A 53,476-nucleotide genomic window follows, 5' to 3' on the forward strand; every position below is an offset into this window, starting at 1 on the left:
CGGTGCCGGGCTTGGGCGACTTGCTGGCCCGGATGTGGGCCAGGCCCCGATGGGCATCCAAGGGACGTTCGAGCAGCATCTCCACGCGCCCCCCGCTGGCTTTATGGCCATGCAGTCGGGCAGGAATCACTCGAGTGTCATTGAATACCAGCAAATCCCCGGGGATGAGCAGTTCGAGCAGGTCGGTAAAGCGCCGATGCGCCAGTTCGCCAGTTTCACCCTCTACACACAGCAGGCGACAATCGCTGCGCTGCTCGGAGGGATAACGGGCGATCAGTTCGTCTGGGAGATCGAAATGGAAATCGGCACGCTGCATGAAAACGGGACTGCCAGGCAAGATGAAATGATAGTGACGCCGAGCGGATGATGGTGTCGACCGCTCGATAGGGCGCACATGATAGCCGAGTGTGGCTTCCAAGTCAGTTCATCAAGCCAGGTCAGGAAGCCGGTCGGCATTGACGCAGCGTCGAAGCACCGTATAATGCGTTCCCGTTGCCGGTGTGGCGGAATTGGTAGACGCAGCGGATTCAAAATCCGCCGCTAGCGATAGCGTGTCGGTTCGAGTCCGACCATCGGCACCACAAATTCAGCAAGTTAGCCTTCCTTCCTTGCATTACTCCCTATCACGGCATATCGTCCAATGACGCCCTTTTATTGGGACAGGTATTGGGACAAGCCGATATGCCGAGAAAAGCCCGCGAGTTATCCGCTCTTGAGGTAAGACGTCTGACAGGCCCTGGCCGCCATGCGGTTGGCGGTGCCGATGGCCTATTCTTGCGAGTGACTCAGGCTGGTAGCCGGTCATGGGTGCTGCGCTATCCCACCGGCGAGAAACGTCTATCTGCCAGCGGCAAGCCGTTTGCCGTCTATCGCGACGTTGGCTTGGGCAGCTATCCCAATACCAGCCTGGCCAATGCCCGCAAACAGGCCGAAGCGATTCGCGAAAAGCTGGCTAAAGGTGTCGACCCGCTCATCGAGAAGAAGGCCGCCAAGCAGGCACGTCGAGCCGCTGAGCTGCGTCGTCTGTCTTTTGCCCAGGCAGTCGCTGCTGTGGTGAAAATCAAGCAGGCCGAGGCGAGCAATGCCAAGCATGCCGGCCAGTGGGCTACTACGCTGGCGACCTATGCCGTCCCAGCGCTAGGCACCATGTCTGTGGCCGATATCGAGTTGGCTCACGTAAAGCAAGCGCTTGAGCCTATCTGGCAAGACAAGCCCACCACCGCCGCCCGAGTGCGCCAGCGCATCGAGACGGTTCTGGCATGGGCAACTGCCCACGGCCACCGAACTGGCCCCAATCCCGCCGCCTGGAAAGGCAACCTCGACGCCGTACTACCGGCTCCGAGCAAGATCACGAAGAAGGCGCACCATCGCGCCATGCCCATCGACGCAATGCCCGAGTTCTGGAAGCGGCTGTGCGGACGTGACGATATGCCGGCCAAGGCGCTGGCTTTTGCGATCCTGACCGGCAGTCGATCCGGCGAGGCACTAGGCGCCCGCTGGCAAGAGTTCGATCTGGCTGGTGCTACCTGGACAATTCCGCCTGAGCGCATGAAGGGCCGCCGTGAGCATCGTGTGCCGCTGGCGCCGGTGGCTGTGGAGTTGCTGCGCTCACTGCCTCAGGGTGATGAAGGGCTGGTATTCACGCGCGACAAGGGCCGCAAGCTAGCCGACCGAGCAATGACCGACCTGCTGGCCGCCATGGGCGAAAAGGAGCGGGCAACCGTTCATGGCTTTCGCAGCACGCTACGCGACTGGATGAGCGAGCGCACTGCAACCCCGCATGACGTGGCTTAGATGATCCTGGCTCACGCCATTGGCAATCAAGCCGAGGCCGCCTACCGACGTGGCGACTTGATGGTCAAGCGAGCCCGGGTGATGAAGCAGTGGGCCGCCTTCCTTAGCACCGCGCCAGCACAAGCCGGAAGCGTAACCCCGATCCGTGAGAACAAGGTGGCCGCCGAATAGCTGGTGCCATCGACCCCGTTGGCTGGCCTAGGGTAGCTCCCGAACGTGCGGCAAACTCCACCGTGCTGGCCAGTCTCTCTCAATGGAGTGAACGTGAGGAGTGGCGCAATGGCTGAAGGTGAACAGCAGCGGGGGCTCAGTATCCCAAAGCATGTTTCTCGCCATTTAGAGATCACCGGTGCTGAAGGCCAAGTATCTCCCATACGGTGGCACGACAACCAAGACCTTCCAAAAGCAGGCCAAGCTCTTCTTCTGGAAATGTTGGAGGAGATCCGGCGCATAGAGGATGTTGGTGACAGCGCTTCGAAAAGATATAAAGAAACCAAGTTATGCGCGACCTTGATCGAACATTTACTAGCTTTGTCTGAAACATCAATTTCAGATGCCAATTCAATGGCCGCATTACTTCTTGGTTATTTGTATCGCGGGCTCTCGCTTCCCAGTGAAAAGCGCTACGAAGCTGTGAGTCAGGAGACATTTCGATTTCTCTACGCAGAGTACAGCCGAGGAAATAGTAACCTCAAAAAGGCGCAGCAGCAGGGACGTGATTGGATGAAGCGCAAGGCTGCCGAAATATGGGAGCAGGATCATACTCAGCAATTTCGTATTGCAGATGTTGCCAGTAAGGTGCAGTCCATGGCAAAGCAAGAAGCCGAGCGGCGCAAGAAGCTGGGTGACACCAAGCCGCTAACTTGCTGGGGAACGAACCTGGCAACTATTAGAAGAAATATCAAGCAGGTGGCGCCAGCGTACGCCAAACAAGCAGGTCGACCACGGAAAACCTAGACAGCAGTACTCCCGTCAATTTTTCCTGCCTCCCTACCTCTCTAACCTTGGTCATGCATCCCCTATCAAGAGGAATTAACGCATGACCCCCGAGACCATCCGCACTTGGCTTGCTGCCAAACAAGTCGCATCCCGCTACGAAGTTGGCATCGCCACCGTCTGGCGCTGGGCACGTGACCGGCAAGACTTCCCGAAACCCAAGAGACTGGGCGACAACTGCACCCGTTGGCGCCTGGCCGATCTTGAGCAGTGGGAAAACGAGCGGGAGGTGGCCTAATGCTTGCCCATACTACCCCGTATCGCTTTGCCCGAGACGCCGCCGAGACGATCAATGCCCGCCTGCTGGTACCTCTTGGCGGCCTTGAGACTTTCCACGAAGCACACCTCAGCCAATAACCATCGTCGTGAGGCGAAGGAGAAAAAATGACGGACATGAAAAAGCCCGCGCAACGGCGGGCCATTCCAAGTAATTCGAGCGTGGCGGCTCATCGGCATTCTATCATCGAGGCCGCCCTGGCAGAAGCGCTGATCGAGCGTGGCGTCACCGTCCCGGCCCTTCGTGCCGATGGCGAGATTCACCGCTTCGACGCTCCGGACAAGAAACGCGGCAACCTGTCCGGCTGGTACGTAGTGCCGACGCATGAGGTGGGCGTGTTCGGCTTCTGGCACACCGGCGAGCAGCAGACCGTCACCCTGCGGGGTGAATACGACCCCATCGCTGCCGAGCAGGCCCGTCAAGCTGCCGAGAGGGCGCGCAGAGAGCGCCAGCAGCAACGGGTGCAGGATCAGGCCAGGGCAGCATCCCGAGCCCGGGAGACGTGGCTACAGGCCGGCTTTGCCTTGGCAGAGCATCCCTACCTGCTGGCCAAAGGCGTGCAGCCGCACGGACTCAAGGCCCAGGGCCAGACGCTGCTGGTGCCGCTGTTCTTCGCCGGGAAGCTGGTCAACCTGCAGCGCATCGCTGCCGATGGCGCCAAGCGCTTCATGAAAGGCGGCCGGATCAAGGGCGCGGCGTGCCCTGTGGGCCGGATCGCTGGCGCTTCCACCGTCTACATCTGCGAAGGCTGGGCCACTGCCGCCACCATCCACGAGACCACTGGCCACCCGGTCGTGGCTGCGATGAACGCCGGCAACCTGGAGCCCGTCGCTCGGCGCCTTCGTGCTTCCCTGCCTGACGCGGAGATCATCATCGCCGCGGACAACGATCGGCACACCGCAGGCAATCCCGGTTATGCCGCCGCCCACAAGGCTGCCGAGGCCATTCGGGCCGGCCTGACCTGGCCGCGCTTCCCCTGCACCGATTGCAAGTGCTCAGACTTCAATGACCTGGCCAAGTGCAAGGAGGCGCAATGAACATGTTAGAGCAGCTTAACCGCCCCGCCAGCGTGACGCCTGACCCCAAGCCGCTGCCGGACAGCCTGCCGCCGGTGCCGGCCTTCGAGCCCGAGATGCTTCCCGTGGATCTGTGCGATTACGTCATGGACGTGGCGCAGCGTACCCAATGCCCGCCGGAGTATTGCGCCATCGCTGCCCTGGTGCTGCTGTCGGGGCTGGCGGGCCACAAGGTGCGTCTCCGGCCCAAGCAGCATGACGACTGGGAGATCGTGATCGTACTGTGGGGGCTGCTGATCGGCGATCCGTCGATGATGAAAACGCCCGCCATCAAGGCCATGCGCTTTGCCCTGGATGCCATCGAGGCCGACCTACGCCGCGACTTCGAGAACGCCCAGGCCGAGCACGAGGCCGATGCCGAACTGCACGAGCTGGCCAAGGCCGCTGCCAAGAAGCAGGCCAAGGGGTTCGCCGACAAAGGCGATCTGCAGGCCGCCAAGGACGTGCTGATGAACGTGGACGAGCTGGCGCCGCCCAAGGCACCGCAGCGCTTGACCATGAACGACGCCACCGTGGAAAAGGCCGGCGAGCTGATGAACGAGAGCGAGCATCACCTGACCATCGTGCGCGATGAAATGGCAGGACTGCTGAGCAAGATGCAGCAGGAGGAGTACGCCGCCGACCGCGCTTTCTACCTCGAATGCTTCAACGGCGACTCGCGCTTCACCTATGACCGCATCGGACGCGGCACCGTGGCCATCGAGCGCTGCGCCCTCAACCTGATCGGCGGCATCCAGCCCAGTAAGCTGGCGCCCATCGTGCGCGGCGCGCTCAAGGGCACGGCCAATGATGGCTTGATCCAGCGCTTCCAACTGGCCGTCTGGCCCGACCCGGTACGCCACTGGGAATGGATCGACCGCTCACCCGATCCTCGCGCCAAGGAACGCTATGCGCAGACCTTCTATCGGCTCCACAGCCTCGACCTTGGCACCGACGAGGACGGCAACCCGCCGGCCTGGCGCTTCACCGAGATCGCGCAAGGGCACTTCATCGAGTGGATGACCGAACTCAACCGGGAGTGCCGCAGCGGTCGGCTGTCACCGCTACTGGCCGAGCACTTGATGAAGCTGCCTAAGACTGTCGGCAGCCTGGCCCTGCTGTTCGCGCTGATCGACGGCGAGCACGGTAGCGTGAGCGAGACATCCCTGCTGCGCGCCCTGGAATGGGCCGACTTCCTGACCCAGCACACCGAGCGCCTGTACAGCGCCGCGTCCAACCGTGACGTAGAAGGCGCCCGCCTGATCCTCAAGCGTCGCGCCAAGCTGCCCCAGCCCTTCAAGGCCCGGCAAGTGCAGCAGCGCGGCTGGGCCGGACTGGATACGTCCGAGGCGGTGCAGTCGGCCCTCGATCTGCTGGACGAGCACGGCTACCTGACCGCCATGGAGACGCCAACCGCAGGACGACCGCGCACCGATTACTGGTGGCATCCCGACTTCATTCCCCAGGAGGTGGCGTAATGGGACGTTGGCTCGAAAAAATCCCGAAAAGCCCCGGTCAGCACCCCTACAAAACCTACAAAAGCCCTTCCGTAGGTTCTGTAGGTAGCCTACCCGGCACTTTTGCAGAAAAAACAGCGGTGGCCCATGCGCCCGTCGAAGCACCGGCGCCAGCCGCCACCCACGAGATCGACAGCATCATCGATGCCTTGGCGAATCAGGTAGGCCGTGACCTAGGCCCCAGGCTCGAGCGCCACATACGTCAGGCCCTGGCACCGCTATCGCGTGGTGCCCGTGCCGAGCTGGCGGCTGTCATCGATGACGCCTTCGAGGTGGCCAACAGTGTGGAAGCCGCCCGATGGCAATGCCACCGGCTGCTGCGCAACGAACAAGCGCTGCAGGCCGCCATGGCGGTATGGCCCGACTATCCGACGCCAGCGGAAGGAGATCTTCATGCGTGAAGCTGCCAACGAAGCCCGGCGCCTGGCTGCCAGCCTGAGAGTCACCCGGGCCACCCTCGCCGCCGAAGCCGAGGCGATCGAGGATGCGCTACTGAGCGAGCCGAACGACGCCGATCTGCAAACGGTGCTGGCCGTGCTCGAGGACATCGAGACCCGCCTGCCTGCCGGCACCTTGGCGGCGCTGCTGAGGATTCGGCTCAAAAACCTGCAAGCCATCCTGCGCGAATCGCTGACTTTCTCGACCCGATGGAGCAACGAACCATGACCATTACCCGTGAAGCTCTCGCCCAAGCCGCCCGGCAGGGCGCCGGCCTTGCCCATCTGAGCCCCGGCCAGGCATGGGCTGCCCATGACCTTGGTCTGTCGCCGGAGAGCCTGCAAGCCCCGCTGTCGCCGCATCTCGCCGTGCTCCTTGAGCGTAAGGAGTGCATGGCCCGCCGTGCATTCTTCGACCCGGTGGCGCCGGATGATGCCGAAGCGATGATTCGCCAGGCCCATGATGAGACGCACCCGATGTTCCTGCGCGGACCGATCCTGGAGACGCTGCGCGAAGGCATGAGCGAGCTCTATCCCGGGCTCAAGCCCACTGGCGTGAATGATGACGGGCAACCGCTGTACAACCTGGCCAACCTGGCTGAAGTGCTGGGCGCCAGCGAGGACGACCTGCTGGACATGGCCGACGAGAAGGGCATTCGCGACAGCCTGCACACCGGGACGGTGAACCCGCTTCACTGAGCAACCTTAGGAAAACTTAGCCACAAGCCCCGGCACTGCTGGGGCTTTTTCGTCGATACGCAGGAAAGGTACGCAGAGGAGGTTCGAAGGCAAGGTTCGAAAAATAAGCTGCGCGGTAAAGCTGCGCGGCGCGTCACGCACGATGGTCACGCACCTGGCCACGTGCGGGAGCGTTGGCACTGGCTCTTGCAGCCGAGCGCGGAGCCTGTAGACTGAAATCAGCTTTCGCTCTGGTGAACCACTTGCCGGCAATTGGAGCCGCATCAGTCGTACCAGAGCGGAGGCTCCAAGTCCCTGAGATGGCGCCCCCACCTGGCAACAAAGACTGGGATGGCTGGCACCACTCGGGGCTTTTTCGTTGCCGGTTTACAGTTCCGAGCCCGCCAGCGGCGTCGCTCCCGACATGCTGGGAGCCTGACAGACAGCGGCAGCCTGCCAACAAGAGTAACCCTAGGAGAAAATGACATGACCAAGAAACGACAAAAGTCGCCCGCGATCTACCGGCTATCTGATCAAGAGATTGACGACCTGCAGCGTGGAAACAGGGAGTTTATGGAGCGGGCAAAAGAAAAGCTGGCCAACGCCCGTGAGTCGAGGCATCTGGCGCCTGCCGGGCACGACACGCCGCAACAACGTGGCGATTGAGCTATATCAGGTAATGGCATCCAATATCGCCCAAGCGCTTTCCAAGTATTGGGACGAGTATTGGGATGGTAGATAAATATGTAAGTAAGTTATTGATTTATATGGTAGCGTTGCGGATTCAAAATCCGCCGCCCTAAACAGGCGTGTCGGTTCGAGTCCGACCACCGGCACCATTTTTGAATCAACAGCTGGCTTTTAAATAAAGGCGTCTGCTGGTTTCATTATCCCTTCGCTGTGTTGTCTCCTGGTTGTCTCTTGACGTTCTCTATCGCAGAAGACTGCGTCCAGCCGAGAGTGCAAAGGCGCATCCACAATGGTCAGAGCGGTCGCTTGGCCAGTCGGATGCGCGATGAATGTTGTCCCTGTTGCTGTGTGCTCAGGCTGTTCCTAGCAATTCTTCCAGCGCCCGAACCAGCTTGACTTGTGCAGAGGCCTGCTCTCCCCATGCGCGATAAACCTCGATGCTGCTGCTCAACTCATTCATGTCGGATCTCTATGTTGGTAGGTAACGAGGGCTGTCTTTGCAAGCGGTGCTGCCCATATGTCTGGCATGTTTTTCAGCGCTTACATCGATTTTATCGGCAAGCATCCTGGGGGGCTTGAGTCCTTTGAGCAAAAAAATTTTAATTTTTTTTGATTTTATGTCTCATCAAGGATATTAGTTAATTAAACTTAGCATTTTGTATCTTTTCGGTGAATTGCCAAGAAGGTCGTGCATCTACAATGCGTAGGCAACAGCGTTTGTATTCGTCGGGCGCCTACTGGGCGCCCGGTGTTTTTTATAAATGGTTGTGCCGGGTTTAGGGTATGGCATCGAAGGTTTCGCGCATCGGCGTCGCATCAGTTGTAACGATTGGCGTGTCCTTGAAGCTTCTCCAGCAGTGGAAGAATGTCGTCGAGTCCATCGCGATCGAGGGATTCGACCAGCGTATTGAGTGCATCGGCCCGCGGAGCGTCATAGGCGCCGGCATAGGAGTCGACGTGATCGATGCATTCCGAATCACTGTTCTTTGCGCTCAGTTGCTCCAGTCGGTCCAGACGCCCCAGGATCTCGACTTGCGTGACAAGAACGGTCTTGAGTAGTTTTTTTGTGGTTTCCATGGGTACTCCTGCGAGAGATGGCTTCTTTAACGTAGCAGACCTTTGAGCGGTGCTTGCTCATCGCAGTAGGTGAAATGCATAAAATAGCGTATGAATGAAATGATTATTATGCTTTAGTATTAGGTTTGTAGAGTTACCTCCAGGTCAATTAGCGCTTATGATCGTTAGATCAACAGTCTTCGTCTTCTCGGCGAGGACTGTTTTTTTCTTGTCGCTATTCCCACAACCCATGATAGAAGGAGTCGTCGATGTCACGCCCCGTGATTGTCGTAAACCGGCTGGACGCCGAGCGTTTGCAACGCTTGATCGATAATGCCTCTCCAAAGGACGCGGCGGTTGCCGAGGCATTGGAAGTGGAGCTCGAGCGCGCCGAGGTCGTGGATCCGACCGAGATTCCGGCGGATGTCGTGAGCATGAACAGCCAGGTGCGTTTCACCGAGTTGAGCCGAGATACTCAACTGACCCGTACCCTGGTCTACCCCCATGCGTTGGCTGATACGCCGGAAGGCTTGTCGGTCATGGCGCCGGTGGGAGCGGCTCTGCTGGGCATAAAGGCGGGTGAGGTGATCGATTGGTCCTTGCCGGACGGACGCCGTATTCAACTGCGTGTCGACGCTGTCTTGTGGCAGCCTGAAGCGGCCAAGCAGTATCACCGCTAAGGAAGCGGGCGGATGCCCTTGACGCTATGGCTGTCGTTGGCCGCGATATGCGCCCTGGGAGCGATGTCGCCGGGGCCGAGCCTGGCCATGGTGCTACGTCACACACTGGGAGGCGGGCGTGCCCCCGGCGTGATTGCAGGGCTCAGTCATGCGTTGGGGGTGGGGGTCTATGCGCTACTGACCGTCTGGGGACTGGGTGCGATGATCGTGCACCAGCCATGGATGTTCACGCTGATTACCTGGGGAGGAGCCGCTTACCTGGCCTGGCTGGGAATCAAGGCGCTGCGCGCCGGGCGGCATGGAGCACTGAACGCAGGCGCCATGGCGACCAGCCCAGCGTTGGCGGCCCGCGACGGGGTGTTGGTGGCCCTGGCCAATCCCAAGCTGATCCTGTTTTTCGTGGCGCTGCTCAGCCAGTTTGTCAGCGCCGACATGGGCGCATTTGCCAAGGCAGTGATCGTGGCCACAGCGGCATCGATCGACGCCGCCTGGTATGTACTGGTGGCCGTTGCGTTCTCTCATTCGCGAGTGCTGCCTTGGTTGCAAGCTCGGGCGCACTGGATCAATCGCATCACCGGTGTACTGCTGATCGCGCTGGCGCTGCGTGTGGTGCTGGGGTAGCTGGAGTAACAGTCCGGCAAGCGTTCAGTGTTCGTGTTGATCCGCTGTCTGACTTCCTTCGTCGGCTTCCTGAACCCACACCTCGAGGGTGACGCTGTCACGGTCGGCAAACTCCAGGGTGATGGGAAAACGATCGCCTACCTTCAACGGTTGCTCGAGTCCGATCAGCATCAGATGTTCACCACCGCCGGGACGCATCTTGAGTGTCTCCCCCGCTGCCACCTCGAGACTGTCCAGGCGACGCATGCGCATCACGCCATCCTTCATGGTCATGTCGTGAATCTCGACCACCTTGCTCACCGGAGAGCTGGCGGCGACCAGCGAAACGGGATCGTCATCAGTGCTGATATCCACATAGGCCGCGCCGTTGGGTGCCCCAGGCGGCGTTGGGGTGGCGAAAGGATGAATCAGGCGTAGCCCGTTATCCTTCGTTTCATGGGCAGAGGTTTGGGTGGTGAATACAAGACCCGTGATCAGGAGAAAGACAAAAAATCTGAATAGGCGTGGCATGCTGTTTCCTCGTGGGGGGGGCTGAAACCATAGGGTAACCCAATGCTTTGCATCCGAATATCATCGATCAACCCGCGATGCGTTCAAGAATGGCTTCCAGGGGAGCATCAGAAGGCAGGACCCCATAAACCGGGCTGGTACCGCTCGGGCCTAGACGGCTACGACAGAATGTCTCGGCGATTTCCTGAGGGGCGTGGCGCAGCAGCAGTGCTGCCTGAAGGCATTGCGCCATGCACTGGGTCAGCCAACGAGCATTGGCTTCGAGGACCTCTGCCGGTTGATGGAGCAGGGTTTCCAGCTGGCTCACGGTATTATCGAAGGGGTGCGAGTTTCCTTGCACACGCTTGAGCTCGTCACGCAGGGCGTCGATGCTTTCCGGATGACGCGCCATCACCCGCAGCACGTCGAGACAGATGACGTTGCCGGAGCCTTCCCAGATCGAATTTACCGGTGCTTCCCGATACAGCCGCGCCAGGGGTGTCTCCTCCACATAGCCGATACCCCCCAGGCACTCCATGGCTTCGGCCATGAAGCCGGGGCCGCGCTTGTTGTGCCAGTATTTACCCAGGGCGGGCAAAAGCCGCGACAGGGCGCGCTCGTGTTCATCATCGGGTGTGTCGAAGGCCCGCGCAGAGCGCATCGAAAGTGCCAGGCTTGCCTCGGTTTCCAGGGCCAGATCGGCGACGACGCGGCGCATCAGGGGCTGCTCGCTAAGGCGTCGGCCGAAGGCGTGGCGTTCCCGGACATGGCTCCAGGCCTCGAGTAGCGCTTGGCGCATCATGCCTGCAGGGGCGGTCGCCGCATCGAGCCGCGTCTGCTGCACCATCTCGAGGATGGTGACGATACCCCGGCCCGGATCGCCGATCGCTTGCGCCCAGGCGCCGCGATATTCGATTTCCGCCGAGGCGTTGGCACGGTTGCCACATTTGTCCTTCAAACGTTGCAGTTCGATGGGGTTGCGCTCGCCATCCGGAGTGAAACGTGGCACCAGGAAGCAGCCCAGTCCGTCATCGGTTTGAGCCAGGGTCAGGAAGGCATCCGACATGGGGGCGCTGCAGAACCATTTGTGGCCGGTGAGGCGATAACCATCACCGTCTCTCGTTGCTCGAGTGGTATTGGTGCGAACGTCGCTGCCGCCCTGTTTCTCGGTCATCGCCATGCCCAGGGTCACGGCAGATTTCTCCCACGCCGGTACCGCCCGCGGGTCGTAATCCCAGGCCAGCAGACGCGGACGCCATTCGTCAAAAATGCGCGGCTCTCGGCGCAGCGCCGGCAGGGCGGCATGGGTCATGGTGATCGGGCAGCAGACGCCTGGTTCGGCTTGGGTGAGCAGATAGAGTGCGGCGATGTGGGCCTGGTGTCCGCCCTGATGTTCCTTTTCCCAGGCGACGGCGTGAAAGCCCTGATCGCAGGCCAAGTGCATCAGTTCGTGATAGGCGGGATGATAGATCACCTCATCGAGACGACGGCCGTGACGGTCGAATAGTCGTAGCGTCGGCGGATGGCGATTGGCTTCTGCTCCCAAGGCTTGAACATGATCACTGCCTACCGCTCTAGCCAATGGCGTAAGACGTTGGGTGAGCCAGTCCGGCGCCTCCCGGGCCAGCGCCTCGCGCAGGGGCTTGTCGAGGGCCAAAAGATCGCGATCCGGTGCAGGCGCGGGCTGGTTGGTGACCTCATGAGTGGACAGTTGATGGCGGGGTGCATGATCAGTCATCACGATGCTCCTGGTTTAATTGAGCATAAGCACTTGAGCATGGAACCGTCCTGACGCAAGGTCAAACGTTTGAAATTACATCAGGCAAGTTTGTCGCTCACTCACGAAAAGACCGTCTGTGCTCGGCATGGGATATGAGAAGGATACAGCCGAGAGAGGAAGGTCTGGAAGCGATGTCGAATCCGCTGCGGCTTGCGCCGAAGGCGCCAGGGACGGATCATGGGCGGATGTGCTCAATCTCCAGTAATGGATTATGCATATTTATACACAGGACTGTCGCACCTATAGCGGCGAAGCGTTCAATCTGCGCGCCCTGCGTGGCCAGGTCTTGCTAGTGACCAATGTTGCCAGCCGTTGCGGCTACACGCCTCAACTTGCCGAACTCGAAAGGCTCTATCGCTGTTATCGCGATCAGGGGTTCACTGTGCTGGCTTTTCCCTGTAACCAGTTCGCTCACCAAACACCCGAGTCGGCGCAGGAATTTGCCGGCTTTTGCGAACGCCAGTACAGCGTTACCTTTCCCGTCATGGAAAAGGTGCATGTCAATGGTCGCCGGGCGCACCCATTGTTCGTGCTGCTTCGTCGTCAAGCCCCCGGGCTTTTGAAAAGTACCTCGATCAAGTGGAATTTCACCAAGTTCCTGATTGGTCGCGATGGTCAGGTCATTCGCCGTTTTGGGCCGCGAGCGTCCAGTCGGGATATCGTGCCCAGTCTCGAAACCGCCTTGGATACGCCTTTTTCGGCCTGAGCAGGAGCTTAAAGTGAGTGTCCGCGCACCGCCATCAGTCGGGTCATCAATAGATTCCAGCGGTGACGCGTCATCATGGTGGAAAGCCCGGAAAATAGCGTCCAGAATCCTTTGCGCCACCCACGCAATCGTCGTTGATGCACGACCAGCTGCGTCAGCAGGCGCTGCTCATCGAAGGCTCGCCATTCGCCGGCAATCGATAACTGATGGCGCGAGAGTACCGGAGCCAGTTCCAGACGAAATATCCATTCAAGCTCTTCAAGACCCAGGCCATGACGTTCGATGACCTCGATCATATGCGTGTAATCGCTTTCACGAGGTTCTCGTTCCAGCCATAAGGGGGCCAGTGCCAGCCACAGCTCGCCGCGTTCGGCGATCAATACTTCGATCTCTTGTTCGCTCATACGCGTTACCTTCATTGTCTTGGTGGCATCTTCGAGGAACACTACCTTGGGCACAAGAGCGAGCGCTTGGGGCGGACAGTGCCGCGATGAATCGCTAGAATAGCCGCAACACATCAATAATGCCCCGGCTAACCGGGATGACATGCTTGTCGAAAAGGATCGAGGTCTACCGTGATCATCAAACCCAAGGTTCGTGGTTTCATCTGTACCACCACCCATCCCACCGGTTGCGCGATGAACGTGCGCGATCAGATCGAGGCGACCCGTGCCGCCATTGGAAATGCCCTGGACACAGGGCCCAAGCGGGTGCTGGTCATCGGGGCTTCCAGTGGTTACGGCCTTGCAGCGCGCATTACCGCTGCCTTCGGCTACGGTGCCGGCACCCTTGGCGTATTCTTCGAAAAACCGGGTACCGAAAAGAAGCCGGGCACCGCCGGCTGGTACAACGCGGCAGCCTTCGACCGCTACGCCAAGGAAGAAGGACTCTACAGCAAGGCGATCAATGGCGACGCCTTCGCCCATGAGACCCGGGACAAGGCCATCGAACTGATCAAGCAGGACCTGGGCGAGGTCGATCTGGTGATCTACTCGCTGGCCTCGCCGGTGCGCAAGCTGCCGGACAGCGGCGAACTCAAGCGCTCGGTGCTCAAACCCATCGGTGAGACCTATCGCGCCACCGCCATCGATACCAACAAGGACACCATCATCGAGACCGAGGTCGAGCCGGCCACGGAGCAGGAAATCACCGATACCATTCAGGTCATGGGTGGCGAGGACTGGGAGCTGTGGATCGACGCGCTGGACAAGGCCGGGGTACTGGCGCCTGGCGCCAAGTCGGTGGCCTTCAGCTATATCGGCACCGAAATCACCTGGCCGATCTACTGGCATGGGGCGCTGGGCAAGGCCAAGGAAGATCTGGATCGCGCCGCCGGGGAGATCGACCAACGCCTGGCCGAGAGTGGTGGCGGTGCCAATGTCGCGGTGCTCAAGTCGGTGGTGACTCAGGCCAGTGCGGCCATCCCGGTCATGCCGCTGTACATCGCCATGGTGTACAAGGTAATGAAGGAGCAGGGCTTGCATGAGGGCACCATCGACCAGCTGAATCGACTGTTCCGTGATCGCCTGTATAGCAATGAGTCACCGGAGACCGACGAAGAGAACCGCCTGCGCCTCGACGATTGGGAACTGCGGGATGACGTTCAGCAGGCCTGCAAGGATCTGTGGCCTCAGGTGACCAGCGACAACCTGTTCGATATCACCGACTATGCCGGCTATAAGCATGAGTTTCTCAAGCTGTTCGGCTTCGAGCGCGATGACGTCGACTACGATGCCGAGGTCGACCCAGTGGCAAGCTTCGATGTCGTGCAGCTATGAGCAAGGAGATCACAATGTCGGAGTGCGCTGCATGAATCGAGTGGCAAGAGGTTGGACGACGTGGGCGCAGGGAAGATTTCTGCTGCTGATGCTCGCATCGTTCATCCTGGCGGGCTGTCAGAGTGCTTATTACAGCGCCCTGGAACAGGTCGGGATTCAAAAGCGCGAGGTGCTGGTCGATCGTGTCGAGGATGGGCGAGACGCCCAGCAAGCCGCCGATGAACAGTTCTCCTCGGCGCTGGAGCAGTTTCGGGCGGTGGTGCGAGTGCCGGAGAGTGAACTATCTCGAACCTATGACCGGCTGAACGACGAGTACGAGGAGAGCGAAGTCGCCGCCAAGCGGGTCGAGGGGCGCATTGCGGCCATCGAGGATGTGGCCGAGGCGCTATTCGACGAATGGGAGGACGAGCTGTCGCTCTATCAGAGTGCCGACTATCGCCGGCTTTCGGAGCGTCAACTGCGCGCAACCCGGGCGCGTTACGGCGAGATGATCGCGGCGATGCAAGATGCCGCGGACAGTATGCAGCCGGTGCTATTGGCGCTCAGGGATAATGTGTTGTTTCTGAAGCATAACCTCAACGCACGCGCAATCGGCGCCCTGCGCGGCGAAGTCGATGGGCTCGAGCGCGATGTAACGGCGTTGCGCAAGCGCATGCAGGCGGCCATTGCACGTTCCGATGCCTTCATTGCCGAACTCAATCGCCAAGATGCCCCATGAGGAATCGTCTGCGGTGGTGGCCCGGCGGATAGGTTTCGTCCTCCTGCCGGGATTTTCCTTGCTTGCGCAGGCCTGCGCCCTGGAGCCATTGCAGGTTGCCAATCAGCTCAGTGGCCAATGTCTTTACACCTCAATAACCTTTGGCTTGGAGGATAGTGAGGTTAAAAGCGCTGCGGGCTTGGCACTGATGCCGCAGCGTCGCGCTGGTGTTGATGCGAATGAGCTCGATATGGTGTTCGTATGCGCCCCCAGCACGCTCAAAGACGATTATCCGTCGCTGAATGAATGGCTGATGCGACTAGCGGGGCGCGGCGTCGTGCTGGGAGGCATCGGTGGGGGGACGCAGGTGCTGGCGAGGGCGGGTGTTCTCGAGGGGTACCGCGCGACGCTGGCCTGGCAGAGCGTCGATACGTTTCGCCATGCGCATCCTGGGGTGCGGGTCAGCCGTCAGTTGTTCGAAATCGATCGTGACCGTTTGACCTGTGGCGGTGGCACCGCCGCCATGGATATGATGATGACCTTGATTGCTCGGCACCATGATCAGCGTCTGGCCGAGCGAGTGTCTGAACATTTCGTCTGTGAGCGCATTCGCATGGGCGACGAACCTCAGCGTGTGCCGCTGGGCTCACGATTGGGACATGCGCCCCAAAGCCTCACGGATGCGGTGGCATTGATGGAATCGAATATCGAAGAGCCGTTGACGACCCACGAACTGGCTGCGCATCTAGGCATTTCACGACGACAGCTGGAAAGACTCTTCAAGAAGTACCTTCAGGCCGTCCCCAGTCGTTATTACCTGAATCTGCGCTTGCAGCAGGCACGCAGGCTGTTGCGCGGTTCGGACAAGGCGATAGGCGATATCGCGCTTTCCACCGGCTTCTCTTCCGCGGCGCACTTCTCTACCGCCTACCGCAATCATTTCGGCATGACGCCTCGGGAAGAAAGACTCATTTGAGCGATCGGCGAATGTTGATTTGTGCGGAAGAATACTCTCAAGCCGATGCAACACCCTGGTAAGAGCCCTGCCGGACGAATTGTTATGTAAACTTAGGATGTGTTTGCTTTTAAAATTAAAATAATGAGTAAAATATTGTGTCTATCTGGTGCGATGCCGGATCAATCCGGCGATGGGATTCTATGATTCAGCGAACGAAAGAAAGGTGTTAAAAAAAGATAATCATTATTAATGATTTGTTTTTTAACAACTATAATGTTTGTAATCTTATTCTGAACCGAAAAATCAGAGTTGATCTTGTTTGGCATGCTTTTTTTTATTGTAAATATACTGATTTTGCCTAATCGGCAAAGAGTGGCTAATCTCAAACTCAGCGGTAAGCAGTGACCACAGGGGGTTGCGAATGTGGTGAGGCAAGTGCTCAGGGAGGAGTCGTTTTCTGGCAAGGAGGCAAATGGGCAGGATGCCAGCCAATCAGCCAGGGAAACTGTTTGCACGCCGCCTCAATGTCCCCTCTTTTCCTCATGAGGCTCCAGTTCACCATGAACGGGGCCTCTTTTTATATGCAGCTTCATCTTGAGTCGTTGCAAAAACCTGTGTTCATTCGGCAAACAGTGTATGCATTAACGGTCGGAAATCGCTCATGGCTCGTGCGGATGACTGTCGGTTCGGCATCATGCCTGGATCGAATCCCGCCTCCATAAAGGGTGTAATCAATGCCTTGTCCCGACTCAGTATATGAATGGGAACCTCGCGGCTGGCATCGTCTCCGGTGATCAAGGGGGCGGGTTGATGATCGCCTACTAGAATGAGAAGTGCATCGTCCCGCAAATAGCGCTCGGCGTAACCGAAGGCGGCCGTCAGGGCGTACTCCACGGCCTTGGCGTAATGCTCTCGTACCTTCTCTGTGTCGCGCCAGAGCGTTTCCGGTGTTTCCCCGCTATTCGCCCAGCGTTCGAATACTCTTCCGTCATCAAGGCCTTCCCAATCTTCCAGAAGGGGAAGAATGGGCGTCCAGGGGGCATGGCTACTGATCAGGGCCAACTCGGCAAATAAAGCGCCATGATGGGCCTGGCGTCTCGTTTCTAAAAAGCGCCAGGTAAATTGATCGGGCATGGTGACCCAGTTAAGCGCTGGGCCTTGGTAAGGGATGTTGTGAGCTGTGAAGATATGGTCGTAGCCCAGCTGTTTGCCCTGGGGCCAGGCCTGGGTAAGCGCCGGCATGATGGCAATGTTGCGATGCCCAGTCTTACGAAAATCATCGATCAAGGTTGATTGTCGTTGACCGAGTAGCAATTCATAGTGGCGTTGCGTGCTGACCCATAAGCCGCTGAGCAAGGTGGCATGGGCGAGCCAGGACTGTCCGCCTTGAACCGGCGAGGTTAGTTTGGCACTGGCGAGATGAATGCCTGCTTCTTTCAGGCGTTGCTCGATGTCTGCCAAACGCGGGGTGATGCGCTTGGCGTAGCGTGGATCGTAGAGAGCCGTGACGCCATAGGATTCGATGAAGCCAAGGATGACATCGCGATCCGAGAGGGTAGGGAAGCGACCGGGCGCCAATGAGCCTTTGTCAGCGACATGTTGCTTGAAATCTGCATAGGCGCGGCGTGTGTTCTGCAGTTGTTGCCAGTGAGTCGCGACCAGGTCCAATGCCGGTGTGGCACTGTGGGGGGTGAGCCCTCCGGGTCTGGCCAGGTCAAATGTGAGCGAGACGATCAACGCTAAGCCGAGCACCAGGCGTCGCCGCATCGTCAGCGCCGGCCAGTGAAGCGCCCCCAGACTGCGAGCGATGAACCAGGTGCTCAAGGCGAAGATGGTCAGGACAGACGCCAGGATGGCCAAAGTTAAAGTGACGCCCACATTCTCAGTGAGCTGATTGAAGGCGGAGTCGACCAGGCCGAGATCGAGCAAAGGGTTGAAGAGCCTACCGAACGCCAGCTGGGTGAGGCGGTCGATACCCGCCAGCAACAGAACGAGGGTCAGAGCTGCGGCGATGAATGCAATCGACCAGCGTCGCCAGCTCAGGGGTAATATCATCAAGACAATCGGCAACCAAACGGCTTCCCACGCAAGCCAGGTAGACCCCAGGCTTCCTTCGACGAGGTAGCGAAGCCCCAGAAAAAGGACGTTCAGGGCGAAACCAATCACAAGGATGTGGTACAACAGTGCGCTCCGTAGACAGACGAACGTCAGGATACGCTATCACGCATGCGCTTGACGTTGGACGCAGTATAATAATCGAATTATTGTCGCGGGCAGGGAGCGGGTCGCACTGTGAATAGGGAAATGAGGAAATCACATGACTGTGTGGCAATGTCTGGCGACAATCGCCTTGATGTACGGGATGAGCGCGGCCCAGGCACAGGAGTCGACTCAACAGGTTACCGCGCAGGTGACCACTGAGGGTGATGCACAATCCGCGGTGGCCACTGCGGCGAATATCAGGCTGGAAACGTCGCCCGAGGTAACGCCGGAGGCATTATTCGATCGGGTGACGGAGCTTGCCCGGGAAACGGCCAGCAGCGAATACCAGCAACCCCAGTCCCCACTTCCGGAGGCCTTGTCCAGGCTGAATCACGACACCTATCGGGACATTCGTTTTCGCAAGGATTCGGCCTTATGGCACGATGAGCGTCTGTTCGAGGTAGAGTTCTTTCATCTCGGCTTTTTGTACGACACCCCCGTCGATGTCCATGTGCTCGAGGATGGCCAGGTCAAAGCGTTGAACTTCGACATGAAGATGTTCAACTACGAAAAGAATGCGGCGCGGTTGCGTGAGGAGTTTGCCAAACTCGATCAACGTCAACTCGGTTTTGCCGGACTTCGATTGCATTACCCATTGAATACTCCCTACCGCAAAGACGAGCTTCTGGCATACCTTGGCGCCTCCTATTTCCGTCTTGCCGGGCGCGGCCAGGATTATGGGGTTTCTGCGCGCGGGCTGGCGGTGGACACAGCGACTCAAGGAGGTGAGGAGTTCCCGGCCTTTCGTTCCTTCTGGTTGGTCAAGCCTGAGCCGGAAAGCTCGACGATCACAGTTTTCGCCTTGCTCGATAGCCCCTCGGTGGCGGGTGCCTATCGTTTCGATATCGAAGCTTCGAACAATACCGTTGTCGACGTGGATGCGCGTCTGTTTGCCCGTGACGACGTGGCCAAGCTGGGGGTTGCTCCACTGACCAGCATGTTCATGCATGGCGAGAACAGCGTCGATCGGCATGATGATTTTCGACCTGAGGTGCACGATTCGGATGGCATGCTGATGCATACGTCGAGTGGCCAATGGATCTGGCGTCCACTTTCCAATCCGGTAACGCTCAATGTGTCTCAATTGCGTGATACTTCGCCGCTCGGCTTTGGTCTGATGCAGCGGGATCGGGATTTCGATAGTTATCTGGATGACGAGGTCGATTATCAACGCCGTCCCAGCCTATGGATCGAGCCTCGCGAGGGCGACTGGAACGAGGGCGGGGTCGAGTTGGTCGAGATTCCCGTGGATTCCGAGGTGCATGACAATATCGTTGCCTATTGGGTACCGGATGCAGAGTTCCGCGCCGGTGATGAGCGTCGCTATCAGTATCGTTTGTCCACTTATAACGAGAGTTTACCGCAGGAGCAGCTCGGTCGTGTGATACGGACTCGTCAAGGATGGGGCGCCAAATCCCGGGAGTCCGATCCGCCGCCTCACAGCCTGCGACGCTTCATCGTCGACTTCCGCGGCGGAGAAGAGCTCGCCAGCTTGAACGGCTCTCAACCGGTGGAAGCCAAGTTGACCGTGGCGCGAGGCGAGGTCAGCGAGCTTAGGGTAAAACAGCTGCCGGACGGCAAGACCTGGCGAGCTACTTTCAAATTGGCGCCTCAAGACAATGAATCCGCCGACATGCAGCTCAAGCTCATGCTGCGTGGCAGCACCTTGACAGAAACCTGGAGCTACATATGGAACCCCAATGTCCTGCAATGATCTACATGGGCTGCGTCGTGACGGCGAGCAGGACAATAATGTAACCGGTATGGAGCAACGCATGTCTAGGCGGCAAACTGATGAGAGTGTGCCGATACCGCCTCAACGCATTCCTTTCCTGGCGTTGCGCCGCTTTGTATTCTTCACTCTGGCGACACTGACGGCGTTCCAGGGTGGCTATATGATGCTGGATATCTTGCGCGCCAATGGCTTGACGCTACTCGAGATGACCATCTGGATACTGTTCGTGATCATGTTCATCTGGTTGTCGATCTCGTTCTGGATGGGGATTGCGGGCTTTATCGTGGTAGCCCTCAAGCGCGATCCGGTCACCCTCAGCCCGGCTCGACCCCTGAGTCAAACTCTCGATCCCGAGCGTCGTATCGCGCTGATCATGCCGATCTACAACGAAGACGTCGAACGCGTCATGACCGGGCTGGAGGCTACCTGTCTCTCGCTGATCGAGACCGGTAAGGCCTCCGCCTTCGATGTCTATCTGCTCAGCGATAGCACCAACGATGCCACCGCTGCCGATGAAGCGCGTAATGCTGCGTTATTGCGTCGTCGTCTGGCGCCGGAGCTGACGCTCTACTACCGGCGCCGCGAGAACAATATCGGGCGCAAGGTCGGCAATCTGTCGGACTTTTGCTGCCGCTGGGGGCATTTCTACGAGAGTATGATCGTCATCGATGCGGATAGCGTCATGGGTGGCCGGACCATGGTCGGGATGGCCGCCACCATGCAAGCCAATCCCCGCCTGGGGCTCCTGCAGACAGTGCCGCTGCCGGTGCGCTCGGATACGCTGTTCAGTCGCTTTTTACAATTCGCCTCGACGCTGCATAGTCCAATGCTGGCCGCCGGGCAAAGTGTCTGGCAGGGCGATAGTGCCAACTATTGGGGCCATAACGCCATTCTGCGTGTTTCGGCCTTCATCGAAAGTTGCGGCTTGCCGGCACTGCCGGGCAAGGCGCCCCTGGGTGGCGAGATTCTCAGTCACGATTTTGTCGAAGCGGCGCTGTTGCGGCGCGCGGGCTGGGAGGTGCGTCTACACGCCGGCGTTGAGGAAAGCTTCGAGGAGTTACCCAGCAACATCATCGACTACGCTAAACGCGATCGGCGCTGGTGTCAGGGCAATATGCAGCACTTGCGTTTGCTGTTTGCGCGTGGATTGCACTGGATCAATCGGCTGCATTTCCTGTTTGGGGCGTTGGCGTTCATGGCCTCGTTGTTATGGATCATCATGCTGTTGCTGAGCACCGTGGATGCGGTATTGCTCGCGGTGTCGAAGGTTCAGTTCTTCACCCAGAATTATCAGCTGTTTCCCCAGTGGCCCGAGTCCCGGGTAGCGATGATTGCCTCGCTACTGGTCATCACGGTGGTGATGTTGGTAGTGCCTAAATTGCTCGGGTTATTGGTGGCGCTCCTGCAGCGCCGTGAGGAGTATGGTGGGGGTATCAAGCTCACTATCAGCGCCTTGCTGGAGATCGTCTATTCGATCCTGCTCGCACCGCTGATGATGGCGTTCCATGCCTGGTTCGTGATGAGCATATTGATGGGCCGCACCGTCTCCTGGAGTTCGCAATCCCGCGGTGGGCGCTTGATCCCTTGGCGCGAGGCTTGGCGGCGTACCTGGTCGACAACCTTGCTGGGCGTGGCCTGGGGCACGATCAGCTATTACTATTCACCGCTGTTTTTCTGGTGGCTGTCGCCGGTATTGCTGGGCATGGTGACGTCCGTCTTGCTGGTACGTTTCACGAGTAGCATTCGGGCCGGGGTATGGCTAAGGCGACATGGACTGATGTGCATACCCGCCGAAGTTCAAGAGCCTTCTGTGCTGGGGCATTTGGAGAGGCTCGAGGTGAAAAGCAGGGAGCAAGAGGCCGAGGTGGACGATGCATCCTTGGATGAGGCACAACTTCTCCCCTCTCAGGAAAGTCGACAGAGTATGCCGGTTCAGTCGCTGAGTGCCCATCTTGGGCTGGGTGGGGCCAAGGTGCCGGATCCTCAAGGGCATTAACGCGTCGGGGTCCCCTAGGGTAGACTGCTAGACAACTTTCGCAAGGATGCCCTCGCATGCCCGCTACTTCACCCCTGATCATCGAACCTTCCCGTAACCGTCCCGCCGAGGCTGCTGTCATCATACTGCATGGCCTTGGTGCGGATGGCCATGATTTCGCTCCCTTGGTGCCGGCGCTGCCGTTGCCCGCGGATCTGGCGGTGCGCTTCGTGCTGCCGCATGCCCGTTCGCGCCCGGTGACGATCAACGGTGGCATGAGCATGCCGGCTTGGTATGACATCCTGGACATGAATCTTGGTCGACGTATCGACGAGCCCGAGCTCATTGCCTCGGCAAAGGAAGTTCAGGCCTTGATAGACGAACAGCGACACACCGGTATCGATAGCCGGCGCATCGTCCTGGCGGGGTTTTCTCAAGGGGGCGCAGTCGCCTATCACGCCGCATTGACCTACCCCGAACCACTGGCCGGCCTGCTGGCGCTGTCCACCTATTTTGCGACCGCCGATAGCCTGACGCTCAGCGAGGCCAATCGTCAACTCGTGACCGAGGTGCATCATGGCACCTTCGATCCCGTGGTGCCGGAAGCGCTCGGACGTCAAGGCTTCGAACAGGCCAAGGCGCTGGGATTGCCAGCGCACTACCGTACCTATGATATGGCGCATGCGCTGTGTCCTGAGCAGATCGGCGATATCTCTACCTGGCTGACCCAGCGCCTGTCCCAGGCCTGATGGGGTGATAATGAGTAACGCAGCTGTCGATTGTGCTGTTACGCCACGCGTTGGCTGCGTGCCTCCTCGAGCAGGGCGAACCAGGTGACTCGATCGATGTTCAGCGGGCCTTCCTGGGCCAGCGCTCGCAGGCGCTTGTCCTTGAGCGTGCCGATGACCGGTACCGGGTTGCCGGGAATGCGGCGCAGCCAGGCCAGGGCGAGGCCGGCGCGACTGACGCCGGCTTCCTGGGCTAGGTGAGTCAGTGCCGAGCCCAGAATATCCTCGAAGACCGAGCCACCCCCTAGAGGGGACCAGGCCATGGGCGTCTGGCCATCGTTCAGCAAGGCATCGAACAGGCCATCGAACAAGGGGGCAGGGCGCGCCAGCGATAACTGCAACTGGTGAGCCTCAAGACGGTGTTGCATGCCACGTTGCAGGCGTCGCCACTGCTCGGGGAGAAAGTTCGAGACGCCCGCGGCGCCGATCTTGCCGGCGTCGATGGCATCGTCCAGGGCACGGGCAGTGGCCTCTACGTCCATCAGGGGGTCGGGGCGGTGCAGCAGAAAGTGATCCAGTCGCTCGACGCCCAGGCGTGATAGCGATGCGTCGATGGCTGATCCGAGATAGCTGGCGGAGGTGTCGTAGTGCTTGACCCCGAAGCGGGAGCTGTCCAGCGCCGGCAATACGATGTCTGCCTTGGTGACAACCTTGACGCGGGACTTCAGGGCCGGGCGTTGTTTGAGGGCTTGGCCAAAGAGGATTTCACCGCTGCGTTTGCCGTAGATGTCGGCGTGGTCGAACCAGGTAAGCCCTTCGTCGAGGCGCGCTTCGAGCCAGTCTGCCAGCCGTACCGGGTCGCTCAGTTCGTAGGAGTCGCTCAGGCGCATCATGCCCAGTACGAAGGGTACGTCGAAGGTCAGTGAGGCATCGCTCATGCACGTTCCTCACGGCTGATGGTGGTGGCTAGCAGATGCTGGGCGCCGGGCACCAGCCAGACCGGATCGAGTCGTGTGCAAGCGGCTTCGACACAGAGGAAATGATGCCCCGCCTCGACCGGTGTGTCCGCCGGCAGTTCGTGATCCGGATGCCAGACCACCGTCGAGTCGCTGCCTTGCTTGGCGATGCGCAAACGACGTTTGCCGTCGTCGAGCGTCACCTCATGATGGGATTGGTAGATGCGGTCGATGGCACCACGAATACCCGGTTCGCCTTGTTGCACGCCCTCTGCAAACCCTTCGAGCTTGTCGAGAAAACGAGCGCCGGCCAGACCTTCGAGCTTGCAGTGATGGGTGTGGGATACCTGGAAGTAAGTGTGCAGGGCGCCCGTGTACTTGACCGGCGTGGTGCCATGATGCTCGGTAATCAGCTCCGCATGCAGACGTCTTGCGTTGGCCTGGATCACGGCGCGGGGGGCGAGTTGCTCATGCAGGCGAGTTTCCGGAGTGAGATGCAGCTCGATACCCTCTTCGTGCTCGTCCACCGCATCGAGGCGCCACTCGGCCTTGCGCGCCGGGCCATGCATGGGGCCCTGACCATCCGGTGACTCATCGGCGAACCAGGGCCAGCATAGCGGGATACCGCCACGAATCGCACCGGGCATCGGCTGCGGTGTCGGGGTGATCCACAACCAGCCTTCGTCTCCTGATGGGGCGAAATGCAACACCTGCGCACCCTGCAGGGAAACAACGAGCTCTCCCCAGGGCTCCCGCGCCAGCCACAGGCGTCGCCCCTGCCACTCGTCAAGACGCTGGCCATTCGTGGCGTCGAGCAGTCGGCGCAGGGATGATGGAATCATGAAACCTCCTTGTTGTGCAGCGCCTCTGCGGCACCGAGCAAACCGGTCCAGGGTGCATTGACCATCCAGATAGGAATGCGCTCATTATATGCACCCATGCGTCCCTTGTGGATGAATGCCTCGAGAAAGCGGCTGCGTTGCAACCAGTCGGTCAATTTCGGCAATATACCGCCGCACAGGTACACGCCTCCCCGGGCGCCCATCATCAAGGCGGCATCGCCACAGACGTCACCTAATATCTTCAAAAAGCGCAGCAGCGCCTCTTCCGCCAGCGGATCGCCGGCGCGTGCTGCACCGGTGACCCCGGCGGGGGTGTTGTACTGAGGCGATGACCCGGCGAGGGCAGCGTGGGCGCGATATAGATCGAGAAGCCCCTGGCCGCAGAGCAGGCGCTCCACGGAGACACGTCCGTAACGATCATGAAAATAGCCCATGAGTTCGCGTTCACGATCCTCGGTAGGCGCGAAGGTCACATGACCGCCTTCGGTGGTTAACGGAATCCAATCATGGAGTCCGGGAAAAATTCCAGCGACGCCAAGACCCGTACCGGGGCCGATGACCAGGCGGATGCGGTGCGGTTCGTCAACCCCAGGCCTCACGCTGATCAACTCCTCGGCGGCGACATGGGGCACACCCAGCGCCTGAGCGGTGAAGTCATTGATCACCTTGAACAACGTCAGGCCTAATGCTTCTTTTACCTGGTGTTTGGAGAAGCGCCAGGCATTGTTGGTCATGCGCACGTCATCGTCGTGCACCGGACAGGCGAAAGCCAGGCAGGCTTCCTGTGGGGCACGAGCGCCGGTCGCGCCGACTCGCGCCAGATAGTCGAGGATGGCCTCCTCCAATGTCGCATAGTCGGCGCAGGAGAGCGTGTGAATGTCATGCAGATCGAAGGAATTCGGGGTCACCAATGCAAAGCGCGCATTGGTGCCCCCGATGTCGCCAATCAGTGCCGAAAGCGTCATGCCCGATCGTCACCCCTTGCCAGATCCTGAGCTTCGAAGCCGCCGAATACCGCTGCCCCTTCTTCGGCGCCGCTGACCAGTTGACGGAAGCCGGCAAACAGCTCGCGGCCCATGCCATAGCGGTAGCGTTCGAGATCCATGGCAGCAGCGTCGCGTGCTTGCCATTCGGCATCGTCTACCAGTACCGTCAGCTCTCCCTTGTCGGCATCCAGATGCACGACGTCCCCTTCGCGAAGTTTGGCCAAGGGACCGCCATCGATGGCCTCCGGGGTCATGTGGATGGCGGCAGGCACCTTGCCCGAGGCCCCGGACATGCGTCCATCGGTTACCAACGCTACCCGAAAACCGCGATCCTGCAGCACGCCCAGATAAGGGGTGAGTTTGTGCAGTTCGGGCATGCCGTTGGCGCGCGGGCCTTGGTAACGCACCACGACGATGACGTCACGGTCGAGTTCACCATCATCGAAGGCAGCCTTGAGTTCGTTCTGGTCGCTGAACAGACGCACCGGCGCCTCGACCACGCGGTGTTCGGGTTTGACCGCGGACACCTTGATGACACCACGACCCAGGTTGCCGTTGAGCACGGTCAGGCCACCCGTCGGCGAGAATGGCTCGGCGACCGGGCGCAGGACATCCAGATCCATGCTCTGCGTTGGACCGGTACGCCATACAAGCCGCCCCTCCTCGAGGAAAGGCTCCTGGGTATAGTCGGACAGGTCACCGCCGAACACGCAGGGGATATCCCCATGAATCAGGCCGGCTTCGAGGAGTTCTCGAATCAGGAAGCTCATGCCGCCGGCGGCCTGGAAGTGGTTCACATCGGCCTGACCGTTGGGGTAGATGCGCGTCAGACTTGGCGTCACGGCGGAAAGCTCGGTGAAATCGTCCCAGGTCAGCGTGAGGCCTACCGCGCCGGCCATGGCCACCAGGTGCAAGGTGTGATTGGTCGAGCCGCCGGAGGCGAGCAAGCCGACCACGGCGTTGACGATTGCCTTCTCGTCGATCTGCTGCCAGAAAGGGCGATAGTTGCCGCCGGGTTCGCTGTTACGAATTGCCTGTTCCGCGGCGTAACGTGTTAATGCTTCGCGTAGCGGTGTGTTGGGATTGACGAAGGAGGCGCCGGGCAGATGCAGTCCCATGATTTCCATCATCAACTGATTGGAATTGGCGGTGCCGTAGAAGGTGCAGGTGCCCGGGCTATGGTAGGACTGGGATTCGGCTTCGAGCAGTTCTTCGCGACCGACCTTGCCCTCTGCGTACAACTGACGCACACGAGCCTTTTCACTGTTGGGCAGGCCGCTGGTCATGGGGCCACCGGGAACGAAGATGGCCGGCAAATGGCCAAAGCGTGCAGCGCCTATGAACAGGCCTGGCACGATCTTGTCACAAATACCCAGGAAGAGGGCGGCATCGAACATGTTGTGTGACAGCGCCACGCCCGTGGCCATGGCGATATTGTCGCGGGAAAAAAGCGACAGCTCCATGCCGGGTTGGCCTTGGGTGACGCCATCACACATGGCCGGCACGCCACCGGCGAACTGCGCGGTCGAGCCCATGCTGCGTGCCGCCTCCTTGATCATTTCAGGGAAGGGGGCCAGTGGTTGATGGGCAGAGAGCATGTCGTTATATGACGAAACTATTCCCAGATTGGCGCTGTTGGTCAGTTTCAGCCGGTCCTTGTCCTCGGTGCCGCAGGCGGCGAAACCATGGGCCAGGTTGCCGCAGGAGAGTTCGCCGCGATGCACGCCTTGCCGATGCTGATCCTGCATGTGGCGCTCATAGAGTGCACGTCGATCCTGGGAGCGTTCGCGGATACGTTGAGTTACCTGGGCAATGGTCGGATGGATGGTCATGGAAGCCTCTATCGGTCATTGGATTGCTATGTGCGTAAATTTAACAAAAAAATGGTTGAACGTCCTCGGGCTATGACTCAAATTATGCATAAAGCGTAGGAATATTTTCTTTAAACTGCTCACTGTTTTGAACAGCGGCGGTAACATCAGATCTTGCTATCGATTCCTGTGAGCTTGCCGTAGGAGACCCTCATGACATTACGTGTAGCGATCAATGGATTCGGACGTATAGGGCGCAACGTGTTACGTGCCCTATACGAAAATGCCTATCGTGATCAGATTCAAGTCGTCGCCATCAATGATCTGGGCGACTCGGCAATGAATGCTCGCCTTCTCAAGCATGACAGCGTCCATGGCCTGTTCGGTTATGCGATCGAGCACGACGAGGACTCTCTCAGTGTGGCCGGTGATCGCATCAATATCTATGCCGAGCGTGACCCTTCCAAGCTACCTTGGGCAGACCTCGAGGTCGATCTGGTAATGGAGTGCACCGGGCTTTTCAAGAAGCGTGATGCCGCCGCTCGACACTTGAGTGCCGGTGCGCAACGCGTGCTGATCTCGGCGCCGAGCTCTGATGCGGATGCCATGATCGTCTACGGCGTCAATGAGCACATGCTCACCGCCGAGCATCGGGTGGTCTCCAATGCGTCCTGCACGACCAACTGCCTGGCTCCGGTTGCCAAGGCGTTGCACGAGGGTGTCGGTATCGAGAACGGGTTGATGACCACCGTGCATGCGTACACCAACGATCAGAACCTGTCCGATGCCTATCACTCCGATCCTTATCGCGCGCGCAGTGCCACGCAATCGATGATTCCCACCAAGACCGGTGCTGCGGCGGCGGTGGGTCGCGTATTGCCGGACCTCAAAGGCAAGTTCGATGGTCTGGCGGTGCGGGTGCCGGTCATCAATGTGTCGCTCGTGGATCTGGTCTTCACCGCCAGTCGGGATACCACCAAAGACGAGGTCAACGCCATCGTCGAGAAGGCGGCGGAGCAGTCCCCGGTCCTGGCGGTCAATGCACAGCCACTGGTCTCCATCGACTTCAATCATGATGCCCACTCTTCCATCTTCGATGCCAACCACACCCGGGTGAGTGGTCGTCTGGTCAAGGTCATGGCCTGGTACGATAATGAATGGGGCTTTTCCAATCGTATGCTGGATACGGCACTGGCCATGCAGGCCGCTGAATAATTCAGGTATGTTTGAAGTACGCATGCCAGGGTGCCCACGGGCACCCTTTTTTGTGGCTCGCGCGCGGGTCGATTCCCCTCGGCATGTTCACTGTCCTTCGCATTTACCATAGGAAGATCGATCTAGTGTTGAAACTCGATCGTGTTTCTGCCCCTATCCTTGTAGGGGGACCTCTGTCACTATGACGTTGCTAGTCAAGATTGGCCGTATTTCTGGTTATCGGTGTCGTGATACTTAGTAATGATGCCAGCGATTTGTATCGCATAGGTAATACGCAGATTTCGCAACGACTCATTACCATTCGCTTTCGCTATGAGCACAGACATGTCGCCGGCGCTTATCACGGTGGCCACAGACGCGAACGTGGCGTATGTGAATCAACGTTCTGGGAAAAATGAGCATGTCACCCCCTTTGCTGACGCTATCGACGCCGACTCTCGACAAACTGCTTCAAGCATCCTCAGCATTGATCTATGCCACGAACGCCGATTGGTGGCAGGGGCAGCTCTATTATCTGTGCCCGGGTATCGAGTCCTTGTGTGAGCTCGATCGCGATGCCCTCCAGGCCGAGCCCCGGCGTTGGTTGACGCTTCTGACCGATGAGTCGCGTCAAATCGCGATGGCTCGGCTGGCCTGCGCCATCGCCGATGACAGTCAGTGCGTCTCGCTCGATTACACGCTGCAAACACCCGGAGGTGTGTGGCGTCATCTGCAGGATGACATTGTCATCCATCGCAATGAAACAGGGGAGGTCACCGAACTGGTGGGGTCTGTGATCGACGTCACCAAACGACAGTCGCTACTCGATCGTTTCACGCAATTGAGCGATCAGCTACCTGGAGCCTTGTACCAGTGCCGATTGGATACGGGCGGTCGTCTGTCCTTTCCCTTGGTGAGTTCCGGTGCGCAGCGGCTATTCGGCATGTCCCCGGCCACGCTCATCGAGAATGCCGATGCGGCCATTGATCGGGTGCACCCGGAAGATACCGATACCCTATGGCGCAACATCCGGCGCAGTGCGCAGCGCATGAGTATTTGGCGCTGCGAGTTTCGTTATCGACATCCTCATGGCCATCAGCTCTGGGTCTCCGGCCATGCGACGCCACAGCGCGAAGAGGACGGCAGTGTGCTTTGGCATGGCTTCTGCGAGGATGTGACGTTACGTAAACAAGCCCAGTTGGCACTGGTCGAAAGTGAACGGCGCTACCGTTTCATCATCGAGCAGGTCAGCGACCTGATCATGCTGTTCGATGCCGACGGCATCTGCCGTTTCGCCTCGCCATCGGTTTACACCATGCTCGGCTACTGCGCGGACGACATCTACGGCCGGGCCCTGGTCGAGCTGCTGCCTCCTGATGATGCTCCTCGAGTGCAGCGCCGCCTGCACGAAGCCTCGCGCCAAGGCCAGAACATGCAAATCGAGTTGCGCGCCCGTCACAGTCAAGGCCATTACGTATGGCTGGAAATCAGTTGCTCGCCCTATATCAGCCCGCTGACCAATCGCTACGAGTGGATTTTGGGTGTGGTGCGCGATGTGACCACTCGCAAGTTACGCGAGATGAAGCTGCACGAAATGTCCACGACCGATAGTTTGACCGGAGCACTCAATCGGCGAGCGTTCATGGAGTACATCAAGACGGAGATCGATGTCGCCGATGCCATGCCCTCACGTTTGTCACTGGTAGTCTTCGACATCGATCACTTCAAGGCGATCAACGACACCTGGGGCCACGCCGCAGGCGATCTGGTGCTGGAGAGCCTGGGTGATATCTGCCGCAGAACCCTGCGTTCTCACGATATCTTTGGGCGCATAGGCGGTGAGGAGTTCGCCTTGATATTGAGTGGTCACGCCCTGCACGAGGCTGCCAGACTGGCAGAGCGACTGCGACAGGAGTTCGAGGAGACGTGCATCGAATTCTATGGCCAGTGGTTGAATTTCACCGTCAGCTTCGGTATTGCAGAACGACAGGGTATGGAGACACTCGATGCCTTGATGCATCGTGCCGACATGGGGCTCTACGCCGCCAAGCGCCAGGGGCGTAACCGGGTTCATCAGGCATTGAGCAAACATGATTGAGCTATCTCGTTGGGAGCGTCGGGGGAATCTGGCAACAAGATTGACCATGAGCCATAGGGCAAGCCGTGCTATGTTAAAAACAAAGATACATAAGGAGAACCTGACATGCGCACACTCTTCATGCTTTGCTGGCTGCTATGGGGCGGGTTGACGAGCATCGCCATGGCTCAAACCCAGACATCACCCACCGATATGGAACTTGAAACAGGCATCAAGATGGGGCCGCAGGTCGAAGGACAAACGTTTACTTATTCGACGGGCGGCGAGACCTATGAAGGCTATCTGGCGCGCAATGCCGGTGACAATGAGCCCCGTCCGGCGGTAATCGTCGTGCATGAGTGGTGGGGGCTCAACGACTATATCCGAGCGCGAGCCGACCAGTTGGCGGCACTGGGCTTTGTGGCGCTGGCCGTGGATATGTATGGCGATGGCCAGGTGGCGGCTCATCCAGATCAGGCCGGCGAGTTCTCGAGCCGTGTCATGCAGGATTGGCCCTCCGCCCGCGCGCGACTCGAAGCGGCCATGATGAGCCTGCATGAGCATCCTTGGGTCGCCAAGGACAAGGGCATGGCGGCCATCGGTTATTGCTTCGGCGGTGGCGTGGTCATGAACATGGCGCTCTCCGGCATGCCTATCAAGGCGGCGATCAGCTTTCATGGTAGCCCCACCCAGGCCGTCTCCAATCCCCAGTCCTTCGATGGCGTGGTACAGATTCACAATGGCGCCCAGGACCCGCTGGTCAAACGGGATGCGCTGATGGCGATGGCCCAGACGCTCGAAGCCCAGGGAGCGGAGGTCGAGGTCATCAACTATCCCCGGGCAACCCATGGTTTCACCAACCCCTTTGCCGATGAGGTGGGTGAGCAGTTCGACCTACCGCTAGCCTACAATGCAGCCGCCGATGCGTCCTCCTGGCAGGCGGCATTACTGACCCTGGACAGGGTCCTGAATGGCAACTGATAGGTGTCGCGCTAGGAGAGAAGATGTCCTTTGAGGTACATGCCATTGCCTCCATCGAGGCCGTACCCGCCATCCTGTGGAATAGCTTGATCGATGCCGATCAGCCTTTTATGCGCCACGAGTTTCTGCATGCACTGGAAGCCTCCGGGGCGGTGACATCCGCCACCGGATGGACACCAGCGCATTTGACGGTGTGGCAAGGAGAGGCCCTGGTCGCGGTGATGCCGCGCTATTACAAGACGCATTCCCGCGGTGAGTACGTATTCGATTGGGCCTGGGCCGACGCCTGGGAACGCGCCGGTGGCGACTACTACCCCAAGGCGCTGACGGCGATTCCTTATACCCCGGCGCCTGGGACCCGAATTGCTATCAATCGGGATAGTGCGGAGCCGGCTACCATATTCGCCGCATTGGCCGACCATTGCTGCAATGGCGATCTTTCGAGCTGGCATCTGCTGTTTGCCGAGGATGCGGAGGTCGATGCCTGGAAAGATGCCATGCCTGAGCTGCTCGAGCGACATGCCATTCAGTTTCAATGGCGCGATCAGGAGTTCGGTGACTTCGACGGCTTTCTTGCGTCCATGAGCTCGAAGCGGCGCAAGGAAATTCGCCGCGAGCGCCGTCGTGTGGCGGAGCAGGGGATCACGCTTTCGCGCTTGACGGGGGAGGCGATCGACCCAGCGGCACTGGCGCATTTCTATCGTTGCTATCAGATGACGTATCTGGAGCGCGGACAGCGCCCCTATCTGCCCTTCGATTTCTTCCAGCGTCTGCGGCGTACACTGCCCGAGGCCTTGGTGCTGATCCAGGCGCGGGTAGAAGGCCAGGCGATCGCCGCGGCTCTTTGCCTACAGGGCGACAAGACCCTGTATGGCCGCTATTGGGGGAGTGAAGTGGAAGCGGACTGTCTGCACTTTGAAACCTGTTATTACCAGGGTATCGAGCACTGCCTGGTGAACGGCATGATGCTGTTCGATCCCGGCACTCAAGGCGAGCACAAGTTGAGCCGGGGATTTGCCCCGCGGCGCTTGCGTTCTCTGCATTACATTGCCGATCTCGATTTTCGACGTGCCGTATCGCGCTTTTGCGAGCAGGAGCGAGTGCACATCGACGCCTATGAGCGCCAGGCGTTGACACGCTTGCCTTTTCGCCATGAGGTCGGTGCCTCCTGGCGAGGAGCATCATGAACTTCCTGTTCGAGGCGGCGGTACTGCTCGGAGTCGCGATCATTGCCGTTCCTTTGTCTCAGCGCCTGGGGCTCGGTTCGATCCTCGGCTACCTGAGCGCGGGGCTATTGCTTGGTCCTTCAATCACCGGTTTTATCGCTGATCCCGAGTCGGTGTTGCATTTTGCTGAATTCGGCGTGGTGATGTTGTTGTTCATCATCGGTCTCGAACTCGAGCCCTCCCGGCTTTGGACCATGCGCAAGCGACTTTTTGGGCTAGGTAGTTTGCAAATGCTGGCCTCGGGGGCATTGCTGACTCCGGTCGGCTTGATGCTGGGGCTGAGCCTCGACGTGTCCATCCTGCTGGGCTTGATCCTGGCTCTATCCTCAACCGCGTTTGCCTTGCAGGTGCTCAACGAACGCCAGCAACTGACCACGCCTCACGGTCAGGCGGCCTTTTCGATCCTGCTGTTTCAGGATCTGGCGGTGATCCCGCTATTGGCATCGCTGCCGTTTTTTGCCGGGGTCTCGGAGCTTGCCATGGGAGAATCCTGGCTGCTGGTGCTGCGTGCCGTGGGCACTGTCATGGCGGCCATCGTTTTCGGCAGACTGGTCTTTCCCCGGGTGCTCGCGCTGGTCGCACGCAGCGAAGTACATGAGCTTTTCACCGCGGCGGCACTGTTCATGGTGCTGGGAATGGCGCTGGTCATGGAATGGGCGGGGCTTTCCATGGCCTTGGGGGCCTTTCTGGGCGGGGTGTTGCTCGCCGATACCGTTTATCGCCATGAGCTTGAAGCCAATATCGAACCCTTCAAGGGCTTGCTGCTGGGCTTGTTCTTCATCGCCGTGGGCATGTCGGTGAATCTGGCGCTGGTCTTCGACAATCTTTGGTGGGTGCTGGGCATCACGCTACTGACGCTGGTAGGCAAGCTCGTCGTCATCGCTCTCATTGGTTTGATCGCGCGGCTACCGTATCCGGAAATTCCTCGTCTGGCGACGGTTATCTCCCAAGGCGGTGAATTCGACTTCGTGCTACTGACCGCCGCGGTGAGTGCCGGCGTATTCGATCAGCGCATTGCGAGTCTCTGTATTGCCGCGGTCACCCTGTCGATGGCGCTCACGCCGTTTCTCTATCAAGCCGGGGAGCGTTTGGGTGACCGCTTCAAGCAAAAGAAGCCCTACGATGGCGATTTCGGGGAGGATACACCGCCGGTATTGATTGCTGGACTGGGGCGCTTCGGCCAGATGGTAGCCCGGGTGCTCAAGTCCCAGAACATCAACTTCACGGCGCTGGACCCCAATATCACTCAGGTGGAATTCATTCGTCGCTTCGGTTCACGAATTTACTATGCGGATGCCTCGCGCCTGGATCTCTTGCGTTCGGCGGGGGCGGAACAGGCCGCGATCCTGGTCATCGCCGTGGATGATGCGGATACTGCAACACTCATCGCTCGTCAGGCGCGGGATCATTTTCCTCATCTCAAGGTGTTTGCTCGTGCACGTAATCGCCATCATGCCTGGCAATTGATGGAGCTGGGGGTCCAGGCGGTGGTGCGCGAAACCTTTGCCGCCAGCATGGAAATGAGTAATGAAGTCCTCAAGGGGATGGGCTACCCGAGTTCCAACGCCCTGGACGCGGTACGAACCTTTCGCGAATTCGATAATCAGTTGTTCAAGGATGCCTACAAGGATCGTCACGACGAAACGGCAATGGCGGCTAACGACAGGGCCGCCATGGCGGAATTGCAGTCGCTGTTTCAGAAGGAATTCGATAAGCGTTCCAAGCGTCAAAAGCGCTCCGAAACGACCCAAACCGAGCCGGAATCCCCTTGATGGAGAAGCTATTAAGGAGTGCATCATGGCACCCAGCAATTGGCGCAGACGTCTTCAGGCGCTGGATATCACGTCTCGCGGCGACCTGACACCTCTTTCCGGTGGTGACAGCGCTGCACTCTGGCAGCTGGATAGCGATCAGGGACGGGTGGTCGTCAAGCAAGACGATCCGGCCCGTCTGGCCGGAGAGGTCGATGGTCTGCGGGCACTGCATGCCGCCAAGACATCTCTGATCGTTCCCGAGGTGCTGGGGTTCGACGATGACATGCTCGTCATGCAGGCATTGGACAGGATCTCGGGTGGGCGCCAGGGCGACCAAAAGCTGGGCGAGGGGCTGCGTGAGCTTCACGCGGTGACCGATGCGACCCACGGCTGGAAAGCCGACAACGCTTGTGGACCGACTCCTCAGGACAATACGCCCTGCGCCGATGGTCGAGTCTTTCAGCGCGAACGACGTCTGTTGCCGCTAGGGCGCGCCTGTGCGGAAAAGGGATTGTTGAGGGCGGCGACCCTCGCGAAGCTGATCCGGATCGCTGAGGATCTCGAGACCTGGCTGTCGGACGCCCGACCGAGCCTGGTTCATGGCGATCTATGGTCCGGGAACGTGGTATACACCCGCGAAGGCCCGGCGATCATCGATCCGGCGGTCTATCGTCATTATCCGGAGGTGGATCTGGCCATGCTGACGCTTTTCGGTTCGCCTTCCGCTGCGTTCTTCGAGGCTTACTGGGATGGCAACCGCCCGGATGACTGGCCGCGGCGCCGGACGTTGTTCCAACTCTATCCGCTGCTCAATCATCTATTGTTATTCGGTACCGGCTATCGTGGCGCCGTGGAGCGTGCGGTCGATGAGTTGGAGTGAGAGTTCCGTTTACCCATGAGAAGGCGTGCACATAAGCTCAAAGAGGGTATCGATCAGAGCGCCCCCTTCGCGGCTCAACGAAAATCGCTCGGGTTCGCGCAACCAATCGTGAAAAAGACCGCCCAGGGTCGATTGCAGTAAACGCGTCGCCGTTTCCGGGGTCAAAGAGGGGGCCAGCAGGTGCTGCTCACAGGCCTTGTGAAACTGTATGTACATCTCGTCATGGCACTCCTGAGCCAGGCGATTCTGCATCTCCAAAGGATTGATATCGCTGAAGAACTCGCAGCGATGCAACAGAATCGAATGCACCCGACGAATGTGCGGTTGCTCGAGGCGTGCCAAGCCGCGATGACACGCCAGGCGCAAGGCTTCCAGGGGTGAGTCGAGTAGGGCGGGTTCATTGACCTCGTCGATCAGCTCCTCGAAAGGCATGCGCACTCGCTCTAGCAAGGCATGGAAAAGATCGGCCTTGTTCTTGAAATGCCAATAGACGGCACCACGCGTCATCCCGGCATGGCGCGCAATCTGATCCAGCGAGGTGCGTGCCACGCCATGGTCAAAAAAGACGTCTTCGGCGGCATCAAGCAGGGCTTCTCGGGTGGCGTAGGCTTCGGCTTTGGTACGTCTGGCCATAAATTACATCGACTCACTGAATAGCACGTAAAGCCATCATAACGCCGATGAGACAATATTTACATACATAGGTGTATGGTTGTATCCTGAGCGGCTATCGGCCGACTCTGAGGCCACTGAACTCAAGTGAAGGACTAAGGAGCGCCGATGCGCATATCGACCGCAAGATACGGGTGTTTCGTTGGGCTGCTGATGACATCGCTGTTGGCGGGTTGCGGCTCTGGTGATGAGAGCCAAGGCGGTGGCCAACAGCAGGGTCAGCAATCGGCACCCAGGGACGCCCAGGTCATGACAATGGAGCGGCGCACCATCGGCTATGACCGTACCTATTCCGCCAAACTGCGTAGCGAGCAGGAAGTAGAAATCATCGCCCGGGTCCGCGGTCAACTCGAGGAACGGCTTTTCGATCCCGGAGAGATGGTCGAGAAAAGCCAAAGCCTCTACACCATCGAACCCGATGTCTATCAGGCCACGGTCAACCAGCGCAAAGCGGACTTGCAAAGCGCCCGGGCCAAGGCCAACCGTGCAGAGCGCGACGCGGAACGCTTCAAGCGGTTGTTTCGTCAGAACTCGGTCAGCGAACAGGATCGCGATCAGGCGGTAGCGGAGCTGCAGGTGGCGCAGGCCAGCGTTGCTCAGGCCGAGGCGGCCTTGGAAAGCGCCCGGGTCGATCTGAACTACACCAATGTAGAAGCGCCGGTGTCCGGCATGATCAGTCTTAGCGACGTCAATGTCGGCAACGTGGTCGATGTCGGAACGGAGCTGGCTATAATTACACCGTTGGATCCTATCGAAGTTCGTTTCAGCCTGCCTCAGAGAGAGGCTTTCGATCTGCGCCGACAGCGCCAGCAAGGTCAAGACATCACCGCGACCCTGAAGCTTCCGGGTATTGAAAACGCAGACCTGGCGAAACTGAAGGGCGAACTCGATTTTTTGGGTACCCGGGTCGACTCAGGCACCAGCACGGTGCAGGCGCGGGCCATGTTCGACAATCCCGATGGGTTGTTGATGCCGGGGCAGTTCGTGCGCGTGGTCCTCGAGAACATGAAGCGCTATGACGTCATGGCAGTACCGGAGATCGCCGTGACCCAAGGCTTGATGGGCCCCCAAGTGTACGCGCTCAATGACGAGAACAAGATAACTGCTCGCAACGTGACCCTCGGCGAAATGGCCGGCGCCCTGCAGATCATCAGCGATGGCCTGGAGCCAGGTGATCGAGTCATCGTCAGCGATCCGGGTGGTCTCAAGGCCGGTGCCAAGATCAATGCGCAACCTTACTCCGGTAACCCCAAAGAACTCTCCGCTCAAGAGAGCGATGAGTCCAGGTCTTCAGCGAAAGATTCTGCCAAAAAGGGCGGCGGCCAGGGCTCTTCCGGTGCCGCTGATAATGACGCTGAACGATCGTCTTCAAAGCAGTCATCTGCGGATGATGCCAAGGAACAAGGCGGCGACGCATGAATTTCTCCGATTTTTTCATCAAGCGTCCGATCTTTGCCACGGTTCTCTCGATCATCATCGTGGTGATCGGGGCGCTGGCGATGCGTGCCTTGCCGATTCAACAGTATCCCAGCGTGGTGCCGCCCACGGTCTCGGTGCAGGCGACATTCCCCGGAGCCAACGCGGACACCGTCTCTCAGACCGTAGCGGCCCCCTTGGCCGAGGCGATCAATGGGGTCGAGGACATGCTCTACATGACCTCGACCAGCTCCGACAACGGCATCATGCGCATGGATATCGCCTTCGAGATCGGCTCCGATGGCGACATCAATACCATCAATGTCAACAATCGGGTGCAGTCGGCGCTATCTCAGCTACCCGAGGCGGTACAGTCCCAGGGCGTCAACGTCGAGTTGAGCTCGAGCAGCATTCTCCTATTGGTTGCCCTGCGCTCACCCGATGGTGAGTACAGCAAGACCTATATGCAGAACTATGCGGTGCTCAATATTCTCGACGAGCTGCGCCAAATTCCCGGGGTAGGGAAGGCTGAGGCCTTGGGCGGAAGCCAGTTCGCCATGCGGATCTGGCTTGATCCGGATAAGCTGGCGCAGTACGACCTGACGCCGGCGGAGGTCGCCAGCGCCATAAGGGCTCAGAATACCGAGGTGCCTGCAGGCAGTCTCGCTGCGGAACCCCAAGGTGACCCGCGTGCCTATACCTATACCATTTCTGCCGGTGGGCGGCTTTCCAGCGCGGATGAGTTTCGTGATATTTACCTGCGCACCAACCCGGATGGTTCGTCGCTATACCTGAAGGATGTTGCGCGTGTCGAGCTTGGTGCCTCCTCCTATGCGGTGAATGCCCAGCTCAATGGCGCAACCATGGCGCCGATCATCATCAACCAGCAGCCCGAGGCCAACGCCCTGGAGACGGCGGACAAGGTCAGGGACAGCATGGAGCAGCTTGCCGATCGCTTCCCGGCGGGGCTGGAATACGTGGTGCCCTATGACACCACCCTGTTTATCGATGCTTCGATCACCACTGTCGCTGAAACATTCATCGAAGCCTTTATCATCGTCGCGGTCATCGTCTTCCTGTTCCTGCAGAACTGGCGTTCGACCATCATCGCCATGACCGTGGTGCCGGTATCGGTATTGGGTGCCTTCGCCGGGCTTTATGCCCTGGGTTTTTCGATCAACCTGCTGTCGCTGTTCGCGATGATTCTGGCCATCGGCATCGTGGTGGACGATGCCATACTGGTGGTGGAGAACGTCGAGCGCCTGCTCGAGGACGACACGGACATGTCGATCGTCAAGGCGGTCAGCGAGGGCATGCGCGAGGTTGGCGGGCCGGTCATCGCCACCGCCTTCATCATGGCCGCGGTATTCGTGCCGGTAGCGTTTCTGGGGGGGTTCACCGGCCAGATCTATCAGCAGTTCGCGCTCACCATCGCCATTTCCGTGGCCATTTCAGCCGTGGTGGCGCTGACCTTTACACCAGCGCTGGCCGCACTTTTCCTCAAGCACAAGAAGAGTCACGCGGACGAGTCCAAGCTGATGCGTGCAGTGCACGCGCCGGGACGCTGGTTCAACAAGGGCTTCGATTGGATTACCCGCGGCTACATGGCTATCGTGCGTGCTCTGGTCAAACTCTGGGTGCTGGCCCTGGCGCTCACCCTTCTGGTATTGGCAGGTTCCTTCTGGCTTTATGAAAGTACGCCCTCGAGCCTCGTGCCGGAAGAAGATCAGGGCATTGCCCTGGCCTCGGTCAGCCTGCCGGACGCCGCCTCGGTAGCGCGCACCACCGACTATGTAGAAGCGGTCAGCGCTCAGATCGAAAAGGTTCCCGGCGTCGATTTCGTCTCGGCGATCGCCGGCTACGATCTGCTCACCAGTTCGGTGAATACTGCTCGTGGCACCATGTTCGTGAGTATGGAGCCTTGGGAGAAGCGCGATCTTACTGCCACTGAGATCATAGCTCGTGTCAACAAGATCGGTGGGCAAACCCAAGGCGGGACGCTGCGTTCCTTCAACTTGCCGCCGATTCCAGGACTATCCACTACCGGCGGCTTCACCGGCTATCTGCAGTCCTTGGAGGGAGCCAGCCCTAATGAGATGGGCCAGGCAGCCAACAAGATCATGCAGGCAGCCAGCAAGCGCAAGGAACTGGCCCAGGTATTCACCACCTTCAATCCGAATGTGCCGTCCTACCGCGCGCAGATCAATCAGCAAAAGGCGCTGAGTTACGGTGTGTCGATTCAGGCGCTCAACACGACCTTGTCGAATACCCTGGGCAACGGTTTCGTCAACTACTTTTCCTACCAGAATCGCAACTTCCAGGTGTTTCTGCAGAACGAGGACGAGTATCGCCGTTCCAAGGAGGATTTGAGCAATATCTTCGTGCGCGGCGGCAATGGCGAGCGTATCCCGCTGGCGGAGTTCGTCACTTTGGAACGCATCACTGCGCCGGCGGTCACGACACGTTATAGCGTGTATTCCGCCGCGCAGTTTCAGGGAGGACCGGCACCGGGCTATAGCTCCGGACAAGCCATCACTGCCATGGAGGAGGTGGTCAGCGAGACCTTGGGAGACGACTGGAGCATGGGCTGGACCGGTACCGCTTATCAGGAGATCAATACCGGCAATGCGGCGACCATCGCCATCGCCTTTGGTCTGTTGATGGTGTTCCTGATCCTGGCGGCCCAGTACGAGAGCTGGTCGCTGCCGCTGGCGGTACTCACGGCGGTGCCCTTCGCCTTCTTGGGAGCCATCGGTGGGATCGCGCTGCGTGGGTTGAACGTTGGTGTCTATGTCGAGGTCGGTATGCTGGTGGTGGTTGGCCTGGCGGCCAAGAACGCCATCCTGATCGTCGAATTTGCCGAGTTGCAACGCAAGGAGCAAGGCATGTCGATTCCCGAGGCGGCCATTCACGCTGCGGAACAGCGCTTCCGGCCCATCGTCATGACGTCCTTGGCGTTCATCTTCGGGACTTTGCCATTGGCTCTTGCGTCTGGCGCAAGTAGCGGAAGCAGTCATGAGATCGGTACCACCGTGGCGGTGGGTATGGCCTCTGTGGCGATACTGGCAAGTTTCTTCGTGCCCTCCTTCTATGCCGTGATCGCCAGGTTCTCCGAGTGGTTGAGTCGTAAGCGTGGCAAGAAGCGTGACAGCAATGAGGACTCGGCAAGAACCGCCGAGGCATAAACGTACTTGCATCACCGGTAGTGTTCGAAGCCAAGGCATGCAGTGCCTTGGCTTCATTGTTTCAAACGGGCACTGTGGTCGCTGCCCTTTTTACAAGTTAGGAGATAAGTATGCCGTTCCCCCGTCATTGGCACACAACAATCGCCATTTTAGCGATGCTGGTTCTAATGATGATGTCATCGGCCTCTGCTCAGGCCCAAGGCTTGCCGATCCCGGGGATGAGTAGCGCAACTAAAAACGAAGAGCAGGCCAAGCAGAACCCCGAGGAGCTACGCAATTCGCTGGATGAGGTCATCGGTACACTGGAAAGCGATGCCCAGCGTAGTGAACTATTGAACAGGCTCAAGGAGTTGCGAGAGGCGAGTGCAAGCGCGTCGTCGCAGCAGAGTGAAGAGCGGCAAGGGCTGCTCGGGGCACTGGCGGATACCTTCACCGCCGTGGATGAACAGGCCCAGGAGGGAAAGGCGCCCCTGGATATTTGGGCGCAACGCTCGAAGCGGGCAGGGCAGCGCGTCGAATCGTTGTTTGCTTCCACGAGCCGGGAAGAGCTACTGCGCGGTTTTATCGAAACCTCGATAATGATGGGGATCTGGCTGGGCTTGCTGGTGTTGCTGGTAGGGGTAGGACGATACCTGCTACGTCGCAACGACTGGCCCCGAGTGCTCCCGCCGGAACCTCGTGCAGGTTTGCTGATCATCCACTTTCTGCGTAAGGTGCTGCCCTGGGCGCTATCCTTCGCGGTCATGCTGGTCAGTTTACGCTGGCTGGATACTCCCGCGCCATTCAGTGCCTTCGTGCTGGTGCTTGCCTATATCACCCTGTGCGGACGTTTACTGGCTACCGTGTTCGACGTGGTGATTTCGGTCTTTACTCGAGGGCATCGTCGCGTTGCGGTGGCACTTCTGCGCCAGCAGGCACTCAAGCGGATTTTCGTCATCGGTGCCTTGGCCGCACTGAGTGATGCGCTCAGCGGTGCGCGTCTGGAAAATCTGCTCGGCCAAGATCTCTCCGGCTGGCTTGCGGTGTCGGCCAATGTATTGGCCGGCATAGTGGGAGGCAGGCTCATATTGCGCATCCAGCGCCCGGTCAAGCATCTGATTCGCAACCGTCCCTACCCTCAGCGCCGCAACCAGAATGCACTGCGCGATCTGATAAATGTTCTTGCACGGCTGTGGCATGTGCCCGCGCTGCTGTTGATCGGCGCGTCGCTGGTGGCGATTTTTGTGACCGGCGGCGAAGCCGATGGGGCTTTCACCCGGGCGATCATCGACGCAGCCCTGTTGGTGCTGGCGCTGGTACTCGCCGGCATGCTGCGTCGTCAGAGTGAAAAGACCCTCAAGCGCCTGCGTCTGTCGCAATATCGACGCCGTCTCGAGCGTTTCGGCTATGCGCTCGGTCATCTGGTGACATGGGTAGTCTTTGCCGAACTGGCGTTGCAGGTGTGGAATGTATCCTTGCTGGGCATCGGCGCCGATAGCGCAATCAGCGCGCGCATCGGGCGTGCATTGCTGGGCATTGGGCTGACTGTCATGCTGGCCTGGTTGATATGGATCATCGCCGATACGGGGATCCAGAGGGCACTCAATACCTCGGCACGGACGCGTGGCCGCCGCGTGTATAATGCCCGCGCCCAAACCATTACACCGCTATTGCGCAACGTGGTACTGGTTACCATCATCATCATCGCTGCCATTGTCGGGCTTGCCAACCTGGGCGTGAACGTGACACCGCTATTGGCCGGTGCCGGTGTCATCGGTCTGGCTATCGGCTTCGGCGCCCAGACCCTGGTGCAGGACTTGATCACCGGGCTGTTCATCCTGATCGAAGATTCCCTGGCGGTGGGCGACTTCGTCCAACTCGGTGACTTCATGGGGGCCGTGGAAGGCTTGACCATGCGGACCGTCCGCCTCCGAGACCTTGACGGCGTGGTGCACATCATTCCCTTCAGTGAAATCAAGTCGATTCATAACATGTCCCGGCAGTTCGGTATTGCGCTGATGTACCTGAGTATCCCGCATACCATGAAGATCGACGATGCCACCAGCTTGATGAAAGAGGTCGCGGACGATCTGCGCAAGGACCCGGTACTGCGTCATCTGATCTGGTCGCCGTTGGAGTTCCAGGGCATTCAGCGTTTCGAGGAAGGGGCTGCGATATTACGCATCCGTATGCGCACCAAGCCGGAATACCAGTGGGATGTGACCCGCGCTTTCAATCTGCGTCTCAAGCAGCGTATGGATCAGGACGGTCAGGATCTGGCCATGCCACGCTTGAATGTGGTGATGCAGAATGCGCCACCGTCTCAAGCAAGCGAATCCTGGGCTTCGGACGAACAAGTGACACGAAATGTGGGGCACGCGCCGGGACAAGGAGGGGATGCGGCGTAAAAGATACGGGTTGCGCTTGCTTCGCGCCTCCAGGTGAAAGTGACAGTGATTTCCTGGCGCTCGCGACCACAAGTAATTTTTGTGTTTGCTCAATCACTGCTACGCTTAATTCAGCGAACGGAAATCGCTGAAACATTCCGCTCTCGGTCATTCGACCCTTCATCAGGATCGATCAATCAAGCATTTGTGCAGGACTTTACCAAGGAGCAGAGACAATGAAAGACTCCAAGACGGACAAAGGCGAAGGTCTGATAGACAAGGCGGCAGGCAAGGTCAAGGAAGCCTTCGGCAAGGCAACCAATGACAAGGATACCGAGGCCAAAGGCAAGACCCAGACGGCCAAGGGGGATGCCAAGCAAGCCAAGGGCAATCTCAAGGATGCAGTCGATTCCGGTCATGACGCCCACACGACCAATGATCCCAATAATCCCCATAGACCCTGAGGGTACTGGTTCACCATGCCAAGGGGCCGCAATGCGGCCCCTTGGCGTGTCATGTCTGTGCTAAAAACTTTCGCGGCAGTGGTATGGAAACTTGTCGTTCAAGGGCTGCAACGATAGAAATGCGCCGGGAGGAAGTTCAGTGGTATGAAATTACGCTGCACTTCGGAAAAAGTCTTGTTCAGGTGCGGCAGCACGCTGGGTGAAAACTGGTAAAGCAGGAAGGCCCCGCTGGGTGCGATCACCTGCTGTGTAGCGCGCAGAATCTTGTCCTTGACCAGCGCAGGTAGGGTGCTCAGCGGAATGCCGGCAATGATGTAATCCGCCGGGCCCAGCCCATGCGCGGACAGCACCTGCTCGATGTTCTCGGCAGATTCGTGAACTATCTGAAGACGTGGGTCCGGACAAGTTTGCTCGAGGAACTCGACAAAGTCTTCATTGGTCTCGAGCACCAGCAATGTCGCCTCCGGGTGCATCTGGCGCAGAATCTCGCGGGTGAAAGTGCCTACACCCGGTCCATACTCGACCAGCACTCGTGCCTCTTGCCAGTCGACATGGGAGAGCATGCGTCGAACCAGAAAGGGAGAGCTTGGGATGATCGAGCCGAGCATCTTGGGATGCTTGACAAAATTCTTGGCAAACAGAAAAACCTGCTTGTTGAGTGAGGTCGAGGATTGTAGATAATTTGTTGTGTGCTTATTGAATTCCATTCGTCGGGTTCCTTGTGAGTCGGCTTACTGACTACCTTAGGCCAACACTTGGAGCAGGAAAAGAAATTCTTGGATTTATCGGCAGCAATACGCCGCTGATTATTTGGAAGCGTTCCGCAGTGGCTGGTGATAGTGAATGAGTTGCGTTTTGTCACAGAGCGAAACGCTTAATTAATGGTATTTGTTGGGATAAGGCCCGAAACTGTTCCCCGGTGGCGCTGTGGCTGCGGCAAAACGTCTCTTTACGGTCCCCACCCGTGACATGACAATGGTCGTCTTCATTCAAATGGTTAGCCGGTTATCGGTCGTCGACGACATCTAGACCATGTCTCTGGCGCTTCTTGCGCCTTTCAGCATCAAATATTTCCTAACGAATGTCCTCGGGATAGCCAGCTGAGATAATCGTGTGTATTTTTTTAGCTCGCTAATTAATGTCCTGTTTCATGGATGGGCTTCCAGGCTTGCAAGAGGTTGTGAGATGAGCAAGAAGTATTTATTTTTTTTCATAGGGTTGTTTTTGCTGACGCTGATTCTCAGCGGCTGCGATGCAGCATTGATAGATCCCAAGGGAATGGTCGGAGATAAACAGCGAAGCCTGATACTGACGGCCTTTGGTCTGATGCTGATCGTCGTTATCCCGGTCATCGTCATGACGGTGCTCTTTGCCTGGCGGTACCGTAATACCAGTCAGGCGACCTATACGCCTGACTGGGCACATTCCAGCGCCATCGAGACGGTGGTCTGGTTCATTCCCTTCGTCATCATTGCATTTCTGGGATGGCTCACCTGGCAGACCTCCCACAGTCTGGATCCCCATAAACCACTCGAGAGCGATATCGAGCCGCTCGAGATTCAGGCGGTATCGCTGGATTGGAAGTGGTTGTTCATCTATCCAGAGCAGGGTGTCGCGACCATCAACGAAATTGCCTTTCCCACCGATGTGCCGGTGCATTTCAAGGTGACCTCGGGCTCGGTGATGAACTCGTTCTTCATCCCCAGCCTGGGCAGTCAGATCTATGCCATGGCCGGTATGGATAATGACGTTCATCTGATTGCCGACGAGGAGGGGACCTATTACGGTCGCTCCGTCCACTACAGTGGCGCAGGGTTCTCGGGTATGACCTTCGATGCCATCGCCACTTCCGAGAAAGGCTTCGACGACTGGGTTAGCAAGGTGGAGGAATCATCCAAGTCGATCACATTCCCCGAAGAGTATTACACGCTGGCGGAGCCTACCAGGAATCATCCAGTCGAATATTTCTCCGAGGTATCACCTGAACTCTACCAGCAGATCGTCGAGAGCTTTCACGGCGGCAGTGGCGGGTCGCAATACGGAGCTCGCGAGGAGCAGAGTAGCGGTCATGAGAATGGGCCAATGAGCGCGGAGGCAGCGGAGTAACACTATGTTTGGAAAACTTAGCCTGGAGTCGATTCCCTATCACGAACCAATCGTCATGGTCGTGGCCGTCGCTATCGCGATCGGTGGGGCTCTCATCGTGGGTCTGTTGACCTATTTCAAGAAGTGGACGTACTTGTGGAAGGAGTGGATCACCTCCGTCGATCACAAGAAGCTCGGTATCATGTATTTCGTCGTGGCGCTGGTCATGCTGATACGCGGCTTTTCGGACGCCATCATGATGCGTACTCAGCAGGCCATGGCCGCGGGGGGCGCGCAGGGCTATCTTCCGCCGGAGCACTACGATCAGATCTTCACCGCGCATGGCGTGATCATGATCTTCTTCGTTGCCATGCCCATGGTCATTGGCCTGATGAACCTGGTGGTACCACTGCAGATCGGTGCCCGTGACGTGGCCTTCCCGTTTCTCAACAACTTGAGCTTCTGGCTATTTGCGGCAGGTGTCGTACTGGTCAACGTATCACTGGTCATAGGGGAGTTCGCCAAGACCGGTTGGCTTTCCTATGCCCCACTCTCGGAGTTGCAATACAGTCCCGGGGTCGGCGTGGATTATTGGATATGGGCGTTGCAGATATCGGGGATAGGTACGACCCTGACCGGTATCAACTTCTTCGTCACTATCCTGAAGATGCGTACCAAGGGCATGACGATGTTCCGCATGCCGATCTTCACCTGGACGTCGCTTTGTGCCAATGTGTTGATCATTGCCTCGTTCCCGATCCTGACGGCAACGATCGCCATGTTGACGCTGGACCGCTATCTCGGCATGCACTTCTTCACCAATGATTTTGGCGGCAACATGATGATGTACGTCAATCTCATCTGGGCCTGGGGTCATCCTGAGGTATACATCCTGATCCTGCCGGCCTTCGGTGTGTTTTCCGAGGTCATTGCAACCTTCGCTCGCAAACGGTTGTTCGGCTATACCACTCTGGTGTGGGCAACGGTATGTATCACGATATTGTCCTTCATCGTCTGGTTGCACCACTTCTTCACCATGGGGGCGGGGGCCAACGTCAATGCCTTCTTCGGCATCATGACGATGCTCATCGCCATACCCACCGGTGTCAAAATCTTCAACTGGCTGTTCACCATGTTCCGTGGACGCCTGGAGTTCACCTCACCGGTACTCTGGACTCTAGGCTTCATCATCACCTTTACTCTGGGGGGTATGACCGGGGTAATGCTGGCCGTGCCGGGCGCCAATTTCGTGCTGCACAACAGTCTGTTCGTGATCGCGCACTTCCATAACGTGATCATCGGTGGTGTGGTATTCGGCATGATGGCGGGCATGACCTACTGGTTCCCCAAGGCCTTCGGCTTCACCCTCGATGAAAAGTGGGGTAAGCGCTCGTTCTGGTGCTGGATCATCGGCTTTTACCTGGCATTCATGCCGCTTTACGTGCTGAGTTTCTTCGGTGCCGCGCGTCGCATGCAGTCCTATCAGCAGGCCGAGTGGCAACCCTGGTTCATTCTGGCCTGGGTCGGCGCCTTCATCATCCTGGTGGGCATCGCCTGCACCATCATCCAGATCGTGGTCAGCATCCGCGATCGCAAGAAGAATGCGGACGTGACCGGCGATCCCTGGGATGGGCGCACTCCAGAATGGGCGACGTCATCGCCTGCACCGTTTTATAACTTCGCGCACCTTCCGGATGTCTCGAGCATCGACAACTTCTGGGAAGACAAGCGGCGTGACGGATTCAACTCTCATCTGAGCGAGCCGCCCTATCAGGATATTCACATGCCCAGGAATACCGTTGCGGGCCCAATGATGGGATTCATCAGTATCGTGTTCGGTTTCGCCCTGGTATGGCATATCTGGTGGCTGGCAGGAGTCAGTGCGATAGGCCTGTTCGTGACCTTCATGCTGCGCATTTTCAACGATGACATCGACTATTACGTGCCCGCCGCAGAAGTCGAGCGTATTGAAAATGAGCATCAACAACAGCTGAAGGAGTTGCAAGCATAATCATGTCAACGCAAACGATGAGTCACTCTGACGCGCATGCCGAGGAGCATGAGCACCACGATGCCGGCGGCATCAAGGTCTTCGGCTTCTGGGTCTATCTGATGAGCGACCTGATAATTTTCGGGTCACTCTTTGCCACTTATGCCGTGCTTCTGCGGGGCACGGCGGGTGGGCCGACGCCCCAGGAAATCTTCGAGCTGCCCTTTATCCTGGTCGAGACCTTTCTGCTGCTGTTCTCGAGTTTCACCTATGGCATCGCCGTGCTGGCGATGAACGACGACAAGCTGGCGCAGGTCAAGCTGTGGCTGGGTATCACCTTTGTGCTGGGGGCGGCGTTCGTGGGCATGGAGCTCTACGAGTTCCAGCACTTGATTCATGAAGGATTCGGGCCGGATCGCAGCGGTTTCCTGACGGGATTCTTCACGTTAGTGGGTACTCACGGCCTGCACGTGACCTTTGGCTTGATCTGGATTCTGGTGATGCTGATTCAATTGTCTACCAAAGGTCTGAACGACATGACGCGACCGCGTATCATGTGTCTGAGCTTGTTCTGGCACTTCCTTGATATCGTCTGGATCTGCGTCTTCTCCTTTGTTTATCTGATGGGGGTCCTGGTATGAGCGACTCACACACGGCAACTGGCGGCGCCAGCCACGGAAGCGTCAGGTCCTATGTGATCGGCCTGATTCTGTCCATCGTGCTGACCGTAATTCCCTTTGCGGCGGTCATGACGGGCGCTCTGAGTACTGCGGCGACGGTATTGACCATCGTCGGCATGGCGGTATTGCAGGTGCTCGTGCAGCTGATCATGTTCATGCACATGAATACCAAGTCCGACGAGGGGTGGAACTTCATGTCCTTCGTCTTCACGATATCGATACTGGTTCTGGTGGTGGGAGGTTCATTGTGGATCATGCATCATCTACATCTGAACATGATGCTCGGCTAGCGCCGGAGCCTTCTATATTCAAGGAGTTTCTTGCCATCACCAAGCCGGGGATCATCCTCGGCAACATGATCTCGGTGACGGGTGGATTCTTTCTGGCCGCCCAGGGTGCGTTTGAGCCGGTGCTTTTTCTAGCCACGCTGCTGGGCGTGGCCTTGGTGATCGCCTCCGGTTGTGTGTTCAACAACGTCATTGATCGCGATATCGATGTCAGAATGCAGCGCACCCGAAATCGAGCCCTTGTGCAGGGTCTGATTTCCGTGCCGGTGGCACTGGCTTACGCGACCTCATTGGGGCTGGCGGGCGTGGTGATCCTGTATCGGATGGCGAATCCACTGGCGGCGCTGTTTGCCGTAGCGGGTTTCATCGTTTACGTGGGTTTGTATAGTCTCTATTTCAAACGTCATTCGATACACGGCACCTTGATCGGTAGCCTTTCCGGGGCGATGCCGCCGGTGATCGGTTATTGCGCGGTCGCCAATCAGTTCGATCTGGGCGGTGCGCTCCTGCTGCTTATCTTCAGTCTGTGGCAGATGCCGCACTCTTATGCCATCGCGATCTTTCGCTTCGACGACTACAAGGCGGCGTCGATACCGGTGCTGCCGGTCGTGAAGGGGATCGCGACTGCCAAACGCTCCATCGTACTCTATGTCATCGCCTTCACCGCGGCAGTGCTGGCGTTATCGTTGGCGGGGTATGGGGGTTATGGCTATCTGGTCGTTGCCGGTGCGGCGAGTCTATATTGGCTTTACCTGGCGCTATCCCGTTATCACAGGGTCGACAACAACGCCTGGGCGAAAAAGCAGTTCGCTTTTTCCATCATAATGGTCATGATCATAAGCCTGACGATGGTGATCGATTTTGGCGTCTCATCCGCCGCTGCATTGCTGACTGATATTTGATCCCTTCCGAGTCGTATCGATCCACGAACTTTCCCCGGGTAAAAGTATCTAGGTAAGGAATCACGTCATTTCGGCAATGTGCCCGTAGAGGAACGAATGTCATGCGTCCAAGAGTGGGGCAAGTGATCGGTTTATGGATGATGGGATCGTTGAGCACCGCTCAGGCAGCTGCCACCTCTTGGGATATCGTTCAGGGCGAGAGCCGGCTGAGCTTCATCGCGATTCAGGAAGGTGATGAATTCGAGGGTGAGTTCGCCATGTTCGATGCCGAGATGCGCTTCTCGCAAGACGCTCTCGATGAGAGCCACTTCGATGTCACCGTCGATGTGACCAGTATCGATGCCGGCAATTCACAGCGTAACGACGCACTGCCCGACGAGGAATGGTTCTTCTTCGAGCGTTTTCCCGAAGCCACCTATGTCACGTCGACGATTCGCGAAGGTGGCGACACCCCGTTCGAAGCGGTTGGAACGCTGACCCTGCGGGGCGTAGCGCAGGAAGTCATTCTGCCGTTCACCTGGCGGATCGAGGGCGATCGTGCCGTCATGCAGGGAAGCGTGACGCTGGACCGCACCGACTTCAATATCGGGCAGGGCGAATGGGCCGAGGATGACACCGTCGGCTATCCGGTGCAGGTGGTGGTCGATCTCACTCTCGAGCGGGATACCTAAGGAAATACTGAATAAATGCCTGCGCGTCTCAATCACTGCGTTACGCGGTGCTCGGAATCCTCACATATACCGCATATGCTCCGGTTCCTGTGCTCCGGGCGCCTTGTGCTTGAGCCGCTCGTCGATTTATTCAGCACTTCCCTAAACCATGTTCGCCGTGCCTTGAATAAATGCCATCAGGGCACGGCGATTTTGCTTGGTTTGTAGGCGTTTATCTTTCGATCTGATTCAGTGCCTGTTCCAGGCTTGCGACGCTGCGGCCGGTGTGATGGAGCTTGTCGAGACCGAATAGCCCGATACGGAAGGTCTGGAAGTCATCGCCCTCGTCACACATCAAGGGGACGCCAGCGGCGACCTGAACGCCCTGCTGGGCAAACTTGCCGGCAATGCCCGGATCGTCGGTATAGCTTACTACGACGCCCGGTGCCTGAAAGCCCTCCGCCGCGACGCTCTTGAAACCATGATTGGTCAGCATGGCGCGGATGCCTTTGCCCAGTTCCCACTGTTCGGCCTTGACCTTATCGAAGCCATAATCCCGGGTTTCCTGCATGATGTCGTGCAGCCGGGCAATGCCGTCCGTGGGTAGGGTGGCATGATAGGCATGGCCGCCATTCTCGTAGGCCGCCATGATCTCGCGCCATTTGCGCAGATCCGCGGCGAAACTGCTGCTGGTGGTTTCCTTCAGCCGCGCTTCGGCTCGTTCGGAGAGCATGACCATGGCGCAACCCGGCGAGCCGCTCCAGCCTTTCTGGGGAGCGCTGATCAACACGTCTACGCCGGTAGACTGCATGTCGACCCAGATGGTGCCGGAGGCAATACAATCGAGTACGAGTAAACCGCCTACCTTGTGAACCGCCTCCGCCACCCGCTTGAGGTAGTCATCCGGCAGGATCATGCCGGCGGAGGTCTCGACATGGGGCGCAAACACCAGATCCGGGCGCTGCTCTTCGATGCTCGCCACGACGTCCTCGATGGGTGCCGGTGCGAAAGGGGCTTGTTTCCCTTCCTCGATGCGACGCGCTTTCATCACCGTAGACTGAGAAGGAATGTTTCCCATCTCGAAGATCTGGGTCCAACGGTAGCTGAACCAGCCGTTGCGAATCACCAGTACCTTGCGCTCCTGAGCGAATTGCCGGGCCACTGCTTCCATGCCGAAGGTGCCGCTACCAGGCATGAGAGTTGCACTGTGGGCGCTATAAACGCCCTTGAGCATGTCGAGCACATCATTGACCACGCCCTGGAATGTTTTGGACATATGATTGAGCGATCGATCGGTGTACACCACCGAGTACTCGAGCAGGCCATCGGGATCGACATCGGGCAACAAGCCGGGCATTTCTTTACCTCCACATGGCTATGATATTGACTCTCTAGGATAGGCGTAAAGGTCGGCAACGACTAGCGGCTTTCCACAGGCACACCGTTGGTTTCGGCTCCACTGGCGGCATTCGCCTTGCCGTCGTTGTCGACGCTGGTGTCCAACTGGCTGTAAAGCGCGTGATGCAGGGTCAGCCGATCATAGAAGGTTACCTTCAGGGGAAACGGGCGGCTGGACAGGAGCAGCGATCGCGCGACACTACTGGGATCTTCCAGTTCCTTTTTCAGGTCAGCGTAATCGATCAGAAAACCCCGGGCATTGGCATGTTCAGTGGCAATGGCGAACGCCTTGCTGATGCGTGCCGACATGGCTTCCGGCGTCTCTTCCGGTACAGGATGCGCCTGCATCTCGAGCAAGTTTTCAGTCGTCCAGCCAAACTTCACCGGCTGATTGATCAGTCGAACCGTCGTTCCTTTCGGCACTCGGTAAATGAGGTTTTCGATATCGTCGGACAGCATCCGAATGCAGCCGTGGGAGACACGCATCCCGACCCCATCCGGACGATTGGTGCCATGAATCAGATAGCCCGGAATGCCCAAAATGATGGCATAGTCGCCCAGCGGGTTATCGGGCCCCGGTGGCACGACGCGAGGAAGTACGTCACCGTTTTCGGCATGTTCGGCGATGACGCTTTGAGGAGGATACCAGCTGGGTTGCTCCACCTTGGCAGTGATCGTCGTCGTGCCCAGCGGCGTTTTCCAATCCATGCGCCCGATGCCAATCGGATAGGTTTCGACGGTCGCGGGCTCGCCTGGTTTGGCCGGTGGATAGTAGTAAAGCCTCAGCTCAGCGATATTGATGACGATGCCTTCCCGGGGGCCAGGCGGGAGAATATAGCGGGTAGGCAACAATACTCGAGTGCCCTCGCCGGGTAGCCAGATGCTAACCTCTGGATTTGCTTGGGTTACCGCGTTGTAGCCCAGGTTGTTGTTCAAACCAAGATCGAGCAGGGTATCGTCCTGAGAGGCCGTTACGATGGTTGTCTGGCCCACCACATCGCCATTGTCAGGGAGAGAATAGTGGCCTTGGGGCAACGCTTCCTGGGCCAGCAACAGCCGGGGAAACGTCAATGTGATCAATATGACCAACGCTGCAATGATAAAAAGTGCGATCCAATAATCTGTTCTTCGTCGCCCTGATACGTGCATCTATCGTGACCTACCGTGCCGATTGTCTATGAAAGGGCGGGTTACCCATCTTGGATGCGTAACCTAAACCAAACGCGCCAAACTTTACAGGGTGCGTTCGAGCCCCATCTGCCAGAAATCGATTTCCAGGCGCGTAGCATCACGAAATATCGTGGCCAATTCGTCGAAGCGAGCCGGTGTGACATGCTCCAGACGTGTATTCAGCCAAGCGATTTCATCCTGCATGGCGTGCTGAAATTCCGGGCTTTCATACATGGCGATCCAGGCGCTGTAGGGATTGCCATCACGCCGGGTAAAGGCTTGAGCATTGAGCCAGTTGGCAATCTCGCCGTAGCCGACCAGACAAGGGGCGAGGGCTACATGCATGTCGAGCAGGTCGCCGCGATTGCCGGTATCCAGCACATAGCGGGTATAGGCAAGAGTCGCCTTGGCTTCCGGAAGCGCCGCGAGAACGTCTTCGGATATGCCCCATTTACGACAGTAGCCGACATGCAGATCTAGCCCGGATATTGCATCGGGCATGAAAAAAGCGGCTGAAAATCGGTTATAATTCAAGCTCCTACACCAGAATCAACCGCATCAGCCGCCATGACAAAATGTACCATGCCCACCGCCT

General features: G+C 58.4%; 49 protein-coding genes, 1 tRNA gene and 1 pseudogene (1 of these 51 only partly in view). 36 read left to right on the forward strand and 15 right to left on the reverse strand.

What is annotated here, in order from left to right; genetic code table 11:
* Positions 1-316: the 5' portion of a tRNA preQ1(34) S-adenosylmethionine ribosyltransferase-isomerase QueA gene (gene queA / locus ACPF7Z_RS11060; RefSeq protein ID WP_425193349.1), read on the reverse strand. Its footprint begins 731 nt before the window's first position; the window shows 316 of its 1,047 coding nt (coding positions 1-316); its start codon is at positions 314-316; its stop codon lies beyond the left edge, outside the window.
* A 178-nt stretch (positions 317-494) separates the two neighbouring features.
* Here queA and ACPF7Z_RS11065 point away from each other — a divergent pair.
* From ACPF7Z_RS11065 to ACPF7Z_RS11115, 11 genes are all read left to right on the forward strand, one after another.
* Positions 495-581, forward strand: a tRNA-Leu gene (locus ACPF7Z_RS11065).
* Between the two features lie 100 nt (positions 582-681).
* Complete coding sequence (locus tag ACPF7Z_RS11070) at positions 682-1,794, forward strand: tyrosine-type recombinase/integrase (RefSeq protein WP_425193302.1); 1,113 nt, start codon at positions 682-684, stop codon at positions 1,792-1,794.
* Complete coding sequence (locus tag ACPF7Z_RS11075) at positions 1,795-1,965, forward strand: hypothetical protein (protein WP_425193303.1); 171 nt, start codon at positions 1,795-1,797, stop codon at positions 1,963-1,965.
* A 108-nt stretch (positions 1,966-2,073) separates the two neighbouring features.
* Entirely contained in the window at positions 2,074-2,751 is a 678-nt protein-coding gene (locus ACPF7Z_RS11080) for a hypothetical protein (RefSeq protein ID WP_425193304.1), read from the forward strand.
* 82 nt (positions 2,752-2,833) lie between these two features.
* Positions 2,834-3,028, forward strand: coding sequence for a helix-turn-helix transcriptional regulator (locus ACPF7Z_RS11085; RefSeq protein ID WP_425193305.1), 195 nt, complete (start codon positions 2,834-2,836; stop codon positions 3,026-3,028).
* A 146-nt stretch (positions 3,029-3,174) separates the two neighbouring features.
* The gene (locus ACPF7Z_RS11090) at positions 3,175-4,104 is read left to right on the forward strand and encodes a toprim domain-containing protein (protein WP_425193306.1); all 930 of its coding nucleotides are present in this window, start codon (positions 3,175-3,177) and stop codon (positions 4,102-4,104) included.
* On the forward strand, positions 4,101-5,600 hold the full coding sequence (locus ACPF7Z_RS11095; RefSeq protein ID WP_425193307.1) for a YfjI family protein: 1,500 nt from the start codon (positions 4,101-4,103) through the stop codon (positions 5,598-5,600). The genes ACPF7Z_RS11090 and ACPF7Z_RS11095 overlap by 4 nt, the downstream gene beginning before the upstream one ends.
* Entirely contained in the window at positions 5,600-6,040 is a 441-nt protein-coding gene (locus tag ACPF7Z_RS11100; RefSeq protein ID WP_425193308.1) for a hypothetical protein, read from the forward strand. Before ACPF7Z_RS11095 ends, ACPF7Z_RS11100 begins: the two co-directional genes overlap by 1 nt.
* Positions 6,033-6,305, forward strand: coding sequence for a hypothetical protein (locus tag ACPF7Z_RS11105; RefSeq protein ID WP_425193309.1), 273 nt, complete (start codon positions 6,033-6,035; stop codon positions 6,303-6,305). Before ACPF7Z_RS11100 ends, ACPF7Z_RS11105 begins: the two co-directional genes overlap by 8 nt.
* Positions 6,302-6,775: a hypothetical protein gene (locus tag ACPF7Z_RS11110; RefSeq protein WP_425193310.1), complete on the forward strand. Its 474-nt coding sequence runs from the start codon at positions 6,302-6,304 to the stop codon at positions 6,773-6,775. Before ACPF7Z_RS11105 ends, ACPF7Z_RS11110 begins: the two co-directional genes overlap by 4 nt.
* 465 nt (positions 6,776-7,240) lie before the next feature.
* Complete coding sequence (locus tag ACPF7Z_RS11115; protein WP_425193311.1) at positions 7,241-7,420, forward strand: hypothetical protein; 180 nt, start codon at positions 7,241-7,243, stop codon at positions 7,418-7,420.
* 840 nt (positions 7,421-8,260) lie between these two features.
* Here ACPF7Z_RS11115 and ACPF7Z_RS11120 read toward each other — a convergent pair.
* Positions 8,261-8,521 carry a hypothetical protein gene (locus ACPF7Z_RS11120; RefSeq protein WP_425193312.1) on the reverse strand — a complete coding sequence of 87 codons (261 nt, stop codon included), beginning with the start codon at positions 8,519-8,521 and terminating at the stop codon, positions 8,261-8,263.
* Between the two features lie 248 nt (positions 8,522-8,769).
* On the opposite strand from ACPF7Z_RS11120, the gene rnk reads away from it, so the two are divergent.
* Positions 8,770-9,180 (forward strand): nucleoside diphosphate kinase regulator, encoded by a 411-nt coding sequence (gene rnk, locus ACPF7Z_RS11125; protein ID WP_425193313.1) that lies wholly within the window; start codon positions 8,770-8,772, stop codon positions 9,178-9,180.
* A gap of 12 nt (positions 9,181-9,192) precedes the next feature.
* On the forward strand, positions 9,193-9,801 hold the full coding sequence (locus ACPF7Z_RS11130; RefSeq protein WP_425193314.1) for a LysE family translocator: 609 nt from the start codon (positions 9,193-9,195) through the stop codon (positions 9,799-9,801).
* A gap of 24 nt (positions 9,802-9,825) precedes the next feature.
* On the opposite strand, the gene ACPF7Z_RS11135 is transcribed toward ACPF7Z_RS11130, so the two are convergent.
* Both ACPF7Z_RS11135 and ACPF7Z_RS11140 read right to left on the reverse strand, forming a co-directional pair.
* The gene (locus tag ACPF7Z_RS11135) at positions 9,826-10,311 is read right to left on the reverse strand and encodes a copper chaperone PCu(A)C (protein ID WP_425193315.1); all 486 of its coding nucleotides are present in this window, start codon (positions 10,309-10,311) and stop codon (positions 9,826-9,828) included.
* A 67-nt stretch (positions 10,312-10,378) separates the two neighbouring features.
* Positions 10,379-12,028, reverse strand: a complete 1,650-nt coding sequence (locus ACPF7Z_RS11140; protein WP_425193316.1) for an acyl-CoA dehydrogenase family protein — start codon at positions 12,026-12,028, stop codon at positions 10,379-10,381.
* 253 nt (positions 12,029-12,281) lie between these two features.
* On the opposite strand from ACPF7Z_RS11140, the gene ACPF7Z_RS11145 reads away from it, so the two are divergent.
* Entirely contained in the window at positions 12,282-12,776 is a 495-nt protein-coding gene (locus ACPF7Z_RS11145) for a glutathione peroxidase (RefSeq protein ID WP_425193317.1), read from the forward strand.
* Positions 12,777-12,784: 8 nt separating this feature from the next.
* Here the strand turns inward: ACPF7Z_RS11145 and ACPF7Z_RS11150 are convergent, their stop codons facing one another.
* Positions 12,785-13,180 (reverse strand): DUF7079 family protein, encoded by a 396-nt coding sequence (locus tag ACPF7Z_RS11150; protein WP_425193318.1) that lies wholly within the window; start codon positions 13,178-13,180, stop codon positions 12,785-12,787.
* A 171-nt stretch (positions 13,181-13,351) separates the two neighbouring features.
* On the opposite strand from ACPF7Z_RS11150, the gene fabV reads away from it, so the two are divergent.
* From fabV to ACPF7Z_RS11165, 3 genes are all read left to right on the forward strand, one after another.
* Positions 13,352-14,554: an enoyl-ACP reductase FabV gene (fabV, locus tag ACPF7Z_RS11155; protein WP_425193319.1), complete on the forward strand. Its 1,203-nt coding sequence runs from the start codon at positions 13,352-13,354 to the stop codon at positions 14,552-14,554.
* Between the two features lie 88 nt (positions 14,555-14,642).
* Complete coding sequence (locus ACPF7Z_RS11160; protein WP_425193320.1) at positions 14,643-15,272, forward strand: DUF2959 domain-containing protein; 630 nt, start codon at positions 14,643-14,645, stop codon at positions 15,270-15,272.
* Positions 15,262-16,227, forward strand: a complete 966-nt coding sequence (locus ACPF7Z_RS11165; RefSeq protein ID WP_425193350.1) for a GlxA family transcriptional regulator — start codon at positions 15,262-15,264, stop codon at positions 16,225-16,227. Before ACPF7Z_RS11160 ends, ACPF7Z_RS11165 begins: the two co-directional genes overlap by 11 nt.
* Positions 16,228-16,827: 600 nt before the next feature.
* On the opposite strand, the gene ACPF7Z_RS11170 is transcribed toward ACPF7Z_RS11165, so the two are convergent.
* On the reverse strand, positions 16,828-18,390 hold the full coding sequence (locus ACPF7Z_RS11170) for an alkaline phosphatase (RefSeq protein ID WP_425193321.1): 1,563 nt from the start codon (positions 18,388-18,390) through the stop codon (positions 16,828-16,830).
* A 136-nt stretch (positions 18,391-18,526) separates the two neighbouring features.
* Between ACPF7Z_RS11170 and ACPF7Z_RS11175 the strand changes: the two genes are divergently transcribed.
* The 3 genes from ACPF7Z_RS11175 (at position 18,527) to ACPF7Z_RS11185 (ending at position 22,930) form a co-directional block, all read left to right on the forward strand.
* Positions 18,527-20,185: a glucan biosynthesis protein gene (locus ACPF7Z_RS11175; protein ID WP_425193322.1), complete on the forward strand. Its 1,659-nt coding sequence runs from the start codon at positions 18,527-18,529 to the stop codon at positions 20,183-20,185.
* A 61-nt stretch (positions 20,186-20,246) separates the two neighbouring features.
* On the forward strand, positions 20,247-22,202 hold the full coding sequence (mdoH, locus tag ACPF7Z_RS11180; protein ID WP_425193323.1) for a glucans biosynthesis glucosyltransferase MdoH: 1,956 nt from the start codon (positions 20,247-20,249) through the stop codon (positions 22,200-22,202).
* A 56-nt stretch (positions 22,203-22,258) separates the two neighbouring features.
* The gene (locus ACPF7Z_RS11185; protein WP_425193324.1) at positions 22,259-22,930 is read left to right on the forward strand and encodes an alpha/beta hydrolase; all 672 of its coding nucleotides are present in this window, start codon (positions 22,259-22,261) and stop codon (positions 22,928-22,930) included.
* Positions 22,931-22,968: 38 nt separating this feature from the next.
* Here the strand turns inward: ACPF7Z_RS11185 and ACPF7Z_RS11190 are convergent, their stop codons facing one another.
* From ACPF7Z_RS11190 to edd, 4 genes are read right to left on the reverse strand one after another with little or no spacing between them, the layout of a single operon-like run.
* On the reverse strand, positions 22,969-23,847 hold the full coding sequence (locus ACPF7Z_RS11190; protein WP_425193325.1) for an aldo/keto reductase: 879 nt from the start codon (positions 23,845-23,847) through the stop codon (positions 22,969-22,971).
* Positions 23,844-24,707 (reverse strand): D-hexose-6-phosphate mutarotase, encoded by an 864-nt coding sequence (locus tag ACPF7Z_RS11195; protein WP_425193326.1) that lies wholly within the window; start codon positions 24,705-24,707, stop codon positions 23,844-23,846. Before ACPF7Z_RS11195 ends, ACPF7Z_RS11190 begins: the two co-directional genes overlap by 4 nt.
* Positions 24,704-25,672, reverse strand: coding sequence for a glucokinase (gene glk / locus ACPF7Z_RS11200; RefSeq protein WP_425193327.1), 969 nt, complete (start codon positions 25,670-25,672; stop codon positions 24,704-24,706). Before glk ends, ACPF7Z_RS11195 begins: the two co-directional genes overlap by 4 nt.
* Positions 25,669-27,525: a phosphogluconate dehydratase gene (edd, locus tag ACPF7Z_RS11205; RefSeq protein ID WP_425193328.1), complete on the reverse strand. Its 1,857-nt coding sequence runs from the start codon at positions 27,523-27,525 to the stop codon at positions 25,669-25,671. The genes glk and edd overlap by 4 nt, the downstream gene beginning before the upstream one ends.
* 192 nt (positions 27,526-27,717) lie before the next feature.
* Here edd and gap point away from each other — a divergent pair, with 192 nt between their 5' ends.
* The 6 genes from gap to ACPF7Z_RS11235 all read left to right on the forward strand — a co-directional run bounded on the left by gap (position 27,718) and on the right by ACPF7Z_RS11235 (position 35,616).
* Entirely contained in the window at positions 27,718-28,719 is a 1,002-nt protein-coding gene (gap, locus tag ACPF7Z_RS11210; protein ID WP_425193329.1) for a type I glyceraldehyde-3-phosphate dehydrogenase, read from the forward strand.
* Between the two features lie 400 nt (positions 28,720-29,119).
* A complete protein-coding gene (locus ACPF7Z_RS11215; protein ID WP_425193330.1) occupies positions 29,120-30,796 on the forward strand; it encodes a diguanylate cyclase in 1,677 nt (558 codons plus the stop codon).
* A gap of 105 nt (positions 30,797-30,901) precedes the next feature.
* Entirely contained in the window at positions 30,902-31,756 is an 855-nt protein-coding gene (locus tag ACPF7Z_RS11220) for a dienelactone hydrolase family protein (protein WP_425193331.1), read from the forward strand.
* A gap of 23 nt (positions 31,757-31,779) precedes the next feature.
* Positions 31,780-32,943 (forward strand): GNAT family N-acetyltransferase, encoded by a 1,164-nt coding sequence (locus ACPF7Z_RS11225; protein ID WP_425193332.1) that lies wholly within the window; start codon positions 31,780-31,782, stop codon positions 32,941-32,943.
* Positions 32,940-34,754 carry a monovalent cation:proton antiporter-2 (CPA2) family protein gene (locus tag ACPF7Z_RS11230; RefSeq protein ID WP_425193333.1) on the forward strand — a complete coding sequence of 605 codons (1,815 nt, stop codon included), beginning with the start codon at positions 32,940-32,942 and terminating at the stop codon, positions 34,752-34,754. The genes ACPF7Z_RS11225 and ACPF7Z_RS11230 overlap by 4 nt, the downstream gene beginning before the upstream one ends.
* A 25-nt stretch (positions 34,755-34,779) precedes the next feature.
* Complete coding sequence (locus ACPF7Z_RS11235) at positions 34,780-35,616, forward strand: fructosamine kinase family protein (protein ID WP_425193334.1); 837 nt, start codon at positions 34,780-34,782, stop codon at positions 35,614-35,616.
* Positions 35,617-35,625: 9 nt separating this feature from the next.
* Here ACPF7Z_RS11235 and ACPF7Z_RS11240 read toward each other — a convergent pair whose 3' ends face one another.
* Complete coding sequence (locus tag ACPF7Z_RS11240) at positions 35,626-36,249, reverse strand: TetR family transcriptional regulator (protein WP_425193335.1); 624 nt, start codon at positions 36,247-36,249, stop codon at positions 35,626-35,628.
* Between the two features lie 147 nt (positions 36,250-36,396).
* Here ACPF7Z_RS11240 and ACPF7Z_RS11245 point away from each other — a divergent pair, with 147 nt between their 5' ends.
* The 4 genes from ACPF7Z_RS11245 to ACPF7Z_RS11260 all read left to right on the forward strand — a co-directional run bounded on the left by ACPF7Z_RS11245 (position 36,397) and on the right by ACPF7Z_RS11260 (position 43,719).
* Complete coding sequence (locus tag ACPF7Z_RS11245) at positions 36,397-37,707, forward strand: efflux RND transporter periplasmic adaptor subunit (RefSeq protein WP_425193336.1); 1,311 nt, start codon at positions 36,397-36,399, stop codon at positions 37,705-37,707.
* The gene (locus ACPF7Z_RS11250) at positions 37,704-40,889 is read left to right on the forward strand and encodes an efflux RND transporter permease subunit (protein WP_425193337.1); all 3,186 of its coding nucleotides are present in this window, start codon (positions 37,704-37,706) and stop codon (positions 40,887-40,889) included. Before ACPF7Z_RS11245 ends, ACPF7Z_RS11250 begins: the two co-directional genes overlap by 4 nt.
* Before the next feature lie 110 nt (positions 40,890-40,999).
* A complete protein-coding gene (locus ACPF7Z_RS11255) occupies positions 41,000-43,276 on the forward strand; it encodes a mechanosensitive ion channel family protein (RefSeq protein WP_425193338.1) in 2,277 nt (758 codons plus the stop codon).
* 215 nt (positions 43,277-43,491) lie between these two features.
* Positions 43,492-43,719, forward strand: a complete 228-nt coding sequence (locus tag ACPF7Z_RS11260) for a CsbD family protein (RefSeq protein ID WP_425193339.1) — start codon at positions 43,492-43,494, stop codon at positions 43,717-43,719.
* Positions 43,720-43,817: 98 nt separating this feature from the next.
* Here the strand turns inward: ACPF7Z_RS11260 and ACPF7Z_RS11265 are convergent, their stop codons facing one another.
* Positions 43,818-44,426: a class I SAM-dependent methyltransferase gene (locus ACPF7Z_RS11265; RefSeq protein WP_425193340.1), complete on the reverse strand. Its 609-nt coding sequence runs from the start codon at positions 44,424-44,426 to the stop codon at positions 43,818-43,820.
* Between the two features lie 478 nt (positions 44,427-44,904).
* Here ACPF7Z_RS11265 and cyoA point away from each other — a divergent pair, with 478 nt between their 5' ends.
* From cyoA to ACPF7Z_RS11295, 6 genes are all read left to right on the forward strand, one after another.
* On the forward strand, positions 44,905-45,825 hold the full coding sequence (gene cyoA, locus ACPF7Z_RS11270; protein WP_425193341.1) for a ubiquinol oxidase subunit II: 921 nt from the start codon (positions 44,905-44,907) through the stop codon (positions 45,823-45,825).
* Between the two features lie 4 nt (positions 45,826-45,829).
* A complete protein-coding gene (gene cyoB / locus ACPF7Z_RS11275; protein ID WP_425193342.1) occupies positions 45,830-47,815 on the forward strand; it encodes a cytochrome o ubiquinol oxidase subunit I in 1,986 nt (661 codons plus the stop codon).
* Between the two features lie 2 nt (positions 47,816-47,817).
* Positions 47,818-48,435: a cytochrome o ubiquinol oxidase subunit III gene (locus tag ACPF7Z_RS11280; protein ID WP_425193343.1), complete on the forward strand. Its 618-nt coding sequence runs from the start codon at positions 47,818-47,820 to the stop codon at positions 48,433-48,435.
* The gene (locus tag ACPF7Z_RS11285) at positions 48,432-48,764 is read left to right on the forward strand and encodes a cytochrome o ubiquinol oxidase subunit IV (protein ID WP_425193344.1); all 333 of its coding nucleotides are present in this window, start codon (positions 48,432-48,434) and stop codon (positions 48,762-48,764) included. The genes ACPF7Z_RS11280 and ACPF7Z_RS11285 overlap by 4 nt, the downstream gene beginning before the upstream one ends.
* Positions 48,722-49,663, forward strand: a complete 942-nt coding sequence (gene cyoE / locus ACPF7Z_RS11290) for a heme o synthase (RefSeq protein WP_425193345.1) — start codon at positions 48,722-48,724, stop codon at positions 49,661-49,663. Before ACPF7Z_RS11285 ends, cyoE begins: the two co-directional genes overlap by 43 nt.
* A gap of 101 nt (positions 49,664-49,764) precedes the next feature.
* On the forward strand, positions 49,765-50,334 hold the full coding sequence (locus ACPF7Z_RS11295) for a YceI family protein (protein ID WP_425193346.1): 570 nt from the start codon (positions 49,765-49,767) through the stop codon (positions 50,332-50,334).
* Between the two features lie 211 nt (positions 50,335-50,545).
* On the opposite strand, the gene ACPF7Z_RS11300 is transcribed toward ACPF7Z_RS11295, so the two are convergent.
* The 3 genes and pseudogenes from ACPF7Z_RS11300 to ACPF7Z_RS11310 form a co-directional block, all read right to left on the reverse strand.
* The gene (locus ACPF7Z_RS11300; protein WP_425193347.1) at positions 50,546-51,670 is read right to left on the reverse strand and encodes an aminotransferase class V-fold PLP-dependent enzyme; all 1,125 of its coding nucleotides are present in this window, start codon (positions 51,668-51,670) and stop codon (positions 50,546-50,548) included.
* A gap of 62 nt (positions 51,671-51,732) precedes the next feature.
* Positions 51,733-52,791 (reverse strand): L,D-transpeptidase family protein, encoded by a 1,059-nt coding sequence (locus ACPF7Z_RS11305; protein ID WP_425193348.1) that lies wholly within the window; start codon positions 52,789-52,791, stop codon positions 51,733-51,735.
* A gap of 153 nt (positions 52,792-52,944) precedes the next feature.
* Positions 52,945-53,361, reverse strand: a pseudogene (locus ACPF7Z_RS11310) (TenA family protein); the annotation flags it as partial.
* Positions 53,362-53,476: the final 115 nt, after the last annotated feature.

It is taken from the genome of Halomonas sp. GXIMD04776 (assembly GCF_049808615.1).
Classification (GTDB): domain Bacteria; phylum Pseudomonadota; class Gammaproteobacteria; order Pseudomonadales; family Halomonadaceae; genus Modicisalibacter.

Bases quoted from the DNA above. Each gene is read 5' to 3' on its own strand.
- ACPF7Z_RS11070 (WP_425193302.1), top strand. From the start codon at position 682: ATGCCGAGAAAAGCCCGCGAGTTATCCGCTCTTGAGGTAAGACGTCTG.
- ACPF7Z_RS11075 (WP_425193303.1), top strand. From the start codon at position 1,795: ATGATCCTGGCTCACGCCATTGGCAATCAAGCCGAGGCCGCCTACCGA.
- ACPF7Z_RS11080 (WP_425193304.1), top strand. From the start codon at position 2,074: ATGGCTGAAGGTGAACAGCAGCGGGGGCTCAGTATCCCAAAGCATGTT.
- ACPF7Z_RS11085 (WP_425193305.1), top strand. From the start codon at position 2,834: ATGACCCCCGAGACCATCCGCACTTGGCTTGCTGCCAAACAAGTCGCA.
- ACPF7Z_RS11090 (WP_425193306.1), top strand. From the start codon at position 3,175: ATGACGGACATGAAAAAGCCCGCGCAACGGCGGGCCATTCCAAGTAAT.
- ACPF7Z_RS11095 (WP_425193307.1), top strand. From the start codon at position 4,101: ATGAACATGTTAGAGCAGCTTAACCGCCCCGCCAGCGTGACGCCTGAC.
- ACPF7Z_RS11100 (WP_425193308.1), top strand. From the start codon at position 5,600: ATGGGACGTTGGCTCGAAAAAATCCCGAAAAGCCCCGGTCAGCACCCC.
- ACPF7Z_RS11105 (WP_425193309.1), top strand. From the start codon at position 6,033: ATGCGTGAAGCTGCCAACGAAGCCCGGCGCCTGGCTGCCAGCCTGAGA.
- ACPF7Z_RS11110 (WP_425193310.1), top strand. From the start codon at position 6,302: ATGACCATTACCCGTGAAGCTCTCGCCCAAGCCGCCCGGCAGGGCGCC.
- ACPF7Z_RS11115 (WP_425193311.1), top strand. From the start codon at position 7,241: ATGACCAAGAAACGACAAAAGTCGCCCGCGATCTACCGGCTATCTGAT.
- ACPF7Z_RS11120 (WP_425193312.1), bottom strand. From the start codon at position 8,521: ATGGAAACCACAAAAAAACTACTCAAGACCGTTCTTGTCACGCAAGTC.
- rnk (WP_425193313.1), top strand. From the start codon at position 8,770: ATGTCACGCCCCGTGATTGTCGTAAACCGGCTGGACGCCGAGCGTTTG.
- ACPF7Z_RS11130 (WP_425193314.1), top strand. From the start codon at position 9,193: ATGCCCTTGACGCTATGGCTGTCGTTGGCCGCGATATGCGCCCTGGGA.
- ACPF7Z_RS11135 (WP_425193315.1), bottom strand. From the start codon at position 10,311: ATGCCACGCCTATTCAGATTTTTTGTCTTTCTCCTGATCACGGGTCTT.
- ACPF7Z_RS11140 (WP_425193316.1), bottom strand. From the start codon at position 12,028: ATGACTGATCATGCACCCCGCCATCAACTGTCCACTCATGAGGTCACC.
- ACPF7Z_RS11145 (WP_425193317.1), top strand. From the start codon at position 12,282: ATGCATATTTATACACAGGACTGTCGCACCTATAGCGGCGAAGCGTTC.
- ACPF7Z_RS11150 (WP_425193318.1), bottom strand. From the start codon at position 13,180: ATGAGCGAACAAGAGATCGAAGTATTGATCGCCGAACGCGGCGAGCTG.
- ACPF7Z_RS11160 (WP_425193320.1), top strand. From the start codon at position 14,643: ATGCTCGCATCGTTCATCCTGGCGGGCTGTCAGAGTGCTTATTACAGC.
- ACPF7Z_RS11165 (WP_425193350.1), top strand. From the start codon at position 15,262: ATGCCCCATGAGGAATCGTCTGCGGTGGTGGCCCGGCGGATAGGTTTC.
- ACPF7Z_RS11175 (WP_425193322.1), top strand. From the start codon at position 18,527: ATGACTGTGTGGCAATGTCTGGCGACAATCGCCTTGATGTACGGGATG.
- mdoH (WP_425193323.1), top strand. From the start codon at position 20,247: ATGTCTAGGCGGCAAACTGATGAGAGTGTGCCGATACCGCCTCAACGC.
- ACPF7Z_RS11185 (WP_425193324.1), top strand. From the start codon at position 22,259: ATGCCCGCTACTTCACCCCTGATCATCGAACCTTCCCGTAACCGTCCC.
- ACPF7Z_RS11190 (WP_425193325.1), bottom strand. From the start codon at position 23,847: ATGAGCGATGCCTCACTGACCTTCGACGTACCCTTCGTACTGGGCATG.
- ACPF7Z_RS11195 (WP_425193326.1), bottom strand. From the start codon at position 24,707: ATGATTCCATCATCCCTGCGCCGACTGCTCGACGCCACGAATGGCCAG.
- glk (WP_425193327.1), bottom strand. From the start codon at position 25,672: ATGACGCTTTCGGCACTGATTGGCGACATCGGGGGCACCAATGCGCGC.
- edd (WP_425193328.1), bottom strand. From the start codon at position 27,525: ATGACCATCCATCCGACCATTGCCCAGGTAACTCAACGTATCCGCGAA.
- gap (WP_425193329.1), top strand. From the start codon at position 27,718: ATGACATTACGTGTAGCGATCAATGGATTCGGACGTATAGGGCGCAAC.
- ACPF7Z_RS11215 (WP_425193330.1), top strand. From the start codon at position 29,120: ATGTCACCCCCTTTGCTGACGCTATCGACGCCGACTCTCGACAAACTG.
- ACPF7Z_RS11220 (WP_425193331.1), top strand. From the start codon at position 30,902: ATGCGCACACTCTTCATGCTTTGCTGGCTGCTATGGGGCGGGTTGACG.
- ACPF7Z_RS11225 (WP_425193332.1), top strand. From the start codon at position 31,780: ATGTCCTTTGAGGTACATGCCATTGCCTCCATCGAGGCCGTACCCGCC.
- ACPF7Z_RS11230 (WP_425193333.1), top strand. From the start codon at position 32,940: ATGAACTTCCTGTTCGAGGCGGCGGTACTGCTCGGAGTCGCGATCATT.
- ACPF7Z_RS11235 (WP_425193334.1), top strand. From the start codon at position 34,780: ATGGCACCCAGCAATTGGCGCAGACGTCTTCAGGCGCTGGATATCACG.
- ACPF7Z_RS11240 (WP_425193335.1), bottom strand. From the start codon at position 36,249: ATGGCCAGACGTACCAAAGCCGAAGCCTACGCCACCCGAGAAGCCCTG.
- ACPF7Z_RS11245 (WP_425193336.1), top strand. From the start codon at position 36,397: ATGCGCATATCGACCGCAAGATACGGGTGTTTCGTTGGGCTGCTGATG.
- ACPF7Z_RS11250 (WP_425193337.1), top strand. From the start codon at position 37,704: ATGAATTTCTCCGATTTTTTCATCAAGCGTCCGATCTTTGCCACGGTT.
- ACPF7Z_RS11255 (WP_425193338.1), top strand. From the start codon at position 41,000: ATGCCGTTCCCCCGTCATTGGCACACAACAATCGCCATTTTAGCGATG.
- ACPF7Z_RS11260 (WP_425193339.1), top strand. From the start codon at position 43,492: ATGAAAGACTCCAAGACGGACAAAGGCGAAGGTCTGATAGACAAGGCG.
- ACPF7Z_RS11265 (WP_425193340.1), bottom strand. From the start codon at position 44,426: ATGGAATTCAATAAGCACACAACAAATTATCTACAATCCTCGACCTCA.
- cyoA (WP_425193341.1), top strand. From the start codon at position 44,905: ATGAGCAAGAAGTATTTATTTTTTTTCATAGGGTTGTTTTTGCTGACG.
- cyoB (WP_425193342.1), top strand. From the start codon at position 45,830: ATGTTTGGAAAACTTAGCCTGGAGTCGATTCCCTATCACGAACCAATC.
- ACPF7Z_RS11280 (WP_425193343.1), top strand. From the start codon at position 47,818: ATGTCAACGCAAACGATGAGTCACTCTGACGCGCATGCCGAGGAGCAT.
- ACPF7Z_RS11285 (WP_425193344.1), top strand. From the start codon at position 48,432: ATGAGCGACTCACACACGGCAACTGGCGGCGCCAGCCACGGAAGCGTC.
- ACPF7Z_RS11295 (WP_425193346.1), top strand. From the start codon at position 49,765: ATGCGTCCAAGAGTGGGGCAAGTGATCGGTTTATGGATGATGGGATCG.
- ACPF7Z_RS11300 (WP_425193347.1), bottom strand. From the start codon at position 51,670: ATGCCCGGCTTGTTGCCCGATGTCGATCCCGATGGCCTGCTCGAGTAC.